This window comes from Methylacidimicrobium tartarophylax, from assembly GCF_902143375.2.
GTDB classification, from domain to species: Bacteria; Verrucomicrobiota; Verrucomicrobiia; order Methylacidiphilales; family Methylacidiphilaceae; genus Methylacidimicrobium; species Methylacidimicrobium tartarophylax.
The window spans coordinates 56,177-102,905 of record NZ_CABFVA020000012.1; the positions used below are offsets into that span (position 1 = coordinate 56,177).

Annotated in this window: 37 protein-coding genes and 2 tRNA genes (1 of these 39 only partly in view); 28 read left to right on the forward strand and 11 right to left on the reverse strand. The window is 62.8% G+C overall.

Annotation, left to right across the window (positions count from 1 at the left end; translation table 11 throughout):
• The 5 genes from MAMT_RS01660 to pssA form a co-directional block, all read left to right on the forward strand.
• A protein-coding gene (locus MAMT_RS01660; RefSeq protein ID WP_342799817.1) for an adenylosuccinate synthase crosses the window boundary here: on the forward strand, positions 1-80 show its final stretch. The gene continues 1,222 nt to the left of window position 1, outside the view; the window shows 80 of its 1,302 coding nt (coding positions 1,223-1,302); its start codon lies beyond the left edge, outside the window; the stop codon is at positions 78-80.
• A gap of 199 nt (positions 81-279) precedes the next feature.
• Positions 280-1,002: an undecaprenyl pyrophosphate synthase gene (gene uppS, locus MAMT_RS01665; RefSeq protein WP_142659210.1), complete on the forward strand. Its 723-nt coding sequence runs from the start codon at positions 280-282 to the stop codon at positions 1,000-1,002.
• Positions 999-1,892, forward strand: a complete 894-nt coding sequence (locus tag MAMT_RS01670; protein ID WP_142659211.1) for a phosphatidate cytidylyltransferase — start codon at positions 999-1,001, stop codon at positions 1,890-1,892. Before uppS ends, MAMT_RS01670 begins: the two co-directional genes overlap by 4 nt.
• 51 nt (positions 1,893-1,943) lie before the next feature.
• Positions 1,944-2,585, forward strand: a complete 642-nt coding sequence (locus tag MAMT_RS01675) for a phosphatidylserine decarboxylase family protein (protein ID WP_142659212.1) — start codon at positions 1,944-1,946, stop codon at positions 2,583-2,585.
• Positions 2,582-3,406, forward strand: coding sequence for a CDP-diacylglycerol--serine O-phosphatidyltransferase (pssA, locus tag MAMT_RS01680; RefSeq protein ID WP_246186464.1), 825 nt, complete (start codon positions 2,582-2,584; stop codon positions 3,404-3,406). The genes MAMT_RS01675 and pssA overlap by 4 nt, the downstream gene beginning before the upstream one ends.
• Before the next feature lie 15 nt (positions 3,407-3,421).
• Here pssA and MAMT_RS01685 read toward each other — a convergent pair.
• Positions 3,422-3,504 (reverse strand) — tRNA-Tyr (locus MAMT_RS01685).
• A 300-nt stretch (positions 3,505-3,804) separates the two neighbouring features.
• Between MAMT_RS01685 and MAMT_RS01690 the strand changes: the two genes are divergently transcribed.
• Positions 3,805-4,983 carry a KamA family radical SAM protein gene (locus MAMT_RS01690; protein WP_142659214.1) on the forward strand — a complete coding sequence of 393 codons (1,179 nt, stop codon included), beginning with the start codon at positions 3,805-3,807 and terminating at the stop codon, positions 4,981-4,983.
• Positions 4,973-6,244, forward strand: a complete 1,272-nt coding sequence (locus tag MAMT_RS01695) for a class I SAM-dependent rRNA methyltransferase (RefSeq protein WP_142659215.1) — start codon at positions 4,973-4,975, stop codon at positions 6,242-6,244. The genes MAMT_RS01690 and MAMT_RS01695 overlap by 11 nt, the downstream gene beginning before the upstream one ends.
• Here the strand turns inward: MAMT_RS01695 and MAMT_RS01700 are convergent.
• Positions 6,216-8,489, reverse strand: coding sequence for a glycoside hydrolase family 3 N-terminal domain-containing protein (locus MAMT_RS01700; RefSeq protein WP_142659216.1), 2,274 nt, complete (start codon positions 8,487-8,489; stop codon positions 6,216-6,218). The two genes, MAMT_RS01695 and MAMT_RS01700, sit on opposite strands and share 29 nt — an antisense overlap.
• Positions 8,490-8,548: 59 nt before the next feature.
• Between MAMT_RS01700 and MAMT_RS01705 the strand changes: the two genes are divergently transcribed.
• From MAMT_RS01705 to MAMT_RS01745, 9 genes are all read left to right on the forward strand, one after another.
• The gene (locus tag MAMT_RS01705) at positions 8,549-10,096 is read left to right on the forward strand and encodes an OpgD/OpgG family glucan biosynthesis protein (RefSeq protein ID WP_142659217.1); all 1,548 of its coding nucleotides are present in this window, start codon (positions 8,549-8,551) and stop codon (positions 10,094-10,096) included.
• Complete coding sequence (locus MAMT_RS01710; RefSeq protein WP_142659218.1) at positions 10,072-10,680, forward strand: hypothetical protein; 609 nt, start codon at positions 10,072-10,074, stop codon at positions 10,678-10,680. Before MAMT_RS01705 ends, MAMT_RS01710 begins: the two co-directional genes overlap by 25 nt.
• Entirely contained in the window at positions 10,677-12,800 is a 2,124-nt protein-coding gene (gene mdoH / locus MAMT_RS01715) for a glucans biosynthesis glucosyltransferase MdoH (RefSeq protein WP_142659219.1), read from the forward strand. The genes MAMT_RS01710 and mdoH overlap by 4 nt, the downstream gene beginning before the upstream one ends.
• A gap of 139 nt (positions 12,801-12,939) precedes the next feature.
• Complete coding sequence (locus MAMT_RS01720) at positions 12,940-13,734, forward strand: hypothetical protein (protein WP_246186465.1); 795 nt, start codon at positions 12,940-12,942, stop codon at positions 13,732-13,734.
• 192 nt (positions 13,735-13,926) lie between these two features.
• Positions 13,927-14,583, forward strand: a complete 657-nt coding sequence (locus MAMT_RS01725) for a hypothetical protein (protein ID WP_142659220.1) — start codon at positions 13,927-13,929, stop codon at positions 14,581-14,583.
• A gap of 393 nt (positions 14,584-14,976) precedes the next feature.
• Complete coding sequence (locus MAMT_RS01730) at positions 14,977-15,510, forward strand: hypothetical protein (RefSeq protein ID WP_246186466.1); 534 nt, start codon at positions 14,977-14,979, stop codon at positions 15,508-15,510.
• Positions 15,511-15,682: 172 nt separating this feature from the next.
• Positions 15,683-18,133 carry a phosphoenolpyruvate synthase gene (gene ppsA / locus MAMT_RS01735; protein WP_142659222.1) on the forward strand — a complete coding sequence of 817 codons (2,451 nt, stop codon included), beginning with the start codon at positions 15,683-15,685 and terminating at the stop codon, positions 18,131-18,133.
• A complete protein-coding gene (locus MAMT_RS01740; RefSeq protein WP_142659223.1) occupies positions 18,134-20,923 on the forward strand; it encodes a bifunctional acetate--CoA ligase family protein/GNAT family N-acetyltransferase in 2,790 nt (929 codons plus the stop codon).
• Complete coding sequence (locus MAMT_RS01745) at positions 20,920-21,447, forward strand: PepSY domain-containing protein (protein ID WP_142659224.1); 528 nt, start codon at positions 20,920-20,922, stop codon at positions 21,445-21,447. The genes MAMT_RS01740 and MAMT_RS01745 overlap by 4 nt, the downstream gene beginning before the upstream one ends.
• A 21-nt stretch (positions 21,448-21,468) precedes the next feature.
• Here MAMT_RS01745 and MAMT_RS01750 read toward each other — a convergent pair.
• Positions 21,469-21,540: transfer RNA gene (locus MAMT_RS01750), tRNA-Val, on the reverse strand.
• Between the two features lie 160 nt (positions 21,541-21,700).
• Between MAMT_RS01750 and MAMT_RS01755 the strand changes: the two genes are divergently transcribed.
• Complete coding sequence (locus MAMT_RS01755; RefSeq protein WP_142659225.1) at positions 21,701-22,600, forward strand: ParB/RepB/Spo0J family partition protein; 900 nt, start codon at positions 21,701-21,703, stop codon at positions 22,598-22,600.
• Here the strand turns inward: MAMT_RS01755 and MAMT_RS01760 are convergent.
• Entirely contained in the window at positions 22,574-23,128 is a 555-nt protein-coding gene (locus MAMT_RS01760; protein ID WP_142659226.1) for a CAP domain-containing protein, read from the reverse strand. The two genes, MAMT_RS01755 and MAMT_RS01760, sit on opposite strands and share 27 nt — an antisense overlap.
• Before the next feature lie 78 nt (positions 23,129-23,206).
• Between MAMT_RS01760 and mutL the strand changes: the two genes are divergently transcribed.
• Complete coding sequence (gene mutL, locus MAMT_RS01765) at positions 23,207-24,994, forward strand: DNA mismatch repair endonuclease MutL (RefSeq protein WP_178086848.1); 1,788 nt, start codon at positions 23,207-23,209, stop codon at positions 24,992-24,994.
• A gap of 23 nt (positions 24,995-25,017) precedes the next feature.
• Here the strand turns inward: mutL and MAMT_RS01770 are convergent, their stop codons facing one another.
• Together MAMT_RS01770 and ychF are read right to left on the reverse strand one after the other, a co-directional pair.
• Positions 25,018-25,881 carry a L,D-transpeptidase gene (locus MAMT_RS01770; protein WP_142659228.1) on the reverse strand — a complete coding sequence of 288 codons (864 nt, stop codon included), beginning with the start codon at positions 25,879-25,881 and terminating at the stop codon, positions 25,018-25,020.
• A 5-nt stretch (positions 25,882-25,886) separates the two neighbouring features.
• Positions 25,887-26,993, reverse strand: coding sequence for a redox-regulated ATPase YchF (ychF, locus tag MAMT_RS01775; protein WP_142659229.1), 1,107 nt, complete (start codon positions 26,991-26,993; stop codon positions 25,887-25,889).
• Positions 26,994-27,143: 150 nt separating this feature from the next.
• On the opposite strand from ychF, the gene MAMT_RS01780 reads away from it, so the two are divergent.
• The 5 genes from MAMT_RS01780 to MAMT_RS01800 are packed head-to-tail and all read left to right on the forward strand — an operon-like array spanning position 27,144 to position 33,789.
• On the forward strand, positions 27,144-28,064 hold the full coding sequence (locus MAMT_RS01780) for a sugar nucleotide-binding protein (protein ID WP_142659230.1): 921 nt from the start codon (positions 27,144-27,146) through the stop codon (positions 28,062-28,064).
• 12 nt (positions 28,065-28,076) lie between these two features.
• Positions 28,077-29,156, forward strand: a complete 1,080-nt coding sequence (gene rfbB, locus MAMT_RS01785) for a dTDP-glucose 4,6-dehydratase (RefSeq protein WP_142659231.1) — start codon at positions 28,077-28,079, stop codon at positions 29,154-29,156.
• A 1-nt stretch (position 29,157) separates the two neighbouring features.
• A complete protein-coding gene (gene rfbA / locus MAMT_RS01790) occupies positions 29,158-30,060 on the forward strand; it encodes a glucose-1-phosphate thymidylyltransferase RfbA (RefSeq protein WP_142659232.1) in 903 nt (300 codons plus the stop codon).
• Positions 30,060-31,253: a DegT/DnrJ/EryC1/StrS family aminotransferase gene (locus tag MAMT_RS01795; RefSeq protein WP_142659233.1), complete on the forward strand. Its 1,194-nt coding sequence runs from the start codon at positions 30,060-30,062 to the stop codon at positions 31,251-31,253. The genes rfbA and MAMT_RS01795 overlap by 1 nt, the downstream gene beginning before the upstream one ends.
• 52 nt (positions 31,254-31,305) lie before the next feature.
• A complete protein-coding gene (locus MAMT_RS01800) occupies positions 31,306-33,789 on the forward strand; it encodes an LPS-assembly protein LptD (protein WP_142659234.1) in 2,484 nt (827 codons plus the stop codon).
• A 166-nt stretch (positions 33,790-33,955) separates the two neighbouring features.
• Here the strand turns inward: MAMT_RS01800 and MAMT_RS01805 are convergent, their stop codons facing one another.
• Positions 33,956-35,005: an NAD(P)-dependent alcohol dehydrogenase gene (locus MAMT_RS01805; protein WP_142659235.1), complete on the reverse strand. Its 1,050-nt coding sequence runs from the start codon at positions 35,003-35,005 to the stop codon at positions 33,956-33,958.
• A 273-nt stretch (positions 35,006-35,278) separates the two neighbouring features.
• Between MAMT_RS01805 and MAMT_RS01810 the strand changes: the two genes are divergently transcribed.
• The 3 genes from MAMT_RS01810 to MAMT_RS01820 all read left to right on the forward strand — a co-directional run bounded on the left by MAMT_RS01810 (position 35,279) and on the right by MAMT_RS01820 (position 39,260).
• On the forward strand, positions 35,279-36,319 hold the full coding sequence (locus tag MAMT_RS01810) for a hypothetical protein (RefSeq protein ID WP_142659236.1): 1,041 nt from the start codon (positions 35,279-35,281) through the stop codon (positions 36,317-36,319).
• A 107-nt stretch (positions 36,320-36,426) separates the two neighbouring features.
• The gene (locus MAMT_RS01815) at positions 36,427-37,140 is read left to right on the forward strand and encodes a metal-dependent hydrolase (RefSeq protein ID WP_142659237.1); all 714 of its coding nucleotides are present in this window, start codon (positions 36,427-36,429) and stop codon (positions 37,138-37,140) included.
• Complete coding sequence (locus MAMT_RS01820; RefSeq protein WP_142659238.1) at positions 37,137-39,260, forward strand: thioredoxin domain-containing protein; 2,124 nt, start codon at positions 37,137-37,139, stop codon at positions 39,258-39,260. The genes MAMT_RS01815 and MAMT_RS01820 overlap by 4 nt, the downstream gene beginning before the upstream one ends.
• On the opposite strand, the gene MAMT_RS01825 is transcribed toward MAMT_RS01820, so the two are convergent.
• Positions 39,243-40,253: a quinone-dependent dihydroorotate dehydrogenase gene (locus tag MAMT_RS01825; RefSeq protein WP_142659239.1), complete on the reverse strand. Its 1,011-nt coding sequence runs from the start codon at positions 40,251-40,253 to the stop codon at positions 39,243-39,245. The two genes, MAMT_RS01820 and MAMT_RS01825, sit on opposite strands and share 18 nt — an antisense overlap.
• Positions 40,254-40,368: 115 nt before the next feature.
• On the opposite strand from MAMT_RS01825, the gene MAMT_RS01830 reads away from it, so the two are divergent.
• Positions 40,369-40,977: an RNA ligase partner protein gene (locus MAMT_RS01830; protein WP_142659240.1), complete on the forward strand. Its 609-nt coding sequence runs from the start codon at positions 40,369-40,371 to the stop codon at positions 40,975-40,977.
• Here the strand turns inward: MAMT_RS01830 and MAMT_RS01835 are convergent.
• Together MAMT_RS01835 and mnmE are read right to left on the reverse strand one after the other, a co-directional pair.
• A complete protein-coding gene (locus MAMT_RS01835; RefSeq protein WP_142659241.1) occupies positions 40,924-42,018 on the reverse strand; it encodes an RNA ligase in 1,095 nt (364 codons plus the stop codon). The two genes, MAMT_RS01830 and MAMT_RS01835, sit on opposite strands and share 54 nt — an antisense overlap.
• Positions 42,019-42,054: 36 nt before the next feature.
• Entirely contained in the window at positions 42,055-43,383 is a 1,329-nt protein-coding gene (gene mnmE / locus MAMT_RS01840) for a tRNA uridine-5-carboxymethylaminomethyl(34) synthesis GTPase MnmE (RefSeq protein ID WP_142659242.1), read from the reverse strand.
• A 233-nt stretch (positions 43,384-43,616) separates the two neighbouring features.
• Between mnmE and priA the strand changes: the two genes are divergently transcribed.
• Positions 43,617-45,896, forward strand: coding sequence for a replication restart helicase PriA (gene priA / locus MAMT_RS01845; protein ID WP_142659243.1), 2,280 nt, complete (start codon positions 43,617-43,619; stop codon positions 45,894-45,896).
• A gap of 12 nt (positions 45,897-45,908) precedes the next feature.
• Here the strand turns inward: priA and MAMT_RS01850 are convergent, their stop codons facing one another.
• The gene (locus MAMT_RS01850) at positions 45,909-46,466 is read right to left on the reverse strand and encodes a peroxiredoxin (protein ID WP_142659244.1); all 558 of its coding nucleotides are present in this window, start codon (positions 46,464-46,466) and stop codon (positions 45,909-45,911) included.
• Positions 46,467-46,729 lie beyond the last annotated feature (263 nt).

The following is a 46,729-nucleotide window of genomic DNA, read 5'->3' on the forward strand; positions in this document are numbered from 1 at the left end:
CACTCTCCGAGTTGACGGGATCTCCGGTCCGCTTGGTCTCTGTGGGAGCAGGAAGGGAGCAGACGTTCCTTGTCGAATAGAAAGGCGAGGTCGAGCGCGGATCCGAGCCTGCATATCTCACAAAGTTCGTACCCGAGGCGCAGCGAATGGATCTGGATGCAAGGCGGGGCGCAGGTTTTCCCCCGAAGTTGTATGACGACAACCTGCGAGGAGGGAAAACCAAGTCCCAACGAAGCAGTTGGATCCATTTCGCAAGTCGCAGGAGAACGCTTGTGAGACATGCAGGCTAAACCCCCGACCCACGTTGCCATCATCATGGACGGAAACGGCCGATGGGCTCGCGCTCGGAATCTTCCGCGCGTCGAAGGGCATCGAGCCGGCTTCGAGGCTGCCCGGGAAGTCGTGCGCACCGCGGCGGAAATCGGGATCGGTTTCCTCACCCTCTATGCTTTTTCGGTAGAGAACTGGAAGCGTCCGGTCAAGGAGGTGAACGCCTTGATGGAACTGCTGAACAGCTTCGTCGAGGAAACGGAAGCTGAGTTGATTGCCAACGAGGTGCGCCTGAAGGTGATCGGCAGGGTTGCCGATCTTCCGGCGGGCTTGCGGGAGAAGATCGATGCGTTGACGCTTCGGACGGCGGAAAAGAGCAAGCTTACCCTCTCGCTCGCCCTCAGCTATAGCGGCCGGATCGAGATTGTTACGGCGGTTCGGCGTCTGACTCGGGATGTTTTGCACGGGCGCCTGCGGCTGGAGGAGATCGATGAGACCTCTTTCCGCCGCTATCTCTACACCGGCGACGATCCCGATCCGGACCTGCTGATTCGAACGAGCGGGGAGATGAGGCTCAGCAATTTTCTCTTATGGCAGATCTCCTACTCCGAGATCTACTTCACCGACGTTCTCTGGCCGGACTTTCGACGAGAGGCGTTCCTACGGGCCGTGGAAGAGTATGGGAGAAGACAGCGGCGATTTGGCCAGCTCGAGAGGGAGGAGTTCGAATGAGCAAGGGACCGAGCTGGCTTGCCAGGGGGGGCTCGTCGGTTGCCCTCTGGGGTTTCGCGCTCTCCGTGGTCCTCATTGGATGGCGGACGGGGGAGATTTTGGCCGTGGCTGTTTTTGCAGCCGCCGCGCAGTGGGAGTTTTACCTCCTGCAAGAGCGAAAGGGCGCCGTCGTCTTCAAAGGTCTGGGGATTGCATCGGGCCTCATGGTTTATGCCATTTTGTGGTTTTGTTGGGTTGCCTATCCTAGGGCGGCCCACATGGATCGGCTGTGGGAAGAGGCTCTGTTCGTTCTGACGGCGGTCGTGCTCCTTCTCCGAGTCGTGCTTGGTTCTCGGGGAACGCTCCTGCCGATGGAGACAGCGGGACTCACCCTCTTGGGTGTCATTTACATTCCCTTCCTTCTCAGCTTCTTGTGCCGGATTGCCATCGAGCCGAACAACTACTCTGATCCGCGCATCGCCGCGCTCTTCGTGATGCTGGTGACCAAGCTGGGGGATACCGGAGCGTTCGTGGCAGGCTCGCTTCTCGGGAGACATCGACTTCTCCCTCGGATCAGCCCGAACAAAACATGGGAGGGTTTTGCGGGGGGGCTCCTGGCAACGCTTCTGGCGAGCCTGGTGATCGTTTTTCTCGGCCGCGACGGCCCTCTGCGCCTTCACCTGCTGGACGCGGTGCTTTTGGGCTTGGGACTCGGGTCACTGGGCGTTTGGGGCGACCTGGCGAAAAGTGCGGCCAAACGAGACGCCCACGTGAAGGATTCGGGCCACTGGATCCCGGGGATCGGGGGGGCGTTGGACCTAGTCGACAGCTTGCTCTTTACCGCCCCCGCCTTCTACTTTTATGGGTTGGCGCGGTTCGGTGGGGCAGCGATTTCGTGGATTCCTCGGTAAAGGGGGAGGAGAGCCACCCAGAGAACACGGGGAGTGACAAACGGACAGAAAATGCTTCCACCTGCTATTCGAGATGCGTTGCCGCTTCTGGCGATTCTGGCTGCGGCCACGGTTTTCTTTCTGATTCTGCCTTTCCGGTGGAGTCATCTTTTTGGAACGTTGCTTCTTCTTCTGCTCGGGTTTGTCGTCTTCTTCTTCCGAGATCCGGAGCGCCGGACCAGTCAGGATCCCGACGCGATTGTCGCACCGGCGGACGGGAAGGTCGTCCTGGTGGATCTCGTCCAGGAAAGCCCGTTTTCGTCTCGGCCCATGCGCCGCGTCGCGATTTTTCTCTCGGTGTTCGATGTGCACGTCAATCGCGCCCCGGTGGCGGGCATCGTAACGAAGATCGAGTACACCCAAGGAAGCTTTTTCGACGCTCGCCGCAAAGAGGCGGCCGAGCGAAATGAGAGGCAAGATTGGTGGATCGAGAGCCCGCACGGGATGGTGGGAGTGCGCCAGATTGCCGGGCTGGTTGCCCGTCGAATCGTTGCTTGGACGGGAACGGGAGTCTCTGTCCGCGCAGGGGAAAGAATCGGAATGATCCGCTTCGGATCCCGCACCGAACTCTACTTGCCGGAGCAGTGCCGCATCCTCGTCGAGCCGGGAAGGGTAGTCCATGCGGGGGAGACCGTGGTAGGCCGGTGGCCGTGAAAGAGCACGAGAACCAGGGTAAAATCTACCTGCTACCAAGCCTCATGACCGCGGGGAACCTGCTTTGCGGGTTTCTCGCCATCCTCAAGATTCTGGAAGGAAGCATCCTGCGGGACAGCGAGCTTTCCGGCTGGATCCACACCTACAAGACAAGCCTGGACCTTATCTTGGCCGCCTTTGTCTTCGACCTGCTCGATGGGCGGGTGGCTCGTCTCGGAGGCAAGGAAAGTGCCTTTGGGCGCGAGTTCGACTCTCTATCGGATCTCATCTCCTTTGGAGTCGCTCCCGCTCTGCTCGTCTTTGAGATCGTCCTCTACCAGTTTCCTCATCGGCTTGGATGGATCGTGGCGGCCACCTATCTTGTGTGTGGTGCGCTCCGCTTGGCCCGCTTCAACGTGCATGCCGCCCGAGCCGAGGGGAGCAAAGAGGTATTCACGGGCTTTCCGATCCCCGCCGCAGCGGGACTGGTCTCTTCCCTGACCCTCTTCCTGCTCTCCCTCTACGAGACCGATCGAGAGCTGAAGCAGGGGTGGGGTCGCTACGTCTTGGCGGCCCTACTCCTGCTTCTCTCGTTCATGATGTTCAGCAAGCTCCGCTATCCGAGCTTCAAGGGGGTCGGGTTGCGAACCCAGCATTCTCTGCCCAAATTCCTATTGATCCTGGCGGCGGTCGCTCTGACGATCGTCTATTACAAGTGGATGCTGGCCGTCGACTTTCTTGCCTACTTCCTCTTCGGCTTCATTCGCCCGCTCCTTTCGCCGCACTGGCGGCAAGCCCTCGAGGAAGAGGAGACCGACGAGAGGGGAGCGCAATCGGAATGAAGGGATTCCCTCGCTTGGGCAGAGCTGGATTCGAACCAGCGAAGGCCGGAGCCAGCAGATTTACAGTCTGCCCCGTTTAACCACTTCGGTATCTGCCCGTCTTACCGAGAAAAAAAGATTTTCGCCGCTCCTCTTTATTCCCGAACAGTAACGGATGAGCAAATCACCTCGGCCGCTGCTTGGCAAGGAGGAAGAATGTCCCGGGAGGCCTTCTCCGGAACGATCACCAACTTCTCCGCTCCCTTCGCCCAAGCGAGGGCGCGGTGTTCCGAAGTAATTCTCCTTCTTCCAAGCGTCATGGCTTTTTGAGGCGGCCGGCGGCGATTTTGAGGCGACGGGCGGTTGACAAGGATGCCAAAACACTTAGCTTTGCCTTCTGTGCACGGAAGGACCTTCTTTTGAGCTGCCTCGACCGCGACTTCCGCTCGGCGGGTAAAGGCTGCTGGGCCCACGTCTCGGATGAGCAGTGGAACGACTGGCGATGGCAGCTTCGCCACCGGCTCACCTCGCTCGAGGAGATCGCCGGGCTTCTGACGCTGACCGATTCCGAAAGAAGAGGAATTCTGCTCGCTTCCTCTAGAAAGCTCGCGCTTGCGATCACTCCCTACTTCTTTACGCTTCTTTCTCCGGACGACCCCGATTGTCCCGTCCGACGCCAGGTGATCCCTCGGAGCGAAGAACTGCTCCGCGCCCCCTACGAGATGAGCGATCCCTGCGGCGAGGACGGGAATATGGTTGCCCCGGGGCTTGTGCACCGCTATCCCGACCGAGTTCTTTTCCTCGTAACCGATCGCTGCGCCAGCTACTGCCGCTACTGCACCCGATCGCGGATCGTGAGCGGCGTGGGAGAGCAGCACTTGACGGTCGACGTGGATCGCGCCCTAGCCTACCTCTGGGAGCATCGCGAGGTGAGGGATGTGTTGCTTTCCGGAGGAGACCCGCTGCTTCTTTCCGATGGCCGCTTGCGGGAGCTGCTGGGCCGCCTCAGAGAGATCCCCCACATCGAGATCGTGCGCATCGGCACGCGGGTCCCGATCTTTCTTCCGCAGCGCCTGACCCACGATCTCTGCGAGCTCTTGCGGACTTTTCATCCTCTTTGGATCAACATTCATGCCAATCATGCCGCAGAGCTGACCGCGGAGGTCAGAGATGCGCTCGGGCGACTGGCGGATGCGGGGATTCCGCTGGGCAACCAGTCGGTTCTCTTGCGCGGCATCAACGATTCGGCCGGCGCGGTCCGCGATCTCGTCCACAAACTGGTGCGGGCAAGGGTCCGCCCCTATTATCTCTACCAGTGCGACCTGATCGAGGGTACGGATCACCTCCGCGTACCGATCGAAGAGGGGATCCGAATCATGCGGGCGCTGCGGGGATACACGACCGGGTTTGCCGTCCCTCAGTACGTCGTCGACGGACCGGGCGGCGGCGGAAAGATTCCGCTCAATCCCGAATACATCGTCGGGGAAGAGGGAGGGCAGCTGCTCCTTCAGAATTTCCTGGGAAAGCTCTATCGTTATCCCTCACCTCGTTCTTCCCAGGGGGGAGCGGAAGGAACGTCGTCCGGCCGTGCTTCCTAAGGCTCCATTCCCTGGTGGAAAATCGAAGAAAGTCGTCTCCGCCGGTGCGCTACCCGCTCACCCGCCTCTCTCCCCAGGACTTTCGGGCCGAGCCCTGCTCCAGCAGCAGGGAACTCACCGATGTTTTCATGGCCACCCTTGGATCTATCGGAGCGAGCTGGCGCAAATCGAGGGCGATCTCCAAGATGGAGACTGCGTGGAAGCGAGAAGCGCCCGCGGAGATCGGATCGGCTGTGGAATTTGGAGCAGCCGCTCGCAGATTGCCATCCGGCTCTATTCGCGAAGGGAAGAGGTCCTGGATTCCCCTCTCCTTTCCCGGCTGCTCGATGAGGCGTTCGCCTATCGGAATGCTCTCGGCCTCTTGAAACCTCAGGATAGGGATGCGGCGAGACTGGTCTGGTCGGAGTCGGACGGACTTCCCGGGCTGATCGTCGATCGCTACCAGGATTGGCTGGTCGTGCAGTTCCTCACTGCCGGCATGGAGAGGCGGAGCCGGGAGATCCTCTCTCTGATCCAAGAAAAAACAGGGCTCTGCCGCGTCGTTCTTCGCAATGACGCGCCCGTGCGGCTTCAAGAAAACCTGCCGCTCGAGAAGAAGATCTTGTCCGGAAGTTACAGCGACCCGCTTTGGATTCTCGAAAACGGGGTCGCCCTGCCCGCGCGCCTTCTCGAGGGGCAAAAGACCGGGCTCTACTTGGATCAGAGCGCCAACTATCGGGAAGTCAGCGCTCTTGCTTCCGGGCGGCGCGTGCTCGATCTCTTCTGTTACCAGGGGGCCTTCTCCCTATTCTGCTCGGCAGCCGGTGCGCTCTCTTGCACGGCGGTCGATCAGTCGGCCGCGGCGCTTCGATCCGGACGGGCGGCGGCCGAAAGGACGGGTGCTGCGATCGAATGGATGGAAGAGAACGTCTTCAATTGGCTGCGGAAGGCGCAGCAAGCCAAGGAACAATACGATCTGATCGTCCTCGATCCCCCATCGTTCACGAAGACCAAGGCCCAGCGCGCCGCCGCACTCCGGGGGTACCACGAACTCCACCTGCGCGCGCTCCGGCTGCTCGCTCCGGGAGGAAGGTTGGCCAGCTTCTGCTGCTCGCACCACTTCGGGTTAGGGGAATGGAAGGAGTTGATCGGCCGGGCTTCCTGGGAGGCGAATGGAACCTTGCGCCTTCGGAAGACACTGGGTCAATCCCTGGACCATCCGATTCTTCCCACCATTCCGGAAACCGAATATCTCAAGGGCTGCCTGGTGGAGCGGGTCTAATCCTCCCTCCCTTCTCGAAATGGAACCGCGCGGAGAGCCCGGAGGCGGCGGAAGGGCCGATCCGAAGCTCGAAATCCCCCGCCTCTTCCCTGAGTTCCCCATCGGGCCCGACGAACGCAAGCGCCTCGGAAGGGAGCGAGAAACGCACGCGGCGCTCTTCACCCGGTTTAAGAAAGATGCGCTGGAAGCTCTTGAGCTCGGCGATCGGGCGGGCCAGACTCGCCGTCTGGTCGCGTAGATAGAGTTGGACCGTTTCCTCTCCGGCCCGTGAGCCTTCGTTCGAGAGGAGCACGCTTGCTTCCACCGAGCCTCCGGGGCTGAGGAGGGCGGGCGCGACCTGGATGTTCCGATAGGCGAAGCGGGTGTAGGCCAGACCGTAGCCAAAGGGAAAGAGCGGAGTTTCCGGCACGTCGATATATTTGGAAACATCCCGACCGCTTCCCGGAGGCCGTCCCGTATTCGTATGGCCGTAATAGATCGGGATCTGGCCGGCCGAACGGGGGATGGTCACCGGGAGACGGCCCACCGGGTCGGCAGCCCCGAAAAGAATGTCGGCGATCGCGTTTCCCGATTCCACGCCGAGGAACCAGGCCGCCAGAACCGCCGGGACATGCTCGGCGATCCACGGCAGCGCCAAGGGCCGCCCGCTGCAGAGGATCACGATGACCGGCCGGCCGGTCTCGACAAGGGTGCGGACCAGCTCCTCCTGCCGTCCCGGCAGACCGAGGTCGGCTCGCGAGGCGGCTTCCCCGCTCATCCTGGCCTCCTCCCCGACCACGGCGACTACGAGATCCGCCGATTTTGCCAGATCGACCGCCTGGGAAAAACCGGCGGTTGATTGGCCGGCGACCGCACAGCCAGGAGCAGAGAGCACATGCGTCCCCTTCGGAGCGCGGCTGCGGACGCCTTCCAGGATCGTGACGACGTCCTCTGCACGTCCGATGCCGGGCCAGGGTCCCAGGGCGTTCTTACGGTCGTCGGCGAGGGGACCGACGACGGCGATCGACCGGAGCCGGGGGGAAAGCGGGAGGATCTCGCCTTCATTCCGGAGAAGGACGATTGCTTCCCGAGCCGCTCGGAGGGCAAGGTGACGGGACGTTGCTGGGAGCGGGTCGACCCACGGCGCTACCTGCGGCTCTGCCGGGTTGCTCCAAAGGCCAAGCCCCGCCTTGAGCGCGAGAACGCGCAGGGCCGCCTGGTCCAAGAGCGCCTCCGGAACCTTACCCGCCCGGACCAGCCCGGGCAGCTTCGCGGCAAAGAGACCGCTCGCCATATCGATGTCCACCCCTGCCTGCAGCGCGAGTCGAACCGCGTCCTCGGCGTCCGAGGCGATTCCGTGGACCGGCAGCTCGCCGACGGCGTTCCAGTCGCTCACCACGACACCCTGGAAGCCGAGCTTCCGGCGCAGGAGAGTTTGGAGAAGGAAGGGGTTGGCCGCCACCGGCAGCCCGTTGACGCTTGGGAAAGCCGTCATCACGGAAGCCGCCCCGGCGCGAACCGCGGCGGCAAACGGGGGAAGGTAGACCTCGAACAGCTTTCCGAGGGAGAGGTCGACGGCGGCATAATCGCGCCCTCCTTCCCCCGCGCCATAGGCGACGAAGTGCTTCGGGCAGGCGGCGAGCCGGTCTCTGGCGGCAAGATCGTCTCCCTGGAAGCCGCGGACCCAAGCCGAGGCAAGCGCCGAGGCGAGAAAGGGATCTTCCCCCGGGCCTTCGGCGATGCGGCCCCAGCGCGGGTCCCGGCAGACGTCGAGCATGGGGGCGAAGGTCCAATGGATGCCGGCGGAACGACCCTCGCGGGCGGAGAGTCGGGCAACCTCCTCCACCAGGGGAGGATTCCAGGCGGCGGCCAGCGCCAGGGGAATGGGGAAGATCGTGCGGAAGCCATGCAGGAGATCGAAGGCGAAGAGCAGCGGGATGCCGAGGCGGGATTCTTCCCGGGCCAGGCGCTGGGCCTCGGCCATTCCGATCGGATCCTGCCAGTTGAGGAAGCTGCCCACCCTTCCTTCCCGGACCCGGAGCTTCTCTTCGGCGGAGAGCCGGCCGGCCGCTTGCGCCGGCGCCTCCTGGACCAGTTGTCCCACCTTTTCTTCGATCGTCATGCGGGAAAGAAGCTCCCTCGGACTGGGAGGCGAGGGTCGGGCATCCACGACAGCATCCATGGCAAGAAGAAGAAAGAGGAGAAGGGCCGGTGGCGCAAGGAGAGCCTGACGCCGCCGCACCGGCCGCGGAGAGCCGCCGATCATTTTCTGCTTGCCGACGGCCTCTTTCCTGTCATCTCCATGGGAACGCAGTCGGTTGGAGAATGCAGCACGACCCGATGGGACTCCTTTCCCGAAAGACGTTCAAGATCCATCTGGTTTTCGGAACGGCGGCGCTGCTTCTCTTCCTTTTCATCGTGCGGGAGACCCGCTACCGCCCGCCGCTGCGCTTCGAGGATGTGATCGAGGAGGCCCGAAAAAAGTCTTCGGAGCCCTATGCCGCGGCAACCGTGCCGGCCTTCCTGGGGACGTTGACCTTCGACCAGTACCGGCAGATCCGCTGGCGCGACGAGGATCTCCTCTGGCGCGACGTGGCGCTCCCGTTCCAGATCGGTTTTTTTCACCCCGGATATCTTTTCAACCGGCCGATCCGCTGTTTCCAGGTCGATCGAAAGGGCGTGCAGCCGATCCCCTATCTGCCTCGCTTCTTTGACTTCGGCGGAGCGATCCCCATCCAGAAGCTACCTCCCAATCTGGGATACGCCGGGTTTCGGATCTACTATCCCCTGGAGAGACGGGATCGTCTGGCCGAAGTCGCTTCTTTCCTAGGGGTGAGCTACTTTCGGATGGTCGGTAAGAACATGGCCTTCGGCCTTTCGGCTCGAGGACTGGCGATCGATACCACGGCGAAGCGCCCCGAGGAGTTTCCTTCCTTTACCCGCTTCTGGTTCTGTGAGCCTTCGCCGAACGCCCGCGTCCTGCTCTTCTACGCACTGCTGGACGGACCCTCGGTCACCGGAGCCTACCGGTTCGAGCTCGAACCCGGGTCCGAGACTCTTCTTCGCGTCCGGGCGGTCCTCTTCCTCCGGCACGAGCGCGAGGAGGTCGGGCTGGCTCCGTTGACGAGCATGTTCTGGTACGGGGAGAATACCGAGATCCCCGCCGGCAACCGGCACCCCGAGGTTCACGATTCAGACGGGCTGCTCTTTCGGTCGGGGGAGGAGCGTTGGTTCTGGCGGCCGCTCGAGTCGGGCAAGGAGCGGCGGGTGAGCGACTTCCCGGCGGGAGATCTTCGCGGGTTCGGACTTCTCCAGCGCGACCGGGAACGCGCCCACTATGACGATCTCGACATGCTGTATGAGCGCAGGCCGAGCTGTTGGGTGGAGCCCGGAGGAGGCTGGCCCGCCGGGAAGATCCGCCTGGTCGAGCTATCGACCGTCGATGCGAACCTCGACAATGTGGTCGCCTACTTCGTGCCCGAGAAGCAGCCGAAGCCCGGGCAGCCGCTCGCGGTAGAGTACACCCTCCACTGGTTCTTGGAGAATCCCCAGCTCCCTCCGCTCGGCCGCTGCCTGGCGACCCGGGTGGAGAGAATCCCCGGGGAGACCCTCCGCCGCTTCATTCTCGATTTTGGGGGCAACCGGCTCCGGTCGCTGGGAGAGGATGCTCCGCTGCGCGCCCTGGTGGAAGGCGATCCTCCGGCGGCGATCGGAGAGATCCATGTCGTGAAAAATCCGGTCGACCAGTCCTGGAGGGTAACCTTTACGGCCGGGCCGACCGCCCCATCCTCGACGCCCACGCAGCTCCGCTGCCGGCTCGAGCTCGAGCAGGAGACGCTCACCGAAATATGGACCTACCCCTTCTACCCCTGACCAGCGAGGTGGTGGATTCGACACAGCTCCCGGCCGAATCCCTCGCCGATTGGCGGGAGGCGACCGCACGCCTCGATGCCTACCTGGCGCGTTGGGAGCTTGCGGATCCGTTCTATCAGCGGCTTATCGGAACGAGCCTTTTGGCCCTCGCGATCCGGGAGCAGAAGAGCCATCCGGGCCGCCCGCCCGTCGAACTCACCCTGAAACTCGCGCAGGAGAAGGTGACGGCCTGGCTCGAAACGCTCCCCTCGGGCATCCCGGAGGCGGCAAGTTCGGGGCGGGCGGCCGTCGCCGTCCTGCGCCTCGCGCGGATCGGCGGATTGGACCGGTGGCCGCGCGCCTTCCTTTCCAGGGAGACTCCTCCGGAGCTGGCCGGACGATTGCGCGAATCTGGCTTTGAGGCCGGGCCGGCCGTCCGGTTTTCGCATATGGTTTCGAGGCCGATCGACTACGGCCCCTTCGCGCGGCTGGCCCGGGAAGCGTGGGAGCAGGTGGGCTGGAAGGAGGTGGGTGCGATCCTCGCCTTCTGGACCGGCGTCTTCGGCGTGGCCTGCGCGCTCTACTTCCTCTTCTTCGCGCCATGAACGACCTGCTTGCCGGCTCTTCTCCTCCGGCCGTGCTCCTTCCCCGGGATGTCCTGCCCCTGCGGCGCTCCCTCTTCTTCGGACTCCTCCTCCTGCTGGTCGGCGTCGGCACCTGGCTGATGCTCGAGGCTCTGGGCGGGCCCGGCTTCGGCCTTCGGCGGCTCCTTATTCTGGTCCTTTTCGTGCTCCTCTTTTCGCAAATCGTTTTCGGCTGGTGCTTGGCCTTCTTCGGTTTCCTGGAATGGATGAAGGGCGGCGATGCCTACGAGGCTTCCCGGCTCTTCCGCCGGATGACCCCGCCAGACGAGCCGACCCTGCCCGCCACGGCGATCGTGATGCCGATCTGCGACGAGCCGGTCGCCCGAGTCTTCAGTGCCATCCGGAACATGTGGCGTTCGCTCGCCGCCACCGGCCGGAGCGGGGGTTTCGACTTCTTCGTGCTGAGCGATTCGAAAAATCCGGCGGTCTGGGCCGCCGAGGAGCAGGCCTGGTTCGCCCTCTGCAAGGAGGAGAACGCCTTCGGGAGGATCTTCTATCGGAAGCGACGGCTTTCCGCGCACGGGAAGAGCGGGAACATCGCCGACTTCTGCCGGCGATGGGGGAGCCGGTATCGGTACATGGTGATCCTCGATGCGGACAGCGTTCTTTCCGGCAAGCTGCTGACCTGGCTGGTCGAAGCCATGGAGGCTAATCCGAAGGCAGGGATCATCCAGACGATGCCCCGTCTGGTTCAGGGACGGACGCTCTTCCGGCGGCTGCAGCAGTTTTCGGCTTCCCTGATGGGTCCGCTCTTTGCCGCAGGCTCCCACTACTGGCACTTTGCCGGCGGACCCTACTGGGGGCACAACGCCATTCTTCGTCTCGCTCCCTTCCTGGCGTCGTGCGCACTGCCGGATCTTCCGGGCCCCGGCAGGCTCCGGCTGCACATCATGAGCCACGACACCGTGGAAGCGGCTCTCATGCGAAAGGCGGGGTACCAGTCCTGGCTCGCCTATGCGCAAGAGGGCTCCTATGAGGAAGGTCCTCCGAACCTGACGGAAAGCCTGGGCCGGGATCGGCGCTGGTGTCAGGGGAATCTCCAACACTTCTGGTTCCTTTTTGCGCCGGGGCTCCGCTTTTCGAGCCGAATCCATGTCTATGCGGGGCTGCTTTCCTACGTCAGCTCTCCCCTCTGGCTCTTCTTTCTCGGTCTGACCACCTGGGAGGCCTATGACATGGAGCGCTTCGCCGCCTTGGGCGCGCTGGTGCGCCGCTCCGGCTCCCTCGCGGACCGTGCGGCCGCCGAGCTTTTAGGCTTCACCCTGCTCCTCCTTTTTCTGCCGAAGCTCTTCGGCCTGGTCCGCGGGCTCTCCCGGCGCGACTCTTTCGGCGGGTTCTTCCACCTTTTGGCGAGTGCTTTCCTGGAGCTCTGCTTCTCGGCGCTCCTCGCCCCCATCCTGATGCTCTTTTTCAGTCGCTTCGTGCTGCTGGCGAGTTTCGGGCGGCAGATTCCCTGGCGGACGCAGAGCCGTACCGAGGAAGGGGCCTTGCCGCTCGGAGGAGTGTTGCGGGATTACGGGCCGGTCAGCTTGGCGGGAGGGCTCGGGCTCGGTTTGGCGGCCTGGGGAATGCCGTTTTTCTTTTGGCCTCTCTTTCCCATTCTCTTTTCCTGGCTCTTCGCGGCTCCCCTGGCATGGCTGACGAGCGGAGCCCGCCTGGGAGATCTGACCCGGAAGGCAGGGCTTTTCCTTACTCCGGAGGAGGAGAGTCCGGCGCCGGAACTCGCCGGACTCGACCTTCGGGAAAAGGATGCAGACCTGCCGCAGCTTTCCCAAGGGCTCCTCTCCCTCGTGGCCGATCCCTACGCCAATGCCCTGCACTTAGCTCTTTTGCGAAGGAGGGAGGCGCGGTCGGGCCGAACGCGGGAGACCTTGGAAGCCCTGGAGGCGCGGCTCTTGCTAGAAGGCCCGGATGCCCTGGGCCCCCGCGAGCTCACCACCCTCCTCTCGGATCCGGCCTCCGTGCGCGCCCTCCACGTCAAACTCTGGTGCTCGCCACGCAGCCGCCTCCACCGCTTCTGGGAGGCCGCCTTCGCCCGCCCTTCTTGCACCTCCTCCCCAGGAACGGATCAACCCCGTTGAAAAATTATTATTGACGACGGCGGGCGAAAATCCCATCGTGTCGGATAAATCGCCGGAAGCCTTTGGGCTTGCCGAAGCGAGGCTGCGGGTAAAAGTGCCCCGGTACAACCGAAGGATGAGGGAAAGAAGGAGGAAAGCAATGAAGCGACGAGCATGGAAAGCAACAGCCTTCCTGGCGGGGGTGAGTTGCGCGATGATGCTGGGGGTTCTCCCGCTGCGAGCGGGAACGGGCGCGACCCAGGAGAACGAGGAAGACGGCGTGACGGTGCCGCAGGGTCACAAAGAGGCCTACGAAGCAGCGAAGGAGCAGATGAAAGAGGCTCCGCAGGAGAAGCACTCCTCCGGAAGCTGGTTTTTGGCCGGTGCCGCAGGCATGGGCTGGCCGCAGGCTGACAGTGGGTCGTATGGAAACAGCGCGTTAGGTGTCAATCAGAATGAAGTCTTTACCGGCGGCTTGCAGGGCGGCTACTACTGGCACGACCCCGACAAGTGGGGTAACCTGAGCTTCACCGCGGAAGCGATCGGCCTGTATACCGGCGCGAGTTCAGGCATGTCGATTGCTGGAGCTAGCGGTACGGGCGGTGCGGCCTCGGGAGCGACCGTCGGTCTCCTCGGTCTCGGTGGGACAGTCGGCTACCGGATCGCCAAGTCCTTTGAGCCCTTCGTCGGCTTCTATGGCGGCGGCGCAATCGGCCAATTTAGTAACAGTGGCTTGAGTGGCTCCCTCGGGACCGTCTGGGGCTACTGGTTCTCCCCGGCGGTCGGCATGCGGTACTTCATCCCGAACAGCCACTGGTTCATCGGTGCGGAAGCGCTCTTCGTCTTCATGGGCGATATGAACGGCTTCAATAAGGGCGCGCAATTAACGAGCGTGAGCGGCAGTTCCTACCTGTACGAGCCTATCGTGATGATGACGATCGGCTACGCGTTCTAAGCAAGAAGAGATTTATCGCCCCGTCTGACTGGGCGAAGATGGAAAAAGGGTGGCGGATGCCTTGTGCGTCCGCCGCTCTTTTTTAGTTCAAGCCTACTGCTTTCTCCGGTAGGGCGGTGTTTGAGGATCGCCCGTGCTTGGGCGGTTTCAGCGTGCTTGCGCTTTCGATGCGGGTGCGTTTAGGTTAGCGCCATGCGTGGCCAATGTCAGGTCCTTCGGCCAAACGGGCGGTCTTTCGGTGGCGGGCGACGGACGCGGGACTGGCTTGCCTCTCGGACCGGCTGGCTGCTCACGCTCGTTTGGCTTTTTGCAGCCTCGGAATGGGCGACCGGAGCGAACTCTCCCGGGGCCGCCGGAGCCATCGCCGCGCGGGACGCCTTCGGTCGTGAGGTAGTGCTCAACGCCCCCGGCTATGTCACCGTCGTGCTGAGCTCGACCGAGAAGACACAGCAGGCGACGAGAAGAGCCGCCGGAACCCTCGACCATTTTCAGACGACGCCGGATTTTCGGCTGATCGTGCTCGTGGATCTGCACGGTTCGGTTGCGGCGTGGATGCCAGGCTATGTCTCCCATCGGATGCAGGCGGATCTTCGGCGAGAGGCGGCCCGGATGCAGATGTTGTCCGCAAAAGATACGAATCATCCCGGCTGGCATCCGTTCGTCTGCGCGATTCCAGATTTCAACGGCAGGACGGTCCGGAGTCTGGGCTGGCGGGCGGACCGGGGTCGCCTAAGGGCGACGGTCTATGACCGTCGCGGCCTCGAGCTGGTCAAGTGGAACAATTTGGAGCCAAAGGAGTACAGCGTGATCGAACTCGTCGTGGCCCATGCGTTGCGCCGCGAGGGTTGACAGGCTTGGGGCTTTTTCTCTTATTGTCCCGCATGCGAACGAAGAAGGCTTCGGCGGCCGCAGTTTGGTCCAGCCTGTATTTCCGGGAGCCGTAGCCTGCAACTTTTTCGACCCTCGATGCGATTGCCGATGCAGGTCTCCCGTCGAATCCTATCGGCATTTGCTCTCTGCTGCCTCGTGGTTGCTTGGGCGGCGCCGGTTTTTGCGCAGCCGCCCAATGAAGCGCAAGCAGCAGAGGACGGAGTCTTCGTCCAGGAGCCCCAAAAGGGTAGCAGGCCTCCGGTGCTCTCAGGCCTCGGAAATGAGCCTGTACCAGCCCGCCATCACTCCGGTAGCTGGTTTCTCAGCGTGGGGACCGGAACGGCCTTTCCTCAATATGACCGCGGGGAAATCGTGAATAACCGTACGGGTGCCATCGAGTCCGTCGCGGGGAACAGCAACTTCGCGGTGAACTCGGCACTCTCTTTCGGGTATCGCTGGTTCGATCCGGAGCGCTGGGGCCACTGGTCCTTCGATTTGGACTTTTTCGGCTCGTACATGGGAGTCGGAGTTTCCGGCTTCGGGATGAGCGATCACGAGAATCTCGGCTTCCTGGGCATGCGGGGGCGAGTCGGGTACCGGGTATGGCACGATCGACTCGAACCCTTCATCGGCATGATCGGCGGCAGCGTCCTGGCCAATACCGCATCGGGGGGGGTCGATCACGGGGCGGTTTGGGGATACTGGTTTTCCCCCACCGGGGGCGTACGGTATTACATTCCCAACACGCGCTGGTCGATCAGCCTCGATGGCTTCTTCCGGTTCATCGGCGGCGTGAACGGGTTGAGCGGACCGGGGGTGACCATCAACGAGGCTCCGCATGCGGGGCTGGGCGGACGGTGGCTCTACGAACCGGTGGGCATCGTGGCGCTCGGTTATCGTTTCTGAATCGCTTTCGGCGCCCCATCGTCGTCGAAAAGTTGCGCGCCCACGAGCGAGAAAAGGGTGTAGCAGGCGCAAAGCTTGCGATCGTGCCTGACCGAGCGGTAGAATGAGGCACAAGCGAGAAATCCTTCCCGCGTTCTTCTCGAACCGACCTTCTCACAGAAAGGAGATTCCCATGAAAACCGAACCGCTCACGCCCAAGGTGCCCGCGCCCTCCAAAGGTTCCTTCATTCGTTGGTTTGCCGACATCGGCATTGAAGACGTGCCGAGCGTCGGAGGAAAAAACGCATCGCTCGGCGAGATGGTTCGCGAACTCTCGTCCGAGGGCGTCAAGGTTCCCAACGGCTTTGCCACCACGGCGGAAGCTTACCGATCTTTCCTCCGGGAGGCGCAGTTGGACCAGAAGCTCGCCGACCTCCTCCGAGAGGTCAACAGCCGGAACCTGGACGATCTGCGCAAGCGGGCGAAACAGGCACGCCAGGCGATTCTTTCCGCCGACTTCCCCGCCGGGTTGGCCGAGGCGATCCGGGACGCCTACCGAAAGCTTGATGGGAACGGCGGCCAGCCGGCCGACGTTGCGGTCCGCAGCAGCGCGACGGCCGAAGACCTGCCGACGGCGAGCTTCGCGGGCCAGCAGGAGAGCTATCTGAACATTCAGGGAGAGGATCAACTGCTGGTCGCCTGCAAGCGCTGTTTCGCCTCCCTGTTCACCGACCGAGCGATCTCGTACCGGATCGACAAGGGATTCGACCATCTCAAGATCGCCCTTTCGATCGGGATCCAGAAAATGGTCCGCTCCGATCTGGCCGCATCCGGAATCATGTTCTCGATCGATACCGAGAGCGGCTTTTCCAACGCAGTGCTGATCAACGCCTCTTATGGACTCGGGGAGAACATCGTCCAGGGCGCGATCAACCCGGACGAGTACTATGTCTTCAAGCCGACCCTGCGGGACGGCTTCCGGCCGATCCTTCAAAAAACAATAGGATCCAAGGAGTTCAAGCTGGTTTACGATCTCGGCGGCTCCAAATTCGTCAAGAACGTGCCCGTTCCGCCGGAAGAGAGACGGCGATACGCGATCTCGGACGAAGAGATTTTGCAGCTCGCCCGTTGGGCCTGTGTGATCGAGGAGCACTACGGCAAGAAACGGGGACAGCCGACTCCGATGGATATGGAGTGGGCGAAGGACGGATTGACGGGGGAGCTCTTCATCCTGCAGGCGCGTCCGGAAACCGTTCAGTCGCAGAAGAATCGGAATGTCCTCGAGATCTACCGGCTGCAGGAGCAGGGCAAGCCGCTCGCTCGTGGCCGAAGCATCGGCGAAAAAGTGGCCAGCGGCGTCGCCCGGGTGATCCCGAGCGTTCAGCTTCTTCACGAATTTCGGGACGGAGAGATTCTCGTCACCGAGAAGACCGACCCCGACTGGGAACCGGTGATGAAGCGGGCCGGCGCGATTGTGACGAACCGGGGCGGGCGGACCTGTCATGCGGCCATTGTGAGCCGGGAACTCGGAGTTCCGGCAGTCGTGGGAACCGGAAACGCCACGGAGTTGGTGCGCAGCGGCGAGCCCGTGACCGTCTCCTGCGCCGAGGGAGAGGTGGGGACGGTGTACGAGGGGAAGCTCCCCTTTACGGTGGAGCGCCTCGACTTGCAGGAGCTGCCGCGGCCCAAGACCAAGATCCTCATGAACGTGGGCAATCCTGAGCAGGCGTTTTCCCTTTCCTTTATTCCGAACGACGGCGTCGGTCTTGCCCGGATGGAATTCATTCTGACGACTTATATCCGCGTTCATCCCATGGCGTTGATCCACTTCGATCAACTGGAGGATGCGGGGACGAAGGCCGAAATCGAGCGGCTGACGGCGGGCTACCAGGACAAGCGGGAATTTTTTATCGAAAAGCTCGCCCAGGGCATTTCGATGATCAGCGCCGCCTTCTACCCCAAGGACGTCATCTTTCGGCTCTCCGACTTCAAGACCAACGAATATGCCAATCTGATTGGAGGGAAGCAGTTCGAGCCGGTCGAGCGGAATCCGATGGTCGGTTTTCGGGGGGCATCCCGCTACTATAATCCCCGCTACCGGGAAGGCTTTGCACTCGAGTGTGCCGCCGCCAAGCGGGTTCGGGAAGGAATGGGGCTGACGAACCTCAAATTGATGGTGCCGGTCGTGCGGACGGTGGAGGAGGGTCGCCGGGTTCTCTCGGAGATGGAGAAGAACGGGCTGGTCCGAGGAGTGGGCGGGCTTGAGGTCTACATGATGTGCGAGATCCCCAGCAACGTGATCCTGGCCGAGGAGTTCGCCGAGATCTTCGACGGCTTTTCCATCGGCTCCAACGATCTCACCCAGCTCGTTCTCGGGGTGGATCGCGATTCGGAGATTGTCGCCCCGATCTTCGACGAGCGGAATGCCGCGGTGAAACGGATGATCGCGCAGGTGATCCATACGGCGAAGGCGAAGGGGCGCAAGATCGGCATTTGCGGTCAGGCGCCGAGCGATTACCCGGAATTTGCGGAGTTTCTCGTCGAGGAGGGCATCGACAGCATCTCCTTGAATCCCGATACGGTGATCAAGACGACACTCCTCATTCTCAAGAAGGAGAAGGAGCTTCCGAAGGGGCGAGGCTAAATGGATGCCGCGGGCGCAGATCTTCCGGCGGAGAGGCTGGCTGCGGATCTCTCCACGGGCATCTACGGGTTGGGCGCGTTTCTCCCGCCGAGACGCGTGGCGGTGATCGGGGCGAGCGAGCGGCCGGGAAGTGTCGGCCGTGCGGTACTCGAAAATCTTTCGGCAGGTCCGGCGAGCGTCTTTCCCATCAATCCTCGGCATCGCCAGGTGCTCGGCATGCCCGCTCACGCCAGCGTCAGCGAGCTTGTCCCCGCTCCGGACCTTGCCGTGATCGCTACTCCGGCGGCGACCGTCCCCGGAATCGTCGAGGAGTGCGCGCAAGCGGGGGTGAAGGCCGCCTTGATCCTCTCCGCCGGTTTCAAGGAGACAGGTCCGGCCGGAAAATTGCTCGAAGAGCGGATCGTCGCAACCGCCCGCGCGAAGGGATTGCGCGTGATCGGTCCGAACTGCTTGGGCCTGATGCTCCCGCACGCTGGTTTCAACGCCACCTTTGCCTCGCGGATGGCTCTGCCGGGAAGCATCGCCTTCTTGAGCCAAAGCGGTGCGATCGGGACCGCAATCCTCGATTGGAGCCTTCGGGAGAAGATTGGCTTCAGCTCTTTCTTTACCCTTGGCTCGATGGCGGACGTCGATTGGGGCGATATCCTCTTTTTTTTGATGGAGGACCCGAGAACCCGCAGCATCGTCCTCTACATGGAGTCGATCGGCGATCCGGCTTCGTTTCTTTCGGCCGCCCGCGCGATCGGCTCGCAGAAGCCGGTGGTCGTTCTCAAGGTGGGTAGGACGAAGGCGGCAGCTCGGGCGGCCCTCTCGCATACGGGGTCGCTTGCCGGGAGCGACGAAGCGCTCGAGGCGGCCTTCCAACGGGTGGGCGTGATTCGCGCAGAGACGGTCGAAGAGCTCTTTTCCCTGGCCGAGGCGTTGGGCGGAAACGCCCGGCCCGCCGGCCCCCGCCTCTCCATCCTAACCAATGCCGGAGGTGCCGGCGTTCTGGCGACCGATGCCCTGCTTCTTTCCGGAGGCGAACTCGCCCCCCTCTCCGAAGAAACCCGGCAGGAGCTCGACCGGATCCTGCCTCCGAGCTGGAGCCACAATAATCCGGTGGATCTCCTCGGGGACGCCGACGCCGATCGCTACCGGAAAGCGGCGGAGCTACTCAAAAAGGAGCCGCAAAGCGACGGCATGCTCGTCCTCCTCTGTCCGCAGGCGATGACGGAGCCGACGCGGACTGCGGAGCGCCTCTGCGAAGCGGTGAAAGACTACGGGAAGCCCGTCCTTGCCGCTTGGATGGGTGGGGAGGCGGTGGAGGAAGGGATCGCCGTCTTCCATCGGGCCGGAATCCCCTGCTTTTCCTATCCGGAGGCTCCCGCGAGGGCCTTTGCGCTCATCTGGCAACAGCAGCGCAACCTGGAGCTCCTTTACGAGACTCCCCGCCTGCTGGTCGACCCCGAGACGTTGGGCTCGGCGGTCGTCCGCTGCGAGGAGCTCCTCAACCGGGCGGACCGGGAGGATCGGATCCTGCTCGACGAATGGGAGTCGAAGGAGATTCTTCGAGCCTTTGGGATCCCGGTGGTTCCCACCCGCCAGGCGGCGACCGAGGAGGAAGCCGTAGCGGCAGCCCGGTCGCTCGGTTTCCCGGTAGCCGTGAAACTCCACTCCCACAAGCTCACCCACAAGAGCGACGTCGGGGGCGTGCGCCTAGAGATTGAGGGTGAGGAGGCGGTTCGCGTCGCCTTCCGGGAGATTCGTGCCGCCGCCATCGCCCATGCCGGAGCCGATGCTTTTCTCGGGGTGACGGTCCAGACGATGGTTGCCGAGAGAGGGATCGAGCTCCTCTTGGGCAGTGCCGTCGACGCCCAGCTTGGACCTCTTCTGGTCTTTGGAGCGGGAGGAATTTTTGTCGATCTGCTGGAGGATCGAGCGATGGGACTTCCCCCGCTCAACACCACGTCGGCGAGACGGATGATCGAGAGGACGCGGATCGCGCGCGCCCTGGGCGGGATGCGCGGCATCCCTCCGGTCGACCAGAAGGTTCTCGAAGAGATCCTGATTCGTTTCGGTGCGCTGGTTCTCGCCCTTCCCCGGATTCGAGAGATCGACATCAACCCGCTCCTTGCCTCCGGCGACGCACGGGTCAGGGCCCTCGATGCGCGAATGGTGCTCTCTCCCCGCGGCACGCTGGCGCAGGACCTCCCTCGCCCCGCGATCCGCCCCTATCCGGTCGAACAGATCGAAACGGTCCGGCTGGGCGACGGGACCTTTCTGCGCTTGCGGCCGATCCGGGGCGAGGATGAGCCGCAGATGATCGCGTTTCATCGGGAGCTTTCCGAGGAGAGCGTCTTTTCCCGCTATTTCGAGCATCTGAAACTGGAGCAGAGGATCGCGCATGGGCGGCTTGCGCGGATCTGCCTGGCGGACTACAACATCGAGACCGTGCTGGTGGCGGAGGTCCTTCCGCCCCATCCGGAGGCGGGACGGATCGTCGCCGTCGGCCGCTTGGAAAAGCTCCACGGCTTCTCGAGTGCCGAGTTCGCCCTTCTGGTGGCGGACCGGTGGCAGCAGAAGGGGATCGGTCGCCTCCTCCTGGAGCGGCTTGCGGCGATCGGCGAACGGGAGGGTCTGGAATGGATCGCCGGCAGGATCCGGCCTGAAAACGAGCGGATGAAACGGATCTGTCTTAGCCTGGGCTGCCGAATCCGGTTTCACGAGGAACTGGGGGAGGACGAAGCGATCCTTTCCTTGAGGGCGTCCAGCGCTCGGCAGTCGGCGGAGTCTCGGGGGAAACCATGAAAATCAGGGAGCAAGCAGGAGTGGTGGCGGGGATGATCGGAGTCCTGGCTGGCGTGGCACCGCTGCGGGCTGCCCAGAGCGATTTCGAGACCTGCTTGAAAACCGCCTTGGCCGAGAAGCCGGGAAAGGTCCGGGAGATGGAAATCGAGCGGGAGGAGCAGGGAGGGAAGATCTACAAGTTCGAGATCAAGGATCGGGGAGGAAAGGAGTGGAAGGTCCTCGTCAATGTCCGGACCGGGCGTCTGGTGGAAACCGAGGAAGAGGTGGGAAGAGGAAATCCGGCTTTCGAGAACGGAGCGAAGTTTTCCTCGGAGGAGGCCCGTCGGATCGCGCTCGAGAAGGTTCCCGGAAGAGTGAAGGAGGTGGAGCGGAAGCTCGCGGGAGAGGGGACCCCGGTTTACGAGGTGGAGATCGTTCCGAGAGGCGGAGGCGGGGAGCGGGAAGTGGATATCGATGCGCTAAGCGGCAAAGTACGCGAAATTCGGGAGGAACTCTACGAGATCGGCGAGCAGGAGGAGGATTAGCTTCTCTCTGGTTGCCCTTCCTGCGCGGTATAGGGATCGAACCTATGACCTCTCGCGTGTGAAGCGAGCGCTCTACCGCTAAGCTAACCGCGCTCTCTGCGTCTCTTTCTGATGCCATAGCTTCAGGGCTTCGGCAAGGCGGAAACGGAGCGCGCGCCATTCGGCGGTGCCGTTCGGCCACCTCTTCCCTTGCCAGGACGGACGTTCCGGCGCAAACTCGCGGCTTCGGGCTCGGGAGAGAGCGGCGGAGATTATGGCACAAAGAGGGCTTGGCCGTGGGCTGGACGTGCTTCTGGCGCGGAGCGGCATCGCGGCTCCGGAGCCGGATCGCGAGAGCGGAGAGCGCATCGAGCGCCTCCCGATCGACCGGTTGGTCAGCAGCCCTTATCAGCCGAGAAAGACCTTCACGGAAGAAGCCCTCGAAGAGTTGGCAGGCTCCATTCGGGAGCGAGGGATTCTTCAGCCGCTCATCGTCCGCCGGGCAGGGGAAAAGTACGAGATCATCGCGGGCGAACGGCGGTGGCGAGCGGCCAAGCGCACGGGGCTCTCCGAGGTGCCCGCAATCGTGCGCCCCGCGAGCGACCAAGAGATGCTCGAGCTCGCACTGATCGAAAATCTCCAGCGCAGCGATCTTCCGATTCTGGAGGAGGCCCGGGGGTACGCTCTTCTTCAGGAAAGATTCTCTCTGACCCAGGAGGCGATCTCCCAAAAGGTGGGGAAGGATCGGAGTACGGTTGCCAATGCGCTTCGGCTGCTTTCCTTGGAAAACGAGGTTCAGGAACTCTTGGCGAGCGGCCAGCTCGCGGGTGGCCACGGCAAGGCGATCCTCGGCCTGGCGGCCCCGGCGGATCGGCTTCGGGCCGCGCGCCAGATCGCCCGGCAGGGATTGAGCGTTCGGCAGGCGGAGGCGCTGGTCGAGAAGATCCGACGGGAGAAGAGTGGCGAGTCGGCTCGTCCCAGCCGGAGACGGGAAGGGGTTGCGGCTTGGCGGGAGTTGGAAAGAAGGCTTCGGGAGCGGCTCGGCACGCGCGTGCGGGTCTGCGGCAAGGCGGAACGTGGAAGGATCGAAATCAGCTATGTCTCGGCGGAGCAGTTGGATCGGCTGCTCCGTTCCCTGGGTCTGGTCTCACCCTCCTCGACGTGGAAAGGGTAGCTTTTGCCATAGCTCTTCCCAGCTCTTCTGCCGTTTGCCTCCGGCACCGTTGAAGACGACGTAGGCCGCTCCGTTGGCTCCTACCGCCCTTCCGAGTCCCGCAAACCGGATGAGCGGATTCAGAAGGTTCTTCCTGTGGAGCGGGCTCCGCCCCCAATCCGTGAGAACCCTTTCCGGGGTTAAGGGCTCCAAGCCGTAGTAGATGTTTTCGTTGATCGTCTCCCAGCCTCCCTCTTCCAGGAGAGAGGAGAGGGAGTCGTCCGACCGATGTCGCAGACGCTGCTGCGCCGCAAGCCGAGTGGCCCACTCCTGGCTGGCGGTTTGCAGACGCGGATCGGCTTCCAGGGGCGGAAGATCATGATGCTCCCGAAGCCGGTTGATCCGGGCCAGCAGTTCTTGGCGGAAGGCGGGAAGATCGGAAGAGGAAACCGCGGCGGGGGCGCCCGGAGGCAGGAGCACGAAAAGCGCGGATGCCGCGAGCAGGAGCGGGCGACCGGGCCGAGGGAGAACCGGTCGCCGATTGGTCATGCTGCGGAAGAGAAAACAAAAAAAATCGATTCGCACAAGCCCGGCGTCAGAGCGAAGCTGACGGCTAGCAGGCAAACGATGGCAAGGAAAATTCGCGTTCTGCCGGAGGCGCTCGCTTCTCAGATTGCTGCCGGAGAGGTGGTCGAACGGCCGGCTTCGGTGGTCAAGGAGCTCCTGGAAAACTCTCTGGACGCCGGTGCCACGGAAATCGATCTGCTCACCCAGGGTGGCGGCGCCGCCTTGATCCAAGTCGCCGACAACGGCTGCGGCATGGGAAAAGAGGATGCGCTTCTCTGTCTGGAGCGCTATGCGACGAGCAAGCTGGAACGTTTCGAGGATTTGAGCCGGCTGCGGTCCTACGGCTTCCGGGGCGAGGCCATTCCGACGATCGCTTCGGTCAGCTCGTTTCTTCTCCAGACTCGAGAAGAGGGTGAATCCGTGGGGACCGAGGTGGCGGTCGAGGCCGGAAAGCTGCTTTCGGTTCGGGAGATCGGGAGGGATCGGGGCACGACCATTCGGGTCCGGTCCCTGTTTGCGCGGCTCCCGGCGCGCCGACGCTTCCTTCGCTCCCCTCTGCGAGAGCAGGCGCAGTTGCAGCGGCAGATCGTGCTTGCCGCGATCGCACAGCCCTCCACCGCGTTTCGCTTCCGGCACGGCAGCCGAGGCGAGGGAACGGTCTGGCCGTCGGCGGAGTCCAGGGAAGATCGATTGGCCGCCATCTTCGGCGGCGACTGGATCGAGTCGCTCTTGCCGCTCCAATGGAGCCGTGCGGGTCTCTCTCTCTGCGGCTTCCTGAGCCGTCCGGGCGTAGGGCGGCCGAGTCGGGAGGAGCAGTTTTTCTTCGTCAACCGCAGGCCGGTGGAAAGCCGGATGATCGCGGCGGCCCTGCAAGAGGGGTACCGCCACTCGCTCTTGCGGGGCCTCTACCCCACGGCCGTGCTCTCGCTGGAAATCGATCCGGCCCGGATCGATCCCAATGTCCACCCGGCGAAGCGGGAGATTCGCTTCCGCGAAGAACGAGAGGTTTGGAGCTTTCTGGTCGAAGCCGTCGGGCAGAGCCTGGGGAGAGGTCCTGCGGTCTCGTTGCCTGAGCCCGCTTTCCCTCGTCGGGTGGCGGAGCACGCCGGAGACGGCTACCGGTCGGAGAGCCCAACGGCTGCCTCCGAGCCGCAAAGGGTCGAAGCCGCCTTCGCGTTGGCAGTGGAGGGCGAGCCGACTCTCCTGGTCAAAGCCGATTCGGGGGAGCGTGCGGAACGTCCGGGGATGGGGGGCCGTCTGATCGGTGTCCTGAATTCGCTCTACCTGCTGGTCGAGACGGGCGGGGGACTCGTTCTGGTCGACCAGCACGCGGCCCACGAACGGATTCTCTTTGAAAGGCTCTTATCGAGTTGGGAACTCCAGGGGAGCGAGAGGCAGCCTCTTCTCCAGCCGGTGCTCGTCACACTGCCGGCCCGCGATGCCGCGGCGTTGGCCGAAGAGCTTCCGGCTCTGTACCGGCTGGGCCTGGAGCTGGGCGAACTGGGCGGGGGAGCGTTCGCGGTGGAGGCGGTTCCGGCCCGGCTGGTCTCTCTGGATCTGGTCTCTTTCTTGCAAAGGCTGGCCGCCGATCTCACCGAGCGAAAGGGAAGTTGCGCGATCGGGAGAGCGGAAGCGGAGATGCTGGCCGGGATCGTCTGCCGGCGGGCGGTCAAGGCTCATGACCGGCTTTCCCCGGCAGAAATGGGACGGCTCCTGGAAGATCTTTTCGCCTGCCGGAATCCCGACACCTGTCCGCATGGCCGGCCGACGTGGATCGAGTGTTCTTTCGGAGAGCTGCAACGCCGGTTTGGGAGAGCCGGATCCCCCGGCGGCTGCGATTTTCCCTGAATCCCGGCTCCGCGAGGAACCGCTTACTCGACGATCGACACCGGAGTTCCGTCCTGAACGGACTCAAAGATCTCGGAAGCGAAGCTCTTCGGCATGCGGATGCAGCCGTGGGATGCGGCATATCCGGGAAGGTAGCCGCCGTGAAGTCCAACACCATCCGAAGTGATCCGCAGGAAGTGGGGCATTTCGGCGGCTTCGTAATGCGTGCCCGGAGGGGGGGGCTGCCCGATGATGGCGTTGGCGTCGACGATCCGGCCCGTTGCGTTGTCGACAAAGCAGCCGTACCGGTTCGACAGATGGTTGCGGTCCTTTTGAATGATGGTGAAGCGTCCCATGGGGGTCGGATGAGTGGCATTCCCGGTGCAGATCGGAGCGATGGCCGCAAGCTTCTTCCCTTGGTAGACGTAGAGCTTTTGCTGCCGCACATGGATCACCAGGGAGGTGATCTTTTGCGAGGGAACGAGTTGCGACCAGATGGCGGCAAGGACCCGGGGAGGCGTTTGCTGCGGCCGAACCGGGATCGCTGCGCGAACCGGCAATTCGGAGGAGGAGGTTGGTTTCGGATGCCCGCGCATCGCCTTCTCCTGTGCCTGGCGTTCCTTGTCCAAGCGCTTCCGCTCGCGCTCGGCGGCTTTCCGCATCTCTTTCTCCCGACGCGCCTTCTCCTTCTCGGCCTGCTTTTCCAACTTGCGCAGGGTCTCCGGATCGACGCCCTGCGAGGGCGGTGGGCTCCCCTCCTGCTGTGCGATCAGGACGCCACCCGGTAGGTCCGCCGCCGGGCGGAGCGGCAAAGCGGCGGGGGCGAGAGTCGGCAGCGCCTGTAAGGCTCCGGCCAAGACGACGACGTGGAGAGCCCGGCGCCGATGAGGAGCAAGAGGGACCGACATGGAGACTAGACGTTAAAGCGAAACTCGATCACGTCGCCGTCCGCAACGACATAGTCCTTGCCTTCGACGCGCAGCTTCCCCGCTTCCCGAAGCCGCGGGAAGGAGCCGAACCGATCCATCTCTTCGAAGGAGGCGCATTCCGCCGCAATAAACCCTCGCTCGAAGTCGGTGTGAATCACCCCGGCGGCCTGGGGGGCCCGGTCTCCCGCGCGAATCGTCCAGGCCCTTGTCTCTTTCTCCCCGGTGGTGAAATAGGTACGCAGGCCAAGCAAGCGATAGGTCGCCCGGATCAGGCCGTCGACGCCGCTTTCGGCCACGCCGAGAGTCTGCAGGTAGGATTGCCGCTCTTCCGGGAGGAGGTTGGGGAGCTCGGCCTCTAGTTGGGATGAGAGAACGACGAGCTCGGAATCGCTCCGGCCTTCGAGCAACTGAGCGACCCCCTGGACGAGCGGATTCTGGATGCCCTGGCAAAGCTCCTCTTCCGCCACATTGCACGCGTAGAGAGCGGGTTTCATCGTGAGCAGGTGGAAGGGCCGCAGAGCTTCTTTTTCCTCGGCCGTCCACCCTACGGAGAAGAGCGGGGCACCTCGGTTGAGGATCTCCGTTGCTTTTTCCATCCACCCGCTCAGAAGTGAGGAGCGGGCGTCGGCGCGGGACTGCGGCCCTTTTCGGTTCTTCTCCCGCTGCCGTTCCAGGGTGGCCAGATCGGCAAGGGCCAGTTCGGTGTGAATGATTTCGATGTCCCGCACCGGGTCGACCGAGCCTGCCACATGGTGAACCTCGGCGCCCGTGAAGCAACGCACCAGGTGGATGACGGCATCCACTTCCCGGATATGGGCGAGGAACTGGTTTCCGAGGCCCTCCCCTTGGCTGGCTCCCGCCACGAGTCCGGCGATATCGACGAGTTCGATCGCTGCCGGAATCCGTCGTTGCGAGCGGGAGAGTTCGGCGAGCCGGACCAGCCGAGGGTCCGGAACCTCAACAACGCCGACGTTGGGGGTAATGGTGCAAAACGGGTAGTTTGCCGCTTCCGCCTTGTGACTCCTCGTGAGGGCGTTAAAGAGTGTGCTCTTCCCCACGTTGGGTAGTCCGACGATGCCCGCGCGCAGCATAACGTTTTCTCTTCTAGGAGATAAGGGATTTTTCCAGAGGAAGCAATTCCTTCCTTGAGCGATGGTTGCTTGCGTGAACGCTCCCTCTTCGAGAGAATGGGCAGCCCAAAAGGCGTTTCGACATAGGAGATGGGAAGAACAGGAGAGAGGATGGCTTCGGAAAAGATTGTCCTATTCGGTGGATCGGGATATGTGGGAAGTGCCTTCCAGCGACTTCTCCGCCGCCGTGGAATCCCTTATGTGGCGCCTTCCCGGAAAGAAGTCAACCTCCTTGAGCCCGGTTCCCTGGCCCGCTTTCTGGGAGAGAACAAGCCGAGCTTTCTCATCAATGCGGCCGGATATACGGGCCGCCCGAACGTCGATGCGTGCGAGGACCACAGGACCGAATGTCTCCTGGGAAATGCGGTGCTTCCCGGGGTCTTGGCGGGCGTCTGCGCGGAGCTTGAGCTACCCTGGGGGCACGTTTCGTCCGGCTGCCTCTACACGGGCGACCGAGGTCCCGGGCCAAGGGGAGAGCGCCTCGGTTTCCGGGAGGAAGATCCGCCCAACTTCTGCTTTCGGACCAACAACAGCAGCTTCTATAGCGGAACCAAGGCGCTCGGGGAAGAGATCCTGGCGGATGCCGGCGGTTGTTATCTCTGGAGGCTTCGCATCCCCTTTAATGAGGTCGACTCCCCCAAGAATTACCTGACCAAGCTTTTGCGCTACGAACGCCTGCTGGATGCCCGGAACTCCCTCTCGCAGCTCGACGAGTTCGCTCGAGCGGCATTCGAATGCTGGGAGCGGCGCGTCCCGTTCGGGATCTACAATGTCGTCAATCCGGGGTCGGTGACCACGCGCGAAGTCATCGAGCTCCTGGAGCGTTCCCCCTTCGGCGGGCGGCTGATCGAGTCGGGGAAGCGCTTTGCCTTTTTCCCGGGAGAGGAAGCCTTTCGGAAGGTGGCGCGCGCCCCGCGCTCCAATTGCGTTCTCGACAGCTCCAAGCTCCAAGGCGTGGGAATCCACCTCGAAGAGGTTCACGAAGCGGTGGAGAGAGCGTGGAATCAGTGGCATCCAGAGGCGGCGGCATAGCGGAGAAAGGCGATGGAGCAGACGGGGCGTTGGCTGATCACGGGAGGTGCGGGATTCATCGGATCGAACTTCCTCCATCTTCTGTTTGCCGAAGGGCCGCGACCGGAGAAGGCGGTCACCCTCGACAAGCTCGCCTATGCAGGAAGAAGGGAGAATCTCGTCGGGTTGCCCAATGGGGAGACTCACCAGTTCGTGCAAGGCGAGATCGGGGACCAGCCGCTCGTGGGCCGTCTCTTGCGGGAGAACCGGATCGAAGGGGTCATTCATTTTGCGGCGGAAACCCACGTCGATCGCTCGATCGAGAGCGCGCAGCCCTTTGTCGAAACCAACGTGGTGGGATCCTGGCGGCTTCTCGAATCCGCGTGGGGCTATTGGCGGGAACTCCCGGGAGAGGAAAAGGAGCGATTCCGGTTCCTCCACGTCTCCACCGACGAGGTCTATGGATCGCTCGGGGCCGGGGAAGATCCGACGCCGGAGGGAGCCCCTTATGACCCCTCGAGCCCGTACGCCGCTTCGAAAGCGGCATCGGATCATTTCGTACGCGCCTACGCCAGGACCTTCGGCTTTCCCGCCCTCGTGACCCACTGCTCGAACAACTACGGGCCCAGGCAGTTCCCGGAGAAGATGATTCCGCTCATGATCCTGAATCTCCTGGAGGAAAAGCCGCTGCCGATCTACGGTGACGGCAGCAACCGGCGGGATTGGATCTACGTGGAGGATCACTGCCGGGCTCTGCGCGAGGTGCTCCTCCGAGGACGCCCGGGGGAGACCTACCATATCGGTAGTGGTGCCGGCTGCTCGAATCGGGAACTGGTGGAACGGCTCTGCGATCTGATGGGCGAGCTCAGGCCTCTCCCCCCGGGACGGTCCTACCGCGAGCGGATCGCCTACGTAGCCGACCGGCCGGGGCACGACTTCCGCTATGCGGTCGACTCCAGCAAGATCCGGCACGAGTTGGGCTGGAAGCCGCGGGAGACGTTGGAGGACGGCCTGCTCCGGACCATTGCCTGGTATCGGGAGAATCGAGAGTGGTGCGAGGCGATTCGGCAGGACGGTTTTGCACGGGAGCGGCTTGGACTTCTTCGAGGCTGATATGGGAGAACGACGAGGCATCGTTCTGGCGGGCGGATTGGGGACGCGCCTTTATCCGGCGACCCTATCGGTGAGCAAGCAGCTTTTGACGGTCTACGACAAGCCGATGATCCATTATGCCCTCTCGGTTCTCTTGCTCGCCGACATCCGGGAAATTTTGATCATCTCGACTCCGCACGATCGTCCGCTCTTCGAGCGCCTTCTAGGCGACGGGAGCGCGTTCGGCCTCCGCTTCTCCTACGCGGAGCAGCCCCGCCCGGAAGGTCTGGCGCAGGCCTTCGTGATCGGGGAGGATTTTCTGGCGGGAAGGCCCTCCTGCCTCGTGCTCGGAGACAACCTTCTCTACGGGCAGAGCCTGAGTCGGACTCTCGGCCGCATCTCCGCGGTTGCCGAGGGGGCGACGATCTTTGCCTATCGGGTCTCCGACCCCACGGCTTATGGCGTCGTCGAATTCGATGGGAGCGGACGGGTGCTTTCGCTCGAGGAAAAACCCAAACGGCCCAAGTCGGCTTACGCGATTCCCGGCCTCTACTTCTACGACGGGAGGGCTCCCGCGTTTGCCCGCGCCCTTGTTCCTTCCGCTCGGGGGGAGCTGGAGATCACGGATCTGAATCGCCGCTATCTCGCAGAAGGAACGCTTCGGGTGGAGACCCTCGGCCGCGGGATCGCCTGGCTCGACACGGGAACCCATGATGCTCTTGCGGACGCGGGCGCCTTCGTTCGGGCGATCGAGCATCGGCAAGGTTTGAAGATCGCCTGCTTGGAGGAAATCGCCTGGAGCAAGGGATGGATTGACCGAGAAGCCGTTCTTGCGCAGGCTCGGCGCATGGGCAAATCGGCTTACGGAGACTATCTGCGAAACCTCGTCGAGGAGGACGATCGCCGGTCCGCGGAGCTTTCCTGATGAGAAGAATCCCCCTGCTCGATTTTGGCCGGATCCCCGCCGAGGAAAGAGGTCGGCTGGAGGATGCCTTCGGGCGCGTGCTGAAAAGCGGACAATTCATCCTGGGCGCGGAAGTTGCCGCTTTCGAGAAGGAGTGTGCGGAGTTCCTTGGCGTTGCCCATGCGATCGGGGTTTCTTCCGGAACCGATGCCCTGCTGCTTTCGCTGGAATCCTTGGAGATCGGCCCCGGCGATGAGGTGATCTGCCCCTCCTACACCTTCTTTGCCACGGCAGGTTCGATTGCGCGGACCGGGGCGAAGCCGATCTTTGCCGACTCCTGTCCCGGCTGCTGGAATCTCGCTCCGCAGGAGGTCAGAAGGAAGCTCACCGCGAAGACGCGGGCCATCATCCCGGTCCATCTTTTCGGCCAGCCGGCGGCGATGAAGAACCTGCTTGCGGTGGGACAGGAGGCGGGGCTTGCGGTGATCGAGGATGCCGCACAAGCCTTCGGGGCGAGTTCCGATGGCCGAAAGGTGGGCGGAAGGGGGCTCCTGGGCTGTTTCTCTTTTTTCCCCACCAAGAACTTAGGGGCCTTGGGGGATGCGGGGCTGATCGCCACGCAGGATGGAGCACTGGCCGAAAGGATTCGGGCGCTCCGCGTTCATGGTTCCCGCGTCAAGTATCGGCATGAGTGGATTGGAGGGAATTTTCGAATCGATGCGCTCCAAGCGGCCTTCCTTCGGGCCCGGTTGCCGAGCGTCGAGGCCGGTCTGGAGATGCGCCGGCGCAATGCCGCGCTCTACGAGGAGGCATTCCTGGCGAGCGGCATTGCCGCCCTCTCTCCGGAGACGTGCCGCTGCCAGGGCGAGGAGAGGGTGACGCCGAAGTTCACAAGTCAACTCCTTTTGCCACGCAACAGTAGGGGCGAGCATACCTGGAACCAGTATGTGATTCGCTACCCGACCGATCGGGATGGCTTGCGTCGATTCCTCTCGGAGGAGGGCGTGCAAACCGAGGTCTATTATCCTCTGCCCCTGCACCAGCAGCCTTGCTTTCTTGACAGGGGTGGCGCAGCGGGCGAGTTTCCGGTTGCTGAGCGCCTTGCCCGTGAAACGCTGGCGCTCCCGATCTTTCCCGGCTTGTCGTCCGGCGAGATCGAGCGGGTCGTCGACCTCATCGTTCGCTTCGCCTCGCAAAAGGGGAAAGAGGCATAGGAGTGGTGGGGCTGCCCCCGGTTGGAAGCTCCGCGGGGAGGGAAGAGGAAATATGGCATCCAGGAGAGCCGGAAGGCGAGGAACCGCACCCGAGGGAGGGGCCGATCTTCCCTCCTTTCCCCGGCGGGGGGTTCGCCTCTACACACTCCTACCACTCCTTTTCGCTCTCGTCTTCCTGGCCTGGGCCGGAGCCCCCCCCTCTTCCGCGTCTCCTCCTGCCTCCGGCGATCCTGGGGCTTCCCCCGGCCAGCAGCCGGTCGAAATCAATGCGCAGGAGACGCACTTCGTCGGGGGAATCGCGACGGCGGAAGGGAACGCGGTCGTCCGATACGGAGAGGTCACTCTGTACGCCGATCGGGTCAGCTTCGACAACCGCACGCGCAACGTCTTCGCCGATGGAAACGTTCGTGTCTACACGGGCGAAAAGATCTTTCGGGCCGCCCACATGGTCTACAACCTCGATACCAAGGCGATCACGGCCAACGATTGGGGAATGGTCGATCTCCCCATCCTGGTATCGGGGGAAAAGCTGACGACGCCGGAAACCGACCATTACCATGTCGACCGGGGCATGGCCACCGTCGAAAATCGAGAGAAGCCCGGGCTTCAGGTAAGGGCCCATACGATGGATATCTATCCAGGGGATCGCCTGCTCATGCGAAACGTCACGATCTACATCAGTCATATCCCCGTTCTCTGGCTTCCCGCGATGAGTCAATCCCTCGACGGCGATTCGAACACGCTTATGGTGATTCCAGGGGATCGCTCTTATTGGGGATATTATTTGCTGATTGTCTATAACTGGAAATTCAACCCGCAGCTCAAAGCCTCGTTCCAGCTCAATTACTATTCGGATCGCGGGATCGCGTTGGGAAGCCTCTTCCAATACAGGCCGAGCGAGGATGGTTACGGTAATCTGCGCCTTTTCGGCCTGCCGTACGACCAAGGCTATCTGCTCAACTACTCCTCGCTCAAACGCTACGACGTGGGTCCCGAGCGCTTCATGGCCAGCCTGCAGCAGCGCTATCCCCTGACTCAGGAGCTCACGCTGACGACGGACCTCAACTATTGGACCGATCCCTACATTACCGAGGATTTTTACTACAACACCTACATGTCCAATCGCCAACCGAACAACGTGGCCTGGCTGAACTACTACCACCCCGGGTTCACGATCGATCTCCTGGTCCAGGATAACTTGATGGATTTCTTCAACGGCTTGAATCGGCTGCCGGAGCTCGACTTCGAAACGAATCGCGCCAAGATCTTCCATAGTCCGATCGCCTATGAAAGCCGCACGAGCGTCGTCAACTTCGAGCAGCAGTTCTCCAACCTCAATCCGCTGACGGGCAATCTATTCGGGCTCTACTACCCCTGGTTTCCCCTCAATCGCTTCTATCAGCAGAATGGGATGGGCAACGCCTACATGCTGAGCAACTATGGGGGTTGGCGCTGGGATACGCTCCAGCAGCTCTCCTATCCCCGGGAATATTTTCACTGGCTTTCGCTCACGCCGCGGCTCGGCGTCGAGGGAACCTACTGGTCGGATCAGAACGTCTACGGCAATGCGTTCAATGCCCCCATGCCGCTGATGATGAACCAGTCGAATCTGACCTTCGATCGTGGGCTCTTGATCGCGGGGCTGGACGCCTCCTTCAAGCTGGCGAAGACGTGGAACGACGTGGACATCGAAGCACTGGGAATCCACGGGCTGCGGCATGTGATTCAGCCCTTCGCCACATTCCAGTACATCCCGAACCCTTATGGAAACCCGTACAACATTCTTGGTTTTGACAGCCTCATGCCGACCATCACGCCTTCCCTCATCAATCCCATCGACTATCCCTCGGTCGATTCCTTCTTCGGAATGACCTACTTGCGTGCGGGGGCGACCCAGCGGCTACAGACCCAGCGCAACGGCCAGAACTACGACTTGATGGAGCTGACCCTCTTTACGGACGCCAACTGGGATCGGAAGTACAACACGCTTCTCATGCCGACGACCGACACGGTGAACGAGATCTACGGGACGTTCGATTTCAAGCCTGTGCCCTGGGTGATGTTCCACACCGATCTGGCGCTGCCGACCTACGACGAGGGATTTACCAATATCAACAACAGCTTGAGCTGGCAGTTCCATCGTTCGGATACGCTGACCCTGGGCTATCAATATTTGAATAATGTGACGATTCCGAGCAGCTTCTTCCCGGTTCCCCAGATCGCGTCGGGCTACCTTCCCCAAAACAACATGCTGCCGGTCGTCGCGCAGATTTCGCCGACCGTCCAGAGCATGGCCTACGTATCGGACTTTTGGCGAATCAGCGAGCACTGGCAGGTGAGCGGGACGCTCATGTATATGAGCCAAACCAACTCCGTCCCGGTGAAGATGTTCTCGATTTACCGGGATATGCAGGATTTCATCGTCTCGTTCAACTTCCAGGATTTCAGCTATCCGGGAGCCGCTTCGATCATCAACTACTATTTGGCCGTCACCCTGAAAGCCTTTCCCTCAATGAAAGTAGGTTATGGCCAATAGGTGTCAGGTCCCGGATGATTGCGTACTGTTTTTTGAAAGAGCTGCGGATGGGATTGTTGCCATGTTTTGAGGGCCTCAAGTGTGCGCGCGCTCTTCTCGCGCCAGTCCCGCTTCTCCTTGGCTTCCGCCCACTCACCGGGCTTTGGAACTTTGTGAGATCTGCAGGCTAAAACGAGATGAGCGGCTTGAGGACGCCATCGAGCTTTTTGGCCATGATCTCGAACGCGCGCTCGATCTCCTCGAAGGGAAAACAGTGGGTCGTCAGCTGCGTGGGATCGAGCCGTCCGCTTTGCAAGACCCGGAGAAGCCGCTCCATCCGCAGGCGGCCGCCGGGGCAGAGCCCGGTGCGGATCGTCTTCTCCGCCATGCCAAGCCCCCAAGCGTCGCGGGGAATGTGGACGAACTCGCCGGATCCATGGTAGCCGGCATTCGAAATGGTTCCGCCCGGCTTGGTGACCCGGACGGCGTTTTGAAAAGCGGTATCCATCCCGACCGCCTCGATCGCACCATCCACTCCTTCGCCACCGGTGATCTCCAGGATCCGAGCCACCGGGTCATCTCGGCTCATGTCGACGACGATATCCGCCCCATAGTGCTTCGCCAGCTCGAGGCGTTTCGGCACGGAATCGACTCCGATCACAAGGCCCGCCCCGCGCAGCCGGGCTCCGGCCACGGCCATGAGCCCTACCGGCCCAAGGGCGAAGACCGCAACGGTCCCCCCAATCGGGAGGTCGGCGTTTTCGGCTCCCATGAAGCCCGTGCTCATCATGTCGGCGCAATAGACCGCCTTTTCGTCGCTGACTCCATCCGGGATGTGAGCCAGATTCCCGTCGGCGTCATTGACATGAAAATATTCTGCAAAGACCCCGTCTTTCACGTTGGAGAACTTCCAACCGCCGAGCGCACCGCCGGACTGGGAAGAATGTCCCGCCTGTGCCGCGCGGTCGCTCCAGTCCGGAGTGATGGCGCCGGCCAGGACCCGCTCGCCCGGGCGGAACTCCTTGACCAGGATTCCCACCTCCTGAACGACCCCGACCGCCTCATGGCCCAGGGTCAAATCCTGTCGCGGGCCGATGGCGCCATGAAGGGTATGAACGTCCGAGGTGCAGATCAAGGCGGCCGTGGTGCGGATCACTGCGTCCAACGGTCCCGGCTTCGGGATCGGCTTGTCCAGGAAACCGACTTCGCCGATCTTGCGCATGACGAATGCTTTCACGAGAAGCCTCCGGTTTCGGGGTTCGCGGGCCGGTCGCCCGGGACCGGAATGGATGCTAGCAATTCTGCGCAAGCGGTGTCAATCCACCCTATTACCCGGGCCGATCTCCGTGCTCGTCTTCGCTCGGCGGGTGGAAATTGGGCTTGCGGGAACGGTTTCCAAGGGAAGAGACTTCGCAATCGCAGGGTCTGGTGCCGGGCTGGTGTGCGGGCTGACGGAATGATTTCCTTTCCCCAGGAACGCTCTCGCCTTCTTTTCCGTGGGCGGCAAACGATGTCTGCGCTCGCAAGATCCTTGCGGCGGTTCCTGGTTGTCGCAACCGTGATCGGCTCTCTTTGGGCGGCGCAGGAGGCGAAGGCGGAAGAACCGGCCCCGGCTCCCGAAAGGCGGGTCGTGCGTTTCGGGGATCTCCCCGACCTTGAGAAGAAGGAGGGACCCCATCCGAAGGGTGTTTGGGTTTACGGGCGGTTTACCGCTCGTACCGCGCTTTCCGGGGGAGTCTTTCTCGCCTCGGTAAACGAAGGGATCAACTTGCCGGATTGGGAAGAAAACTTCAGCATCGTCAATAACCCCGGAGATTTCGTTTTTCGGCGGGTCGTTTTTCGAGCCAGGCTGCCTCTGCCGGAGATCCGCAGAGGGACTAAGTTCGCTATTCCCAGGGATCGGCCCGCCAAGCTCATCGAGGTTGCTCGAGTGGACGGAGTCATTGCTCGCCTTGTGCTCGAGAGCGCGCCGACGATCGAGTCCCAGGACGGGGCGGGCCGAGCGGCAGCTCGGCCACAGAGCCCAAGGGAAGGGAGCGGCGCCGGGGGCTATCCGCCCCGGAGAATCGTCCCTTTCCGGGAGCTCGGCTCGATTGCCAAGACCGAAGGAGTCCACTCGGAAAATCTCTGGACCTGGGGAAAATTCAGCGCGCGCTCGAACCTGCGCGAGGGGATCGTCTCGGCGACGCCGGCGGGGATGGAAACCCGGCGCGGGCTTGAAACAGCGATCACCGGCGCGGCGACGTTCTATTTGCCGTACTTGGCGTACTTCGTGCTCGGCGCGGAGGAACCGGTTCACCGGATCATTTTCCGTGTGTACCAACCGAGAATGATCCGAAACGGCGACTTGATCGAGGTTACGAAAGAAAGTCCGGCCCGCGTAAAGCGGATTTTCACTGCCGGAGGAATCCTCGTCTGGCTCGATCTCGATCCCCCGGTGCCGGCCGCGATCCCGCTCGAATTGGGTGAATCGGGGAATGGCGGACGCGAAGCCGCTCCGCCTGCTACTCCGCCCGGGCCGGCTTCCGCCGAGCGAGTATCGGTGGAATGACCCCGGGGATCGGCCCCTCCCCTCGCGAAGAGGGCGGCGAGGTCGAACGGGTCGACTTCCCAGCCTGACCTTGTCGAGGGCTAGGCTCACGGGGTAGACTGAGGTTCATGGAGGTCACTTATTACGGGCACTCCTGCTTCGCATTGAAGGTCGGCGGCTCATCCCTCCTTTTCGATCCCTTTCTCACCGGGAATCCGCTTGCGGCCGATTTGCGGATCGAAGAGATTCCCGCCGACTATCTTTTGGTCTCGCATGGGCATCCGGATCACATCGGGGATGCACCCGAGATTGCCGAGCGGACCGGGGCGCTCGTCGTGTCGAGCTTCGAGGTGGCGGAATGGCTGCTCAAGCGGGGGGTGGAGCGAGTCTATGCGATGAACCTGGGAGGGAAGAAGGAGTGGCCTTTCGGCGTGGTCCACTCTGTCGTCGCCCACCACTCGAGCAGCCTCCCGGACGGCAGCTACGGCGGTTCGGCGGGAGGTTTCGTGATTCGCACCTCCGAGGGGACGGTCTACTACTCCGGGGATACCGCACTCTTCGGGGACATGAAGCTGCTGGGGGAGATCTATCATCCCATCACCCTGGCGATTCTTCCGATCGGAGACACGTTTACCATGGGGACGGATGACGCGATTCGCGCGGCGGAGCTTCTCGGTTGTCGGAATGTGATGGGAGTCCATTATGACACCTTCGAAGGAATTCGCATCGACAAGGGTGCGGCCCGAGAGGCTTTTTCGGCCGCGGAGCTCAACCTGTATCTCCTGCCGATCGGCGGAACATTGACGGTTTCGGAAACCGGACGGGTTTCGGAAGAACCATGAACCGATTGGCCGCGGCAAAAAGCCCCTATCTCCGGCAGCATGCGGCCAATCCGGTCGACTGGTATCCCTGGGGAAGCGAGGCTTTCGCCAAGGCGAAAGCAGAGGGAAAGCCGATCTTTCTTTCGATCGGATATGCGACCTGCCACTGGTGCCATGTGATGGCGCACGAATCCTTCGAAGACGAGAAGGTCGCGGAGCGGCTCAATCGGGTGTTTGTGCCGATCAAGGTCGACCGAGAGGAGCGGCCTGACGTGGATCAGGCCTACATGGCCTTTGTCCAGGCCGCCACCGGGCGGGGAGGTTGGCCCATGAGCGTCTGGCTGACCCCGGATCTCAAGCCGTTTTACGGAGGAACCTACTTCCCGAAAAGCGATCGGTGGGGGTTACTGGGATTCCTTTCCGTTTTGGACCAGATTGCCGAGCTCTGGTCGCGTCATCGGGAGGATCTGGTGCTCCGCGGCGAGGAGATCGCGGGGCGGCTCCGAGAAGCCTTGGCCGGAAGCCGTCCAGGCCCGCCGGAGGGAGGTCGGGCGGCGGATCGCGCATTCGAGGAGTTTTCGAGAGCGTTCGATCCGGAATGGGGCGGCTTTGGCCCCAAGCCGAAGTTTCCTCGGCCCGCCGCGCTCCACTTCCTCCTTCGCTATGCCGCCACGAACCGGGGACGGCCCCAAGGGGAACGTGCCCTCTCGATCGTTCGGCAGACCCTCGAGGCGATGACTCGCGGAGGAATTCGAGATCAGATCGGCGGCGGCTTCCATCGTTATTCGGTCGATCGGTTCTGGCGGGTCCCCCATTTCGAGAAGATGCTCTACGATCAGGCGCAACTCGCCTCCGTCTACCTGGAAAGCTTCTGTTGCAATGGTGGCGCGCGATCCGAATCGATCGTTCGCGAGATTCTCGACTATCTCTTGCGCGATCTCGCGTTTGCCGACGGGGGATTTGCCTCGGCGGAAGATGCGGACAGCCTCTCTCCCGAGGGTGGGCCTGCCCGGGAGGGCGCCTTTTATCTTTGGACCTACCGGGAGCTCGCGGAGGTTCTGGAGCCCGAGGAATTGGCGTTGGTTGTCGAGCTCTGGGGGGTGCGGCCTGAAGGAAATATCCCGGCGGATGCCGATCCTCACCAGGAACTGGCCGGGAGCAACATTCTCTTCGAGAGCGAGCCGATCGAGGAGATTGCCAGCCGGCGAGGTCTTTCGCCCGGAGAAGCGGAGAGGCTCCGGAGTGCCGTGGCCGGCAAGCTGGTGCGGGCGCGCAGCCGAAGGCCTCGGCCCGCGAAAGACGACAAGGTAGTGCTCGGCTGGAACGCTCTGGCCGTTTCGGCGCTCGCCCGCGCGGGGCTGCTGCTGGGCGAGGAGCGTTACCGGGAAGCGGCGGAACGCACGATGGGGTTTCTCCTTTCGGCGCTTTTCGAGCCGGCCACGGGAAAGCTCTTTCGCCTCTATCGAGAGGGGCGGGGCGAGGTCGAGGCCTTTGCCGGCGATTATGCGATGCTGGTGGCGGCCCTCCTCGATCTCTTCGAGGTTACGCAGGAGGCCGGATGGGTGGAAAAGGCGCTCTTCTTCCAAGACCGGATGGAAGCCCTTTTCCGCGATCCCGAATCGGGCGCCTATTGGACGAGCGGGGAGAAAGCGAGCCCGGTCCCCTTCCGGATGCGGGAAGAGTACGACGGAGCGGAGCCGGCGGCGATCTCGATTGCGGCGGCCAACCTCCTGCGCCTTGCCGCCCTGCTGCCCGAAGAGAGGTGGCCTGGGCGGCTCGAAGCCCTCTTTCGAGCCGAAGCCGACCGGCTCGCCGACGGACCGACGGCTCTGCCGCAGCTCTTGGCAGCCTATCTCGACTCGACCCGTCCCCGCACCTCGGTGGCCGTCGTGGGCGCGCGGGACGACCCGCGAACCCGGTCCCTCTTCGCGTCGGCGATGTCCGGCCTCTCTTACCGGAAGCTTCTTCTTTGGATCGAGCCGGGCAAGCGCTTTCCTTTTTTGGGCGAGCAGGAGGCCTTCTACCTCTCGCTCCCTGCGCGGGAGGAGGGTCCCGTCGCCTACCTCTGCCAATCCTTTGCCTGCTCCGAGCCCATTTCCGATCCGGAAACGCTCCGCGAACGCTTACGAGCGGCCTCTTAAGAGGCCGAGGCCGATGTCCCGGGCGAAGCTCGGCCCGCGGAAGACAAAACCCGTATACGCTTCGAGAAGGACGGCTCCCGCATCGAGCTTCTCCTGGGCGTCGGCGGCATCGAAGATCCCGCCGGCGGCGACGAGGGGCAGGCGGCCTGCGCTTTCCCGGGCCAGGAAACGGATCGTCTCGGTGCTCCGCTGGGCCAGCGGCCTGCCGCTCAGCCCGCCTACCAGGCCGCGCGGACCGGGGGTCGGCAGGGTATTCGTCGCAACCAAGCCGTCGCAGGGAGCGCGCAGAAGCAGTTCGAGAATCGCGCCTAGCTCTTTTTCCCCGAGATCGGGCGCGATCTTCACCAGGATCGGCTTGGCGGGGGGCGGGTTGGCTCCGGCGACCGCTTCCAGCACGGTTTGCAGATGCTTCTCCTGTTGGAGGGATCGCAGCCCGGGAGTGTTCGGCGAGCTGAGGTTGAGCACGAAAAAGTCGCCGTAGGGCCGCAGGAGGGAGAAGGCACGCGTGTAATCGCCGGCGGCCCGATCGAGATCGGTCTGCCGGGATTTGCCCACATTGATGCCCACCGGAAAGTTTGGCCACTGCTTCTTGGCCCGGCGACGAGCGAGCCGGAGGGCGACCCGCTCTGCACCCTCGCTGGGGAAGCCAAGCCGATTCCAGAGGGCTTCGGATTGCGGCAGGCGCTGGAGGCGCGGTGCAGGGTTGGGTTCTTGCGGGACGGGAGTCACCGTGCCGATCTCGCAGAAGCCGAATCCCAAAGCCTCCCAAGTGGCGAGCGCAACGCCGTTCTTATCGAAGCCGGCGGCAAGACCAAGCGGGCTCGGAAAACGGAGACCCCAGACCGTCCGTTCGAGGCCTGAGGGTAGAGGAGGCAAGAGCAGCCGGAGGAAGCCTTCCGCCCGAGAATGGGCGCAAAGAGAAAGGGCGATCCGGTGCGCGCTTTCCGGAGGGAGACAAAAGAGAAGAGGGCGGAGGAGCGTTCGGTAGAGCACAAGGGAAGTTTCCGGAAGTCCGGCGGCCTTGACAATCCGTAAGCCGCAGAACGGGAAGGAACAAACGGCTGGATTGCCGGAGGAGGAGACCTTAGTCTAGGGATAAGCAGGGCCCATGCACCGGTTTGTCCTCGATACGAGCGTTTTCACCAATCCGGACGTCGCCTCTCAGTTCGGAGAAGACGAGGCGGCGGTGGGTAGCTTCCTCGACTTGGCCCGGCGGGTTCCTGCGGAATTTTATATGCCGCTCTCCATCTACGAAGAGTTGCGGAAGATGCGGGATCTCGAGTCTCTGATCGGATATTTCGAATCGGTGATTCGGATTCGTTCCCCCCGCAGATCGGATCTGCAGATCCCGGGAGATTTTCTATACGACTTCATCGACGAAGTCCGGAAGCGGATCGACCATGGGTTGCGCATTGCCGAGGAGCATGCCAAGCGCGCCAGCGCGGCAGCGGAGATGGGGCAGCTTCTTCACCAGCTCCGAGAGCGTTACCGGGAAACCCTGCGTCGGGGGATTCTCGACAGCCAGGGAGATGTCGACGCGGTCCTCCTTTCCTTCGAACTCGAGGGGAGCCTGGTCGCCGCCGACGAGGGAATGCGGAAGTGGGCGGATCGGATGGGGGTGATGATCGTCGATGCGCGCCACTTCCGGGAGCTGCTTTGTCATCTAGTCGAAGCGAAGGGAGCCGCCGAGAGCATTCCGGAGAAAACCCGTGGTTGAACGGTAGAGCTTCTCGAATCGGAGGACCCAGGTCCCGCCTTCGTCCTGAAGGCTGACGAGGCGGGTTTCTCCCTCATGGCCGTGGATCTGCCCAAGGGCGTCGAGGAGTCGAAGGGCATTTTCTCGGGCGTGGAAGCGGCAGCAGAAGGAGCCGGCGCATCGGCCTTGTCGAGCGGCGGCGATTCTCTCCCCAAGAGCGGAAAGGAAGGCTTTTCCCAGCCGTCGGTGCCATTCTTCCCGATCCGTCACCTCCATGTCCTCCAAGAAAAGAGCCAGCCGCAAAACCCGTTCGGTGAAATATTCCGGAGGCACATCGAGATAGCGCTCGGTCATGGAAGCGATGTCGGAGAGTTCCGCACTTCCCGTGACATATTTGGCACGGAAGCTCCGCGGCGAGTCCTCCTTGAGGACGACTCCTTCTCGCTCCTGCGCATCAAGCCGCCAGAGGATTGTCCGGAGCTCCCGCAGATCCTTCGGATCGATTCGGCCATAAAAGGGAACCTCCGGAAGGCCGAAGGATCGGGCGAGCGCGTGTCTTTCCTCGACCGGTAAAAAGCCCTCGACGCCTTGCCGGATCACGTCGAAGAGAAAAAAGCCGATGCCTTGCCGCACCAGGGGAGAGGTGCCCTCGATGTAGGGCGTCTCAGGTCCGGTCACCTCCCCACAGAGAATCAGGTCCGGGTGGGCGGAGAAGATCGACGGATCGACCAAGTCGGCCCACCGGTCGGTCGTAAAGGGGCAGACGAGCCCCCCGCGGGTGGCGGCATAAATCTCATCGCCGGCGCGGAAAATCCGCACATTGTAGCCGTCGACCTTTTCTTCGACCCAGAATGGGGCGTGGAACTGCGTGAGAATTCCGGACAGGGTCTGGACCCGGCCGATCTTCGGATAGCCGGGCACGACGACCCCTTCGGCGAAGAGAGTGCCGCGCGGAAGGCCCTGCCATTCATGGAGAAGCCGGGCATATGGCCAGCGGCCGAAAGATTCTTGCTTCGCCTTTTTCGCAACGATCGCCGCGTGAATGTCGGATTCGGGAATCACCTTCTGCCTTCCGCCTCCTCTAAGGGGATTGGGGTCTCACTTCCCGATGCAGAACCGCCGGAAGATCTCATCGAGAATCTCTTCGCTGGTAACCGCCCCCAGGACCTCTGCCACGGCTTGCAGAGCAGCGCGCAGCTCCAGACACCAGAGTTCGCAGGCCAGCCCGCTTCGGAAGGCGTCGGAAGCCCGCTCCAAAGCTGCTACGGCACGCCGAAGAGCGGCTTCCTGTCGGGCATTGACTGCGCTCCCGGTCACCGCTTCCGGGGCGAGGGCGGCGATTTCCTGGTAAATCCGGCGATCGAGCTCTTCCAAGCCCTGACCGGTGAGCGTGGAGACGCAGAGCTGCGACCGGCGCTCCGCGTGGATGCCTAAGTCGGATTTGTTGGCCACGAGCAGGTACCGTTGATGCGGGAGCAGGGTCGGAAGGCGAAAGTTGTCGCTCTCGGGCGGCTCCGGCGCGGTCGACACATGGATGACGATCTCCGCAAACCGAAGAGCCTCCTCGGCGCGGCGAATCCCTTCGGCCTCGACCGGGTGTTCGGCGAGTCGATGGCCGGCCGTGTCGACGAGGCGGACTGGAAAGCCGTGGATCTGGCAGAGGGATTCGATCGTATCCCGCGTCGTGCCGGGATGAGGAGAAACGATGGCCCGGTTTTGGCGCAGGAGGGCGTTGAAGAGGCTGGATTTCCCGACATTGGGAGACCCGGCGAGAACCACGACGATGCCCTCCCGGAGCAGGCGGCCCGTCGGAGCGGTGCCGGCGAGGCCGGAAAGCTCACTCCTCAATCGGTCGATGCGGCGGAGCAGGCTCTCTCCGACCTCCGGATCGATGTCTTCTTCCGGAAAATCGAGATGGGCTTCCGCGTGAGCAACGAGTTCCAGGAGGATGACCCTGGCTTCGGCGAGCTTCCCGCCGAGCCTTCCCTCTTTCATTTCCTGAGCGGCAGCGAGGGCGAGAAGACTCCCGGCATGAATAAGATCCGCAATCGCTTCGGCCTGGGTCAGGTCGAGCTTGCCGTGGAGAAAGGCGCGCTGGGTGAACTCTCCGGGAAGAGCTGCTCGGGCACCCCGGGAGAAATAGGCGGCGAGGATCCTGTCGACCAGGAGTGGATTCCCGTGGCAGGAGATCTCGATCATCTCCTCTCCGGTGTACGAACGGGGCTGCTGCCAATAGAGAAGAACCGCATCGTCTAGTCTCTCTTCCGCATCCCAGAGTTCCCGATGCCAAGCTTTCTGGGGTAGCCAGGAAACCGGTTTCCTCAGCAGGAGTTCGGTGATTTCCCGGGATCGCGGACCGCTGACTCGAATCACGGCCAAGGCCGCCGGGGCCGCCGGAGTGGCGAGTGCCGCAATGGTCTCATTCATGCAGGGTAACCGATTCAATCTGCCGTTTTCTCCTGCTTCTGTCATCTGCTTCGTCGGGACTTGGGTTTTTGTCCCTCCTCGCCGGTTGTCGTCCCAGCGCTCCGGCGGAAAACCTGCGCCCCATCTTGTCTCCAGTCCCATTCGCGGCACCTCGGGCACGAACTTTGTGAAACAGGCAGGTGAAGAACATTGGTGGGAGGTTCCCTGCAGGATACGATCGCACGTCTCGGACCATGGCAAGCCAACTCTTCGAAGGTCAGGAGTTTCGTTCGGATCAGCGAGGTTCCGTCGCCCGGGTGCTTCTGGAGCGAAAGCGGGACTGTCTGCTCGATTACGCCGTTCCGGAGAGGCTGGTGAAGCAGATCGAGGTTGGCGCTCATGTCCGGGTCCCCTTGCGGCGTGCCGAGACGACGGGATGGGTGATCAGTTTCCCGGCGAGGCCTGCCGTCGAAGGGCTGCGCGAGCTCTCCGCGATTTCTTCGGAGCCCTTTCATCTTTCGGCCACGCTCCTCCACTTGGCCGAGTGGGTCGCCGGCTACTACTGCGCCCCACTGGCCGCGACGCTCGCCTGCATCTTGCCTGCACCGGTGCGCCGGGCGAGAACGCAGGAGCAGCTTCTGGTCGCCTGCCTACCCGGGTGGGAGGAAGCAGCGGTGGATCGGCTGGGCTGCTCTCCTCGCGAGAAACGGGCATGGGCACGATTGCGTGAACTCGGACCCAGTTGGTTGACGGAACTCTGCGCGAGCACGGGCACAGGGCCGCAAATCTGGAAAAAGCTCGTGGAGCGGGGGCTTGTCGAGCTGCGGAAGGCGCAGAGGGCGAGGCATCCCTTGGGGAGTCTTCCCCCGGGACCCGGAGAGCTTCCGGTCTTGACCGAAGATCAGGCGGGGGCGTTCGAAGCGGTTCGCACGGCCATTCGGCAAAATGGTTTTTCTCCCTTTCTCCTTTTCGGCGTCACGGGGAGCGGCAAAACGGAGGTCTATCTTCGGTCGGTGGGAGAGGCGCTCTCCCAGGGAAGATCCGCCCTGGTCCTAGTCCCGGAGATCGCCTTGACCCCGCAGCTCGTGGAGCAGGTGCAGAGCCGATTCGGCGATCGACCCGGAAAAGTTGCTCTCTGGCACAGCCGGCTTTCGGCGGGAGAAAGACATGACCAGTGGCGGGATATCGTCTGCGGACGGGCAAGAGTCGTCGTGGGCGCGCGTTCCGCGGTCTTTGCTCCACTGCGTGGACTCGGCCTCATCGTCGTCGACGAGGAACACGAGAGCGCCTACAAGCAGGGAGAAACTCCGCGCTATCACGCCAGAGATGTCGCCGTGATGCGCGCTCGCCGGGAAGGCATTCCTGTGCTCTTAGGCTCCGCTTGTCCTTCTCTGGAGTCCTATGCCAATGCCCTCGCGGGAAAATATCGTCTGCTCGAGTTGCGCGTGCGCGTCGAGGACCGGCCTCTCCCTCTTGTCCGCATCGTCGATCTCCGTCGACGGGCGAAGAAGAGCAGAGCGGTCGTGGGAGCCTCCTCTCCCGAAAGACCCTGGCTTTCCCCTGAGCTCCAGGAAGAGTTGGCGAAGCGGTTGGCGCTGCGGGAGCAGGCGATTCTCTACGTCAATCGGCGTGGTTATGCGCGAGTCCTCCAATGTTCGGATTGCGGAGCCGTGAAGGAGTGCCCGCACTGCAGCGTCGCTCTGACCTACCATCGGGCGGGCGAAAACCTCCGCTGTCACTTCTGCGGCCACTCCGAGCCCTTTCCGACCGCTTGTTCCGCCTGCCCCGGTGGACGCTTCGATGCGCTGGGTACCGGAACGGAGCGCATCGTCGAGTCCGTCGAGGCGGCTTTTCCGTCGGCAAAGGTCTTGCGAATGGATTCAGACTCGATGGCAAAAAAGGGCGCTCTGCCGGACGCCTTGCGGGCATTTGCCGAGCGCCGCTTCGACATCCTCGTGGGAACCCAGATGGTAGCCAAAGGGCTCCATTTTCCGAGAGTCACCCTGGTCGGGGTTGTGCAGATCGACGGACTCCTCCACATGCCCGACTTCCGCTCCGCGGAAAGGGCCTTCCAGCAGCTTCTTCAAGTTGCGGGGCGCTCCGGGCGGGGGGAAACGCGGGGTGTCGTCTACGTCCAAACCCGCTGTCCGGTTCACCCCGCGATTCAGTTCGCGCGGCACCACGACTATCGCGGCTTTGCCGAGCAGGATCTCGACTTTCGCACTTCGTTCGGCTATCCGCCGGCAACGCGCCTTCTCCTCCTAATCTGGAAGAGCCGCAGCGATGAGCTCTGTCGGCGAGCGGCGGAAAGCGAGGCTGGCGAGATTCGCCGGAGGCTCGACGGCCTCGCCGAGGGGGGAGAGATCCTCCCCGCCCCGATCCTGCGGCTCCAAGGAGCCTTCCGCTATCAACTTCTTCTGAAGACGAACCGGATGGTCGAGGCGAGCCGAGTTCTCAAGCGATGGACGGAAACCCGAACCCGCCGCACGGAAGTCGATCTCGTCGTGGACGTCGATCCCGTCGAGTTCTTGTAGCCTGCCGGCCGCTCAGACTGCTGCCGGCGTGAGGAACTCCTCTCCCTTCTGCCAGTCGCAAGGGCAGAGCTCCCCCGACTGCAACGCGTCGAGCACGCGCAGCACCTCTGCGGGGTTGCGGCCGACCGAAAGATCGTTGACCGATACGAACCGAATGACGTTGTGCGGATCGACGATAAAGGTCGCTCGGAGCGCGACTCCTTCGGTCTTGTGCAGAATGCCGAGCGCGGTCGAGAGTTCGCGTTTGATGTCGGCGAGCATCGGAAAGGGGAGCCCTTTCAGGCTTGGATGGTGGAGCCGCCAGTTGAGGTGGACGAACTCGCTGTCCGTCGAAGCCCCGTAGAGCACCGCGTGGCGGTCGGTGAACTCCTTGATCCGTTCGCCGAATCCGACCAGCTCGGTCGGGCAGACGAAGGTGAAGTCCTTCGGCCAGAAAAAGATCACCTTCCACTTGCTGCCATGCGTTTCGTCGGATATGTCCGTGAACGCGGTATCGAACTTCAGGCCTTCCGGTCCTCCCTGGACGGCCTTCAAGGTAAATTTTGGCAGATGGTCGCCTACAGTCAGCATCGTTGTCTCCTACTCCGAGTTTAAAGATAAAGAATGAACTACTCACATACGACCGATGCACGGACCAGTCAAGGGAGTGACCGCATCACCTCGAGGAGCCTGCGGCCGCCTCGCGCCGGCGCAGGGCCTCGGCATAGGCCGCTTCGTACTGCCCTGCGGTCTGCGTCCAGGAGAAGAGCTTCTCCATTCCCTCGGCTCGCAGCGCGGTCACGGTCGATGGAGAGTTTTTCCAGAGTTCGATCGCCCGCCGGCAGGCGGAGGCG

What these genes read in the sequence shown, in the direction of transcription:
- MAMT_RS01700 (WP_142659216.1), bottom strand. Translation starts at nt 8,489, where the DNA reads ATGATCGGCGGCTCTCCGCGGCCGGTGCGGCGGCGTCAGGCTCTCCTT.
- ppsA (WP_142659222.1), top strand. Translation starts at nt 15,683, where the DNA reads ATGAAAACCGAACCGCTCACGCCCAAGGTGCCCGCGCCCTCCAAAGGT.
- priA (WP_142659243.1), top strand. Translation starts at nt 43,617, where the DNA reads ATGGCAAGCCAACTCTTCGAAGGTCAGGAGTTTCGTTCGGATCAGCGA.
- MAMT_RS01850 (WP_142659244.1), bottom strand. Translation starts at nt 46,466, where the DNA reads ATGCTGACTGTAGGCGACCATCTGCCAAAATTTACCTTGAAGGCCGTC.
- MAMT_RS01670 (WP_142659211.1), top strand. Translation starts at nt 999, where the DNA reads ATGAGCAAGGGACCGAGCTGGCTTGCCAGGGGGGGCTCGTCGGTTGCC.
- MAMT_RS01830 (WP_142659240.1), top strand. Translation starts at nt 40,369, where the DNA reads ATGCACCGGTTTGTCCTCGATACGAGCGTTTTCACCAATCCGGACGTC.
- MAMT_RS01725 (WP_142659220.1), top strand. Translation starts at nt 13,927, where the DNA reads ATGCGTGGCCAATGTCAGGTCCTTCGGCCAAACGGGCGGTCTTTCGGT.
- MAMT_RS01710 (WP_142659218.1), top strand. Translation starts at nt 10,072, where the DNA reads ATGGACCTACCCCTTCTACCCCTGACCAGCGAGGTGGTGGATTCGACA.
- MAMT_RS01800 (WP_142659234.1), top strand. Translation starts at nt 31,306, where the DNA reads ATGGCATCCAGGAGAGCCGGAAGGCGAGGAACCGCACCCGAGGGAGGG.
- MAMT_RS01815 (WP_142659237.1), top strand. Translation starts at nt 36,427, where the DNA reads ATGGAGGTCACTTATTACGGGCACTCCTGCTTCGCATTGAAGGTCGGC.
- MAMT_RS01755 (WP_142659225.1), top strand. Translation starts at nt 21,701, where the DNA reads ATGGCACAAAGAGGGCTTGGCCGTGGGCTGGACGTGCTTCTGGCGCGG.
- MAMT_RS01810 (WP_142659236.1), top strand. Translation starts at nt 35,279, where the DNA reads ATGTCTGCGCTCGCAAGATCCTTGCGGCGGTTCCTGGTTGTCGCAACC.
- mnmE (WP_142659242.1), bottom strand. Translation starts at nt 43,383, where the DNA reads ATGAATGAGACCATTGCGGCACTCGCCACTCCGGCGGCCCCGGCGGCC.
- MAMT_RS01760 (WP_142659226.1), bottom strand. Translation starts at nt 23,128, where the DNA reads ATGACCAATCGGCGACCGGTTCTCCCTCGGCCCGGTCGCCCGCTCCTG.
- mutL (WP_178086848.1), top strand. Translation starts at nt 23,207, where the DNA reads ATGGCAAGGAAAATTCGCGTTCTGCCGGAGGCGCTCGCTTCTCAGATT.
- rfbB (WP_142659231.1), top strand. Translation starts at nt 28,077, where the DNA reads ATGGAGCAGACGGGGCGTTGGCTGATCACGGGAGGTGCGGGATTCATC.
- uppS (WP_142659210.1), top strand. Translation starts at nt 280, where the DNA reads ATGCAGGCTAAACCCCCGACCCACGTTGCCATCATCATGGACGGAAAC.
- MAMT_RS01720 (WP_246186465.1), top strand. Translation starts at nt 12,940, where the DNA reads ATGAAGCGACGAGCATGGAAAGCAACAGCCTTCCTGGCGGGGGTGAGT.
- rfbA (WP_142659232.1), top strand. Translation starts at nt 29,158, where the DNA reads ATGGGAGAACGACGAGGCATCGTTCTGGCGGGCGGATTGGGGACGCGC.
- mdoH (WP_142659219.1), top strand. Translation starts at nt 10,677, where the DNA reads ATGAACGACCTGCTTGCCGGCTCTTCTCCTCCGGCCGTGCTCCTTCCC.
- MAMT_RS01705 (WP_142659217.1), top strand. Translation starts at nt 8,549, where the DNA reads ATGCAGCACGACCCGATGGGACTCCTTTCCCGAAAGACGTTCAAGATC.
- MAMT_RS01795 (WP_142659233.1), top strand. Translation starts at nt 30,060, where the DNA reads ATGAGAAGAATCCCCCTGCTCGATTTTGGCCGGATCCCCGCCGAGGAA.
- MAMT_RS01675 (WP_142659212.1), top strand. Translation starts at nt 1,944, where the DNA reads ATGCTTCCACCTGCTATTCGAGATGCGTTGCCGCTTCTGGCGATTCTG.
- MAMT_RS01770 (WP_142659228.1), bottom strand. Translation starts at nt 25,881, where the DNA reads ATGTCGGTCCCTCTTGCTCCTCATCGGCGCCGGGCTCTCCACGTCGTC.
- MAMT_RS01780 (WP_142659230.1), top strand. Translation starts at nt 27,144, where the DNA reads ATGGCTTCGGAAAAGATTGTCCTATTCGGTGGATCGGGATATGTGGGA.
- MAMT_RS01745 (WP_142659224.1), top strand. Translation starts at nt 20,920, where the DNA reads ATGAAAATCAGGGAGCAAGCAGGAGTGGTGGCGGGGATGATCGGAGTC.
- ychF (WP_142659229.1), bottom strand. Translation starts at nt 26,993, where the DNA reads ATGCTGCGCGCGGGCATCGTCGGACTACCCAACGTGGGGAAGAGCACA.
- MAMT_RS01820 (WP_142659238.1), top strand. Translation starts at nt 37,137, where the DNA reads ATGAACCGATTGGCCGCGGCAAAAAGCCCCTATCTCCGGCAGCATGCG.
- MAMT_RS01740 (WP_142659223.1), top strand. Translation starts at nt 18,134, where the DNA reads ATGGATGCCGCGGGCGCAGATCTTCCGGCGGAGAGGCTGGCTGCGGAT.